Origin of the sequence: Defluviimonas sp. SAOS-178_SWC, from assembly GCF_039830135.1 — a bacterium.
Classification (GTDB): Bacteria; Pseudomonadota; Alphaproteobacteria; order Rhodobacterales; family Rhodobacteraceae; genus Albidovulum.
Genome location: NZ_CP156081.1, coordinates 2,220,602 through 2,278,014 on the forward strand (window position 1 = coordinate 2,220,602; position 57,413 = coordinate 2,278,014).

Sequence of the window (57,413 nt, forward strand, 5' to 3'; positions counted from 1 at the left end):
GCGCGCAGGCTGTCCGCGATCCGGCAGCTTTACCGGTTCGCCTACGAGGAAGGCTGGCGCGGCGACAATCCCGCGATCCAGATTGCCGGACCCGGCCGCGCGAAGCGTCTGCCGAAGGTCCTGAGCGTCGAGGAGGTCGACCGGTTACTGGCGGCAAGCCGGGAAAGCGGTCGCGGCACCTTCGACCGGCTGCGCAATATCTGCCTGATGGAACTCCTTTACGCGACCGGCATGCGGGTCAGCGAGCTTGTCAGCCTTCCAGTCGCTGCCGCTCGCGGCGATCCGAGGATGCTGATGGTGAAGGGCAAGGGCGGAAAGGAACGGATGGTGCCGCTGTCCTCCCCTGCCCGCGCGGCGCTGGCCGAGTGGCTCGCCGCCCGCGATGCCGCCGAGGACGCGGCGCGGGCGAAGGCGCAGATTCCGCCGGGCCGCCACCTCTTCCCCGCGCGCGGACGCGACGGGCACATGACCCGGCAGGCATTTCACGGCCTCCTGAAGGAACTCGCCATATCCGCCGGAATCGCGCCCGACCGGGTCACGCCGCATGTCCTCCGCCACGCCTTCGCGACCCATCTTCTGGCCGGCGGCGCCGATCTGAGGGTCATCCAGACGCTCCTCGGCCACGCCGATGTCTCGACGACCGAGATCTATACCCATGTCCTCGACGAACGGTTGCGCGCGCTCGTCCTCGACCATCATCCGCTGGCGCGTACCGACCGCTGACGCGAGGCCCCCACGGTCTCTTGAAGGCGGAACGCGGCTCGCCCATAAACGGCTGAGATCGAAAGGACGGACCCGATGACCAGTACCGGCATTCTAGACAGCGCATTCTGGCTGACGGCGGGCGCGATCCTTGCGCTCCTCCTGCTGTCGGCCTTCTTCTCGGGCTCCGAAACCGCCTTGACGGCAGCATCGCGCGGCAAGCTCAGGGCGCAGGCCGACAAGGGCAATCGCGGGGCCGAAACGGCGCTCAAGGTGACCGAAGACGGCGAAAAGTTGATCGGCGCGATCCTTCTGGGCAACAACGTCGCCAACATCCTTTCGGCGGCGCTCGCGACCGCGCTCTTCTCGCGTCTCTTCGGTGCCAACGGGGTGGCGGTGGCGACGCTGGTGATGACCGCGCTCGTCCTCGTCTTCGCCGAGGTGCTGCCGAAGACCTATGCGATCACCGCGCCCGAAACCGCGGCGGCCCGGGTGGCGCGGCCGATCCGCCTCCTGATCCTCGTCCTTACGCCGATCGTCACGCTGGTGCGGATGATCGTGCGCCTGCTCCTGATGGTCTTCGGCGTCCGGACCGATCCCGACAGCCACATCCTCAGCTTCCGCGAGGAGATCGTGGGCGCGCTGGCGCTCGGCCATTCCGAGGGCGCGGTGATGAAGGAGGACCGCGACCGCCTTCTCGGCGCCCTCGACCTCTCGGACCGCACGGTCGAGGAGGTCATGCGGCACCGGAGCCAGATCGAGATGCTCGACGTCGCCGCGCGCCCCGACGAACTGATCTCTCGCGTGCTCGCCTCGCCGCATTCGCGCTTGCCGCTCTATAGGGGCGAGCGGGAGAACATCGTCGGCGTGATCCATGCCAAGGATCTTCTGCGCGCCGTGGAACGCTTTCTGCGCACCGGCGACGGCCAACTCGACTCCGTCAGCGACCTCGACATCCTGAGCGTCGCCAAACCGCCCTACTTCGTACCCGAGACGACGCCCCTCGACGAGCAGATGCGCGAATTCCTCAGGCGGCGCACCCATTTCGCGCTGGTCGTCGACGAATACGGCGATCTTCGCGGATTGATCACGCTCGAGGACATCATCGAAGAGATCGTGGGCGAGATCACCGACGAATTCGACATCGACGCCGAGCATCCGCTGAAGCGGACCGAGGCGGGCGATTGCATCGTCGACGGCGCGATGACGATCCGCGACCTCAACCGCGCGACCGACTGGGCGCTGCCGGATGACGAGGCCAACACGATCGCCGGCCTTGTCATCCACGAAGCGCAGATGATCCCCGCCGAAGGCCAGGTCTTCTCGTTCCACGGCTTCCGGTTCGAGGTCCTCAGCCGCAAGGAAAACCGCATCACGCGGATGAAGATCCGCCCGCTCTGACCCGGTTTAGACGATATTGATATCGTCGTTGAAGAGGTTGAGCGATCCAATGCCGGCGAGCGTGACGACATCGCCGCCGCCGAAGTCGAAGACCGCATTGCCACCGAGGATCGACCCGTAGGTCGAGATCACCTGCGCCACGCTCAGCCCGCCGCCCCAGAGCGCGTCGTCGAGAACCAGCGTGTCGACATTGTCGGCGAAGTCGGTCACGCGGTCTTGGCCATAACCCGCGCGAAAAACGAAGCGATCCGCGCCGATGCCACCCCTCAGGACATCGTTGCCCGCTCCGCCATCAAACAGATCGTTGCCGCCGCCGCCATTGATCGTGTCGTTGCCGGCGCCGCCATAGACCGTGTCCCGGCCGTGGATGTCGTTCTGGGCGTTGTCGTTGAAGACATCGTTGCCGTCTCCGAGCCAGGCCTTGTCGCGGCCATTGCCGCCGGCCACCACGTCGTTGCCGGCCCCGGCATAGATCGTATCGTACTGGTTGCCGCCGTTGATCGTGTCGTTGCCGAAGCCGCCGGCGATCCAGTCCTCGCCGTCCTCGCCGTTGAAGACATCGTTGCCGCCGCCGCCATTGATCGTATCACGGCCCGCCCCGGCATTCACCGTGTCCCAGCCGTGGATGTCGTTCTGCGCATTGTCGTTGAAGATGTCGTCGCCGGTGCCGAGCCAGACCTTGTCCCGCCCGTTGCCGCCGGCCACGACGTCATTGCCATCGCCGCCATAGATCGTGTCGTACTGATCCCCGCCGAAGATCGTGTCGTTGCCGGAATGGCCCGCAATCCAGTCCGCCCCCGCAGCGCCGTCGATCCGGTCCGCGCCGGCATTGCCGCCCAGCACGTTGTCCCCGCGGTTGCCGGTCAGCCGGTTGTCCGCGCCGTTTCCCGTCAGCGACAGGTTGGCGACCCCCAGAAGCTCCGCATCCGCGACGCCCGAGACCAGCGTCAGATCGCCCGAGGTCCGGAACAGCGTGCCGTCGACGAGGTCGAGCTTCACGTTGCCGGCCGAAAGGTCCACCGTCACCACCGAGGCCGGGCCGACCTGCGGCGTCACCGTGACGCTGACCCCCGCGGCCGGCGCCAGCTTCAGCGCGTAGCCCCCCGCCGCCGCCGTCGAGGTCGCAGTCGCCCCGATCGCGAACCCGACCCCCGAAACCCCCTCGCCGATCGAGTAGAAATCATCCCGGTCCGTGTCGTTGTAGGAAACGCCCGTCAGGAAAACGTCAGAGCCGGATTTCGCAAAATTCTGCGTTACCATCGAGGCGTTGTAAGATGTCCCCCCGCTGGTGAAGATTCCCGTTTCCTGTGCGATGCCGATTTCCCGGAACGTGCCGCCGAGAATATTGATCCGATGTCCCGGGCTGAGAAAGAGGGACTTGTGCTGCGACGCGATTGCGCTTGCGGGGTCGAGCGTGCCGGTGGTCCCCAGCCAGGAAATGTTCTCGCCCCAGGTCCAACTTCCGCTGAAGACATAGCCCGCAGCCGCCATCCGGTCGCCGGGTGTACTGTTGCCGGTGCCGGTATGGCTGAATGCATCCGCCGCAAGCATCCACAGCGAATGGCCCGAGGCCGCATCCTCCAGCAGGTCGTTTGGCGCGAGAACCTGCTTGGCGCTCGGATCGATCGTCCCTGCCGCCAATCCGGCATTGAGACCAATGCCGTAACGCGCCGCTTCCCCGGCCGGATCGAGCCTTGCCCGATTGACGAGTTCAAGCATGTACTGCTCGGCGGCGCTCCGCGTCATCGTGATGGCTCCTCAAATCCGGGCTATGCGCCGGCGAGAGTTAAGCGCCGCCGGGCAGGTGTCTTGCCTGGCACCCTATTCAAGCAGGAAAATGGCTATTCAGAGGCAGCCCGAGCGCCCCGTTGCACTCCGCCGGTCTGCGGCCGTCACGGCGGCGGAAACGCGCCGAAAACGAGCAGTTACCGAGACTTGAAAAGCGAGCCAAGAATCCCCCGGACGATCGCCTGGCCGGTCTTGGTGCCAAGCTGACGCGCAAGGCTCTTGCCGAAGGACGTGGCGATGCTGTCGGAACGCGACGAACGCCGCGACGAGGAGCGTTTGGCCTCGCGCCCGTCATAGCGGCGCGCCGCCTTCAGTTCCCGTTCCTCTTCCTTCAACCGCTCTTCTTCGGCTTCGGCCTTCGCGGCGGCCGCGGCGGCCTCCTCCGCACGGGCCTGAAGACGTTCGAAGGCGGACTCGCGGTCGACGACGGTATCGTATTTGTACCCCAGCCCGGTCGCCGCGATGGCGGCGCGGCGTTCATCAGGCGTGATCGGGCCAAGTTGGCTCGCCGGGGGCCGCACCAGCGTCCGCTCGACCATGCCGGGCACACCCTTGGCTTCGAGGAAGGAGGTGACCGCCTCGCCGGTTCCGACCTCCTTGATCGCCGTCTCGGTGTCGAAGGCCGGGTTCGCGCGGTAGTTCTCGGCGGCGCGGGAAAGGTCTTTCTGGTCCTTCGCGGTGAAGGCGCGGAGCGCGTGCTGCACCCGGTTGCCGAGTTGGCCGAGGATGTCGTCGGGCACATCGGCGGGGTTCTGGGTAATGAAATAGACGCCCACGCCCTTCGACCGGATCAACCGCGCCACCTGCTCGACCTTGTCGACCAACGCTTTCGGCGCATCGTCGAAAAGCAGATGCGCCTCGTCGAAGAAGAAGACGAACTTGGGCTTGTCGGGGTCGCCGACCTCCGGCAGTTCCTCGAAAAGCTCCGAGAGGAGCCAGAGAAGGAAGGTCGCGTAGAGCCGGGGCGAGGACATCAACTTGTCGGCGGCGAGGATGTTCACCTGGCCCCGCCCGTCCGGCGCGAGCCGCATCAGGTCGGCAAGCTCCAGCGCCGGCTCGCCGAAAAGCCGGGTGCCGCCCTGGTTTTCAAGGACGAGAAGCTGGCGCTGGATCGCGCCCACGGTCGCGGGCGCCACGTTGCCGTAGCGCAAACCGATCTCCGCCGCGTTCTGGCCGATCCACACCAGCATCGCCTGCAGGTCCTTCAGGTCGAGAAGCGGCAGCCCTTCCTCGTCCGCAAGCCGGAAGGCGATGTTGAGGACCCCCTCCTGCGGTTCGCTGAGGTTCATCAGCCGTGACAGCAGCAGCGGCCCCATCTCGGTCACGGTTGTCCGGATCGGATGGCCCTGTTCGCCGAAGAGGTCCCAGAACGCGACCGGAAACGCCTGATAGGCCAGATCGTAGCCGATCGTCGCACAGCGCTTCATGAACGCCTCGTGAAGCTTCGCTCCGGTCGATCCGGCGACGGCCAGGCCGGCCAGATCGCCCTTCACGTCCGAAAGGAAGACCGGCACGCCGGCGGCGGAGAACCCCTCGGCCAGGATCTGGAGCGTCACGGTCTTGCCCGTCCCCGTCGCCCCGGCGATCAGCCCGTGCCGGTTGCCGTATTTCAGCAATAGCTCCTGCGGCAGCGCGTACCCCTCGCCGCCACCCCCGACAAAAATCCCGCCGTCCGTCAGCACAACAACCCCCGTCACATCACTCGTTGCGCCGACAGAATACATTCTTAACCCCGCCATGCCAGAGTCGAATGCATCCAGCCGCGGGTCCACTTCGGCCGGGTGAGACTTCCTCCCTGTCAGGCCGGCCGCGCCATCAAGCGCGGTTTTTTTGTGCAAAATCAATTTCGTGGAAGGTGCGATTTTTCCGGTTGACGCAATGGGCGGAACTGAATAGCGTTCGCTGCAATGACTAAGTCGGCCTGTCCGACAGGGAGCAAGATCAAGGAAAAGGGCCCCGTGCGGGGCCCTTTTTTCTTGTGTGTCCGGAACCCGCTTGGCGGAAAGCCGCTGCCTGGCGAAATCTCCGCTTTCGTCGCTGACACTCTCCCGGCGGCATGTTAAAGCCATGCCCGAAATCCCCATGGATGAACGGAAAGAACCCATGCCTGCACCGACCAGATCGCTGATCCTGATCCTGGCCCTCGCCGCGGCCACGCCGGCCCTGGCGCAGGAGACGACAGCACCCGCAGCCCCGGACACCGCGGCGACGGCACCGGCCGACGTGACCGCCGCAACGAACGGTGTCGGTGAGCCCTATGTCGCCGAAACCTTCGACGCCTGGCAGCTGCGCTGCGTGCGGACCGAGGACGGATCGGACCCCTGCCAGCTCTACCAGCTTCTGAAGGACAAGGAGACCGACAAGCCGATCTCCGAGATCAGCATCGTGGCGCTTCCGGACGGCGGCGAGGCGGTGGCGGGCGCGACGGTCATCACGCCGCTCGAAACGCTTTTGACCCAGCAGCTCAACATCACGGTCGATGGCGGCGCCACCAAACGCTATCCCTTCACCTTCTGCGCCGATGTCGGCTGCGTCGCCCGCGTCGGCTTCACCACGGAGGACATCGACAGCTTCCGCAAGGGCAAGATCGCCAGGATCTCGGTCGTGCCGGTGGCGGACCCGACGCGGACCGTGGATGTGGACATCTCGCTCAAGGGGTTCACGGCCGGGTTCGAAGCCGTGACCAAGGCCACCGCCCCGAAGCAGTGAGCGCTTAACCTCAGTTGCGTGCAGAGACGTAGCGGGCCGCCCTTCGGGGCGGCCCGAATTGATTGCGCCGACAGCGTCACGCCCGGCGAAGCGCAATGACCGCGTTGAGCCCGCCGAAGGCGAAGGCGTTCGAAAGCACGGCCCCCACCCTCGCCTCCCGCGCGATATTCGGCACGACATCGAGCGCGCATTCCGGATCCGGCTCCTCGTAGCCGATCGTCGGGGCGATCACGCCGTCGCGCAGCGCCATGATGCAGGCGAGAAGCTCCACCGCCCCGGTGCCGCCGATCAGGTGGCCATGCATCGACTTCGTCGACGAGATCATCAACCGGTCGGCATGATGGCCGAAGGCATGCGCCACGGCGGCGCATTCGGTCTTGTCATTGGCGGCGGTGCCGGTGCCATGGGCGTTGACATAGCCGACATCGGACGGGTCGAGCCCGGCATCGCGCAAGGCGCCCGAGATCGCCCGCTCCGCCCCGGCCTGGTTCGGCATGACGATGTCGGCCGCGTCCGACGTCATCGAGAACCCCGCAACCTCGGCGAGGATATCGGCGCCGCGCGCCCGCGCGTGCTCCCATTCCTCGAAGACGAAGACGCCGGCGCCCTCGCCCTGCACCATGCCGTTGCGATTGGCGCTGAACGGCCGGCAGGCGTCCTTCGACATGACGCGCAGCCCTTCCCAAGCCTTGATCCCGCCGAAACAGAGCATCGCCTCGGACCCGCCGGCAATCATCGCCCGTGCGCCCCCCGCGCGCACCATCTGGAACGCCAGTCCCATTGCGTGGTTCGACGAGGCGCACGCGGTGGCGACGGTGAAGGAGGGGCCGCGCAGGTTCCATTCCATGCTGACATGGCTCGCCGCCGCATTGTTCATGAGCTTCGGAACGACGAAGGGATGCACCCGGTTCTTCCCCTCCTCGTAGACGGAGCGGTAATTCTCGTCCCAGGTGTTCACGCCGCCCCCGGCCGTGCCCAGCACGACCCCGCATTCGAGGCCGAGCTTGCCGCGAAAATCGAGGCCGGACTGTTCCACCGCCTGCCTTGCGGCGAGCGTGGTGAACTGGGTGAAGCGGTCGTAAAGCGCGATGTCCTGGCGGTTGAAATGCGCTTCCGGCTCCCAGTTGCGGACTTGGCCGCCGATGCGGATCGACAACCGCTCGACATCGCGGAAGTTCAAAGGGCCGATCCCGCACCGTCCCTCGCGCAGGGCCGTCATCGTTGTGGCCACGTCATGGCCGAGCGCGTTGATGGTTCCCGCGCCGGTAATGGCGACCCGCTTCATGCCGATCTGGCCACCAATCCCTCGACCGCCGCGATGATCGCCGCGACCGAGGAGATATCGAAATCGCTCTTGCCCGGCTCGTTCGCGTTGAAGGGAACCGATACGTCGAATTCCTCTTCGATGGCGAAGATCGATTCCACGAGGCCGAGGCTGTCGATCCCCAATTCCTCGAGGCGCATCTCCGGCGACACTTCCGAGATGTCCAGCACCGCCTGTTCGGCGATGATGGCGATCACCCTGTCCTTAACGCTCATCGTCATCGCGGGCCTCCTTGCGGACGTCCTCGCCGGTTTTTGTAACAATCGCGCGAAGCTCCGCCACCTGCTCGAAAAGCCGGCCGAGCCGGCGGATGTTCTTCCAGGCCTGGATGTGGCTTTCCATCCTGATCGCCGGATAGCCGAGCAGCACCCGGCCGGCCGGCGCGTTCGACAGGATCTTGGTGCCGCCCCCGGCGATCACGTCGTCGCCGATGAAGATGTTGTCCGAGACGCCACATTGCCCGCCAAGGATCACCCGATTGCCGATCTTCACCGATCCGGCGATGCCGGTCTGGCCGCACAGAAGGCAATCCTCGCCGACGACCACGTTGTGGCCAAGATGGACGAGGTTGTCGAGCTTGGTGCCGTTGCCGACCGCCGTCGCCCGGATCGTGCCGGCATCTATGGTCGCGTTCGACCCGATCTCGACATCGTCGCCGATCTCGACACCGCCGAGGGACTGGATGCGCAGCCACTTCTGCGCCCGGATCTCTGACCGGTCCCCCAGCGTCTCGCGGATCTCCTCCACGCCCGACTTTTCCGGGGTCACGAAGGAAAACCCGTCCGAACCGACGACCGCCCCCGGCTGGCAGATGAACCGGTCGCCGATGCGGACATTGCGGCCGATCCGGACCCCGGAAAAGATGAGGGCGTCATCGCCGATACGCACCTCCGCGCCGATGCTGACATGATCGGCGATCCGCGCACCGGCCCCGATCCGCGTCCCTGCTCCGATGACGGTGAAGGGACCGATGGCCGCGCCGATGCCGATGGTCACGCCTTCGCCGAGGATCGCGGTCGGATGGATGCCCTCGGCGATCCCCGGCCCGGGATCGAAGGTCTTGGTGACCGCCGCCATCGCCAGGCGCGGCCGGGGCGCGAAGATCGCCGCCTTCAGCCCCAGCGACCGCCAGTCTGCGCCAGGCCAGAGAACCGCCGCCCGCGCCGCGCCTTCGGCAAGGCCGTCCGCATATTTCGCGTCCATCGCAAGGGCGAGGTCATCCGGGCCCGCCTGCGTCGGTTCGGCCACACCGGCAACGCGCAAGGATAGATCGCCCTCGGCCACGGCTCCGAGCGCCCCGGCGATTGCCTCGATCGTGTGGGACTTCCGCATCGTTCCCCATCCATTCCGGGGGACTGCGCCGTCCCCGAAACGGATTTAGCCCCGAACCTCGTCCAAAACCACCCCGGCGGCCTGCATCGCATCGAAAATCCGCCCGTCGCGGCCATAGACGTCGCGTCGGTATTCGATCTCACCGCGCGCCGACGGCCAGGCGGTGAAATAGACCAGATGCACCGGCACCGGTTCATCCAGCATGATCGTGTTTTCGTTCCGGGTCCGCAGATGCGCCTCGAACAGCCCTTTCGGATCGTCGGTCTGCCGCGCGAGGAGCGCATAGGCGAAATCGAACGGATCGCCGAGCCGGATGCAGCCATGGCTAAAGGCCCGTACTTCCTTTTGGAACAACGACTTCGACGGCGTGTCGTGCAGGTAGATGTTCCACTGGTTCGGGAACATGAATTTCACGAGGCCGAGCGCGTTGCTGTCCGACGGCGGCTGCGACATCGAGAACGGAAAGTTCCGCGCGGTGAACTGGGTGAAATCGGTCTCGGCCCGGTTCACCACCCGGCCCCGCCTGTCGACGATCTTCAGATGCCCCGCCGCGTTGGGGTTCTTCTGCAGCATCGGCAGGTATTCCTTGACCGTGATGGAGCGCGGGACGTTCCAGGTCGGGTTGATGACCATGAACTCCATCTGGTCTGAGAATTCCGGGCTGCGGCGGTCGTGCTGGTCCATACCGACGACCGTGACCGTCTCGAACGTCACCTTGCCGTCGTCGACGATCTTGGCGGTGAAATCCGGCAGGTTGACCCAGATATGCCGCTTGCCGAGCGTCGTGCCGTTCATCCAGCGCATCCGCTCCATCGCGACGAGGACGGAGCGAAGCCGCGCCTCGGCGCCAACATTGACCTCGGCGATGGTGCCCGCGCCGGCGATGCCGTCGGGGGTCAGGCCGTGACCGATCTGGAACCTTTGCACCGCCTGTTGCAGCGCCCCGTCATACTCCAGCGCGACGGACCGTTGCAGATGGCCCATGCGGACCAGCCGGTCGCGCAGCGCGATCACCGCCTCGCCGCTGTCGCCGGGGCGCAGATCCTTGGCGGATACGGTCGCGCCCCAGCCGCCGGCCGCGATCGCCGCCTGAAGGTCGAGCCGGGCGCGGCGAAGCTGTTCGTATTGCGGCACTTGCGGCGGCAGGCCGCGCAGGAAAGCCGCCGGATCGGAGGCCGCGAAGGCGCGCAGCGTCGCCAGCGGATCGCGCACGGGTACGTCGCGCACGAGGCCGGGGTCAACCCTTGCCGGGATGACGAAACCGGTATGAACATCATGGGCATAGGCCAGAAACGCCTTGGTCACAGCCACTTCGAGCTTGCCGCGCTGCCGTTCCGAGCCGACCGATGCGAAAGCGGCCTTCAGTTCATCTGCATGATATTTGCCCACCGGCAACCCGTGATCCCCGGCCCGGTCGAGCGCCCGGAAGAGAGCGGCGCGGCGGCCGGCATCGGCCCCGGTGGTCCAGAGCGGGGCATAGTCGCGTTCCCGGTAGAATTCCGCCACCGCGCGATCCTCGGCCGACCGTTCGGCCACCGCCTGCCGGAAGGCCATATCGGCCGGGGTCAAGGCATTGGCGAGTCCGGGCGCACCCGCACCCAGGGACAGAGCGAAAACGGCTGCGAGACTTACCAATCTGGTGCGCCGGCTCAACGACGTCATGAAAACCTCTAAATATGGTGTCCTGTTCGGGCCCGTTACCTGAGGACAGTGTCCGGCATTCCACGCGGCAAGTCCATTCACGAAACGGCCAGTTCGCGCCGACGAAGGCCGCCCCTGTCGCTTTTCAGCCACGCGCGAGCGAATTCATCGGCCGAAAAGCCACATGCGCACCGATTCAGCGAATTCTTGCCGATCGGTCTTGAATTTCCGAACTGCGCACAATTGTCCGGTTGGCGCGGGAATCGTCTTGTGCCATAAGTTGGCAGCACTTGGGGAAATCGAAGATCAATCCGCCGGAAAGGCGGCAAAAAGCGACGGGACAGGCGTTATAGCCATGACAGATCACTCAACCTCGGGTTTTACTCGACGTGGACTCCTTGCGGCCTTCGCGGCAACTGCCGTGGTCGCGGCTCCGACAAGCTCCAAAGCGTTCAGCCTTCTGCGCGGCGCCGGCGATATCCGCCGCATCCGCATGTATTCGGGCCGGACCGGCGAAAGCATCGACACGATCTACTGGATCGAGGGGAAATACGTCCCCGAGGCGCTGAACGAGATCACCTATTTCATGCGCGACTGGCGGTCGGACGAGACCAAGGAGATCGATCCGCGCACCATCGACATCGCCGCGGCGGCTCATCGGCTGCTGGATGTGAACGAGCCCTTCATGCTCCTCTCCGGCTACCGCACCCCAAAGACCAACGCCCTCCTGCGCTCCTCGTCGCGCGGCGTCGCGCGGAATTCGCTGCACATGAAGGCGCAAGCCGCCGATCTCCGCCTGCGCTCGCGATCGGTCAGCCAGATGTACCGCGCCGCAGCGGCCTGCGAGGCGGGCGGCGTCGGGAAATATTCCCGCTCGAACTTCGTGCACATGGATTGCGGTCCGATCCGGACCTGGGGCAGCTGACACCGGCCACGCCCGCCCGTTTGGAAAAAGGCGCCGGGAGACCGGCGCCTTTTCCTTTGCGATGCCGTTACCCGATGTCGTTACCCGGTCGCCGTCTTCAACGCGGCGTGAATCAGGTCGTTGCTCATCTTGACGAGCTTGCCGGTCTCCGCCGTGTACTGGTCGAACGCCGTCTGGAGGAACCGCTGCTGGATCCGGACCAGATCGGCCGGGTTCCGGCACTCCATGATCTCGTGCTGGATCTTCACGTCCTCGGCAATGCGGTCGGCGACGAACTGGATGACCTCGTTGCCGAGATCGCCTGCCCCTTCGAGCATCGCAACGTAGACCTTCCCCATTGCCCCCGGCCCGGCCGCCTGCAACGCGGCGAGCGTCGCCATCGCCTCGTCAGACGCGTCCAATTCGGGGAACGACTCCTTGCCTTCCGATGCCATCCCGATCTCCATCCTGGATTGTTCCGGGCGGCACTATGAACCCTGTGTCTGATGACGCCTTGATCTCGCTCAAGACACCGCACCCGGCGGCGCAGGGGATCAGACCGTCGCCGGCATCTTCCGGCCGCGCCCGAAGGCCAGCAGCCCCACGGCACCGGCCAGCGCCGCCAGACCACCGGGCAGCGGCACCGGCGCCATGGCATTCGTGCTGATCCGCAGATTGTCGATCGCCCAGCTTTCGTCCATTCCGGCCTGCCATTTCACGCCGTTGGCGAAGAACGAGAAATCGGCGGTCGAGCCCTTATGCGCGAAGGTCGTCGACACCCTGTAGGCTTCGTCGTCGTATTTCGGGTTGAAGCCAAAAAAGCCGTAGACGCCGTCGGTCAGCTCGCCGGCCAGCCCGCCGAAGTTGGTCGTGAGAAGAACCTGCACGCCGTCGACGAGAACGTTGAAGAAGTCGTCGCCGTAGATGCGGCCGATCGCGCCGTCCCAGGAATCGATGAAGGCGATGTCGAACTCCATCGTCATCAGCGTATGGGCCTTGAGCCCGCTCAGGCTGAGCGTCGTCGAGAGGCTCTTGGTGTCGTTGCGCCAGAACGAGCCGGAAATCCCGTTCACGCCGTCATAGCCTTCGGAGCTGACGCTCCCGCCAGCGCCGCCAACCGCGCCCGGAGCCTCGAAGTCGTCGAAATAGACCGAAGCCGCGCCAGCAGCCGACGCCCAGAGGCCAAGAGCCGCCGCAATAGCTAGAACACGCCGCATTTCACTTTCCCGGATGACGCTTCATTCCTTGCCTTTTGATTAATGAATCGTGGCGGATTTCAGACCATTCCGCGGAAGTCTCGGGGCTGCGGGAAGCGGCCCCCGCGGCCCTGCTCCCTGAAGTGTCCTCGCATTGCGGTTGGCCTGTTCTCCGGTTGATGAGACAGACAATGCAGGGAAGCCGTTTCAGCGAAGCGCGGATCATTGGCATGCTGACTGAGCATCGGGCGGGCATGAGCGTGCCCGATCTGCGCCGCAGGCACGGGATCAGAGACGCGACGTTTCACACCTGGCGCCAGAAGGCTGGCGGCATGGCGCGACGACGACACCCCTCACCGCACGCGCACGACGCCCGGTGCAGTCGGCGATAGATGTCGCCGTCACGGGGCGCGGCGGCAACACCTGACACAGCCCGCTAAGCTGGCTTTTGCTGGCCGTAAGTCACGTATTTCGCAAGTACGGTGTCGATGTTATCCTGTTGCAGAACGGGCACCTCTCGGGCGTCAAGACACATCAGGTAAAGCGCGGCCAGTTCCTCGACCGTCTGGGCCAACGCCAATGCCTTGTCCAGTGTGGCATGGGCGGCGATGACGCCATGATGGGCCAGAAGACAGGCACGTCGGTCCCGCAAGGCCTCCAACGCCAGATCGGACAGGTCCTGCGTACCGAAAGTGGCGTAGCCGGCACAGCGGATGTCCGCCCCGCCGGCCGCGGCGATGGTGTAGTGCAGGGGCGGAATGTCTCGGTTCAGGATCGCCACGGCCGTCGCGTGTCTGGAATGGGTATGAACAACTGCATTCAGATCTTTCCGGGATGCGAGGATATCGCGGTGAAACCGCCATTCGCTGGTCGGCAAGACATCGCCGTGAAACGTGCCATCCCATTTCATCGCAACGATCTGTTCGGGAACCAGGTCCTCGTAAGGCACGCCCGTCGGAGTCACCAGCAGACCATCCGCCACGCGCACACTGATGTTTCCGGCGGTGCCAAGCACCAAACCTTGTCGCTTCATGGTCAGGCATCCGGCGATGATGGCGTTACGAACCTCATGATCCGGGATCTAAGTCATGCGGAACCTGTGGATCTGGCCGGAGAGGCGGCCCGCCTCGCGCGCGCTGTCAAGAAACGAACTCCGCCAGGACCAGCGCGACGCGCTCGAAGGCTTCTTCCCGGGTGCGCCTGATGAAGTCCCGCGAAATCTCGACCAAACTGTCGCCGATCCCGGCCGCCGGATTCACGATGGGGCACAGATGGGCGTAATCCATCTCCAACTCGCGTGCCAGCGAGGCCTCTGGCATGCCGGTCATGCCGACCAGATCGCAACCATCGTTCTTCAGGCACCGGATCTCGGCCGCGGTTTCCAGCCTCGGTCCGTTGAAACACGCATAGCATCCGCCATCGAACACGGGTTGACCAGCCGCTTGCGCCGCCGCGATCAGCGCCGCGCGGGTCGTTGCGGTATACGGCATTGTGAATTCGGCATGAAACACCGGTAGATCGCCGGTACCGTCGGTGAATGTGGACTCGCGGCCATAGGTATAGTCGATGATCTGGTCCGGCACGGCCAGAACGCCCGCCGAGAAATTCTCCGTGATGCCGCCGCTGGTGGCGATGCCGATCACACGCGTCACGCCGATTTCCCGCAACGCCCAGATATTGGCGCGATAGTTGATCTTGTGCGGCGCCAGCATGTGCGGATCGCCGTGACGCGGCAGAAAGGCGACCTCGTTGCCGCCGACCTTGCCGATCTTGATTGCCGCCGAAGGATCGCCATAGGGCGTCTTCACGACCTCTTTGCGCACATCCGTGAGGTTGGGCAGGCTGGTCAGGTTCGTCCCGCCGATGATTGCATCCATTTTTTACTCCTGTCTGTAAGTCGGTTGGTGCGCTGCCAATGCGTCGGGGGCATGGACGCCGTCGCGAGTGACGATGTTCGTGATCAGGTCCGGCGGGGTGATGTCGAAGGCGGGATACCACCCCCGCGCCGGGGGCGACGCGGTGCGGTGGCCCAAACAATGCATCACCTCGTCGCCGTCGCGCTGTTCCATCCTGACATCCGCCGGCGTGGCCGCCGTCACGTCCGGCCTCAGCACTGTGGCGTAGTAGGGCAGGCCGAAATGCCGCGCGGCAATCGCGCCGGTCAGCGTTCCGACCTTGTTGATGACGTGCCCCGACATGGTCACGCGGTCCGCGGCAGTCATGAAGATGGACACCTTTTCCTGCCGCATCGCATCGGCCACCATGCCATCTGTGATGACAGTCGCCGGGATTCCCATTTCGGCGGCGCTATGCGCGGTCAGCCGCGCGCCTTGCAGGTATGGCCGGGTTTCGGTGCACCAGAGGGAGACGTCCTTGCCAGCGATCCTGAGCGCCGCCAATGTCTCCATCAGCGCGCCTTCGGACCAGCAATGGGTCAGCACGGAGGCACCATCGGGAATCAGTCCGGCGGCGTTTTCACCGACCCGTCGCAACGCATCGCGCCGCGCCAGCCAATCGGCCCGCACACGCGCCTCCACCCGGTCGGCAAAGCCGTCGCGTGTGACGTCGATGCCGTCCGCAGCACTGCGGACGGCATCGCCCACGTTGTTGTTGGTCGGGCGTGTCGCGATGAGCCGCGCGGCGGCATCCGCCATGAACGCCTCCCGCCTTTCCATCGAGACCGACCGTTCGGCATGGCGCGCGGCCAGAACCATGCCCGCCCCCGCCGCATAGAACGGGCCGTTGCTTTGCGCCACCATCTGCTCGATCGCGCGCGACCTCCTTGTAGGTTTTGCAAGTAACGAAAGCCACATCGGACGGAAAGACCCGCCGGTCGAGGATGTGCACGCCCCCGCCGTCCAGCGTCACGCTGCGGGTATATATCGTCGGCCAGTTCACGTCATCATAGGTCATACACACCGCCTGTCGGGATCATCGGTCCTGTCATCGCTCACCGTCCCATCGCTGTCCTTTATGCTGCGAAGAGGCCGCGCCACTCGGCGAGAGCGGCGGCGCGGTTTCGTTTGAAACTGGCGCGTGGGTGGAGGCTGCGTTCCGTGTTGAAGAGGTTGTAGATTGAGGCGTGGACCTAGGCGAATTTCTGGAGCGTTCGCATCCGCCGGAAGCGGAGCATCGCCCGTTCCCGTCTTCGAAATGGTTGGGGCGAGTTCTCCGCTCGGTTGTTCATCCACCGGCCAGTCCTCTGGCGACCGCCAATGCTGAGTTCGCCGAGCGTGGCGCCATAAGAGCGTAGACGGTCAGTCACGAATTCGTCGACACGACCGTGCCGCTTCATCGATTTCCTCAAGAATTTCAAGGCGGCTTTCTTGTCACGCTTCTTGGTCACGAAGCTCTCGAGTACTTCGCCTTCGTGATCGACCGCCCGCCACAAGTAATGCCGCCCGCCGTTGATCTTCACGAAGATCTCGTCCAAGTGCCAGCGCCAGCGGCTCGAGCGCATACCGCCGACGCGCCGCTTACGGATCTCGGCGGCGAACATCGGGCCGAAGCGGTTCCACCAGAACCGGACCCTCTCGTGACTGATGTCGATGCCGCGCTCGTGCAGCAGGTCCTCCACGTTTCGGAGCGACAGCGGGAACCGGACATACATCATCACGGCCAGTCGGATGATTTCGGTGCCCGTCCTGAAATAGCGGAAGGGCGATCGTTTCGTCATCTCGAAAGGCTACGTGACCACCCTGCCCGCCTCAAGCCAGGTTCCTTTGACAGCACCTCCACCGGCGCCTCGTTGATCGCGCCCGGACCGCCGACCGCATGACGCCAATGTTCAATCCATCGCACCGATCATGTTGCGGCGCTGCTTGTCCAGTTCCTCGCTGTAGCGTCGCAGGGTATGCGCCTCACTCAGAAGGCCGACCACGCGGCGCTCGACTCGGTCGCTGACCACCGCCAGCGCCTCCGCACGCTTCGCTTCGAAAATGCCGGCGGCTTGCCGTGCGTTCATGCCCGGCAGCAACACATCCTGCTGATGCTGGAAGAAATCCGACAGGTCGCCGCGCGGCTCGACCCCATCTGCGTCGGCATGGACGTCCGCCACCTGAATCGTCGCCACATAGGTTCCGCTGTCGCCCGCCACCACAACATGCTTTGCAGAGCCGAGCGGGAATGCTTCGCGGAATTCGCCTGGCGTCAGGTCCATCCGTGCGGTCGGCACGTCGCGGCGCATCAGCCGCGCGACCGTCAGGTTGCGGATCCAGCCGACATCGTGGGCGCTGCGGATCGACTCTCCCCGCAGATGGAAACGCCAGGTCGAAAAGGAGTAGCCGAAGGTCTGGCGCACGACCATCGAAGAGGTAATGGCGGCGGCAAGCACCAAGGCCGCAATCGGAAACTCTCCGGTCATTTCCAGCGCCAGGAAGGTCATCGTCAGCGGGCCGCCGATCACCGCGACGCCGAACGCGCTCATGCCGATGAGGGACATGGCGGGTGCGGACAGCATTCCGGGAAACAGCCACTCCAGTGGCAGGGCAAGGCTTTTACCAAGCAGCGCGCCCAGCAGAAGCGATGCGAAGAACAGACCTCCGCGAAATCCGGTGCCGATGGTCAGTGCCGAACTGGCCGCCTTCAGCAGGAACAGCAGCACCAGCGACGTCCACAGCACGTCGTTTTCCAAATTCAGGTTCAGCGCACCATGGCCCGAGGACAGAACCTGCGGCGTCACCAGCCCAAGCGCGCCCACCAGCAGGCCGCCAATCGCCGGGCGCAGCCAGACGGGTATGCGGCTGGAACTGGCCAGCCGTTCGGTCCGAACCACGGCCACCATCACGAGGATGCCGAAGCCCGCGCAGATCCCGCCAAGCGCCAGGGCAGGAAGAAAATCCACCGCCGAGATCGGGCCGATATGGCCGATATCGACCTTGAAAGCGTGCCCGGTCAGGGCGTTCGATACAAGCGTTGCGGTGATGGCGGCGGCGATGACCGGCGCCAGCGAAACCGCGCTATAGGCGCCGATGATCAACTCGAACGCGTAGAAACTGCCGGTCAGCGGCGCATTGAACGCCGCGGCGATCGCGCCCGCCGATCCGCACCCGACCAGCACCCGCATATCCTCGCGCCGCAGCTTCAGCTTCAGCCCCAGCTTCGAGGCAAGTCCGGACGAGAGCTGCGTATAGGCGGCCTCCATTCCCACCGACAGGCCGAAGCCATTCGAGGCGAGGTTCTGCAATGTCACCCAGATACTGTCCGTCAGCGACATTCGACCACCATAGAGGGCGTTGGCTTCGATGGGATCGACGACCGCGCCGCGACGGCGGCGAAGATGCAGGATTAGCGTGGTCAGCACGCCGCCGAGCGCGGGGATAAGCACGATATGCGGTCCGCGCGCGAAGACGTTTCCGCTGAGACCGGTGTTGAAGGGCACATCGTAAAACAGCCAGTGCAGTATATGTGCGCACAGGCTGACCCCGCTGACGACCATGCCCGCCATCGCGCCGGTCACGATTGCAAGCAGCAGGAATCCGATTGCGTTGCCGCGCGCTAAGATGCGGCGGCGAAGCCAGGTCAGTCGTGCCGAAAGCGCGACCCCGTGTGGTTTTCTGGGCATGGAGGATATCGCCGGACCTGGCGCCAGGATGAGTGAAACCAGCCGGCCGCAAGCCTTGTCACGTTGGCCGCGGCCGGATTGAAGTCATTTAGGTGCGGTGGTCAGACCGAACCGGCAAAGCTGTAGGCCGTCTTGACCGAGGTATAGAACTCCATCGCCATGGGGCCCTGCTCTCTCGCGCCGAGGCTCGATCCCTTGTTGCCGCCGAAGGGGACGTGATAATCCACCCCCGCCGTCGGCAAGTTGACCATGACCATGCCGGCCCGCGATTTGCGCCGGAATTCCGTGGCGTGCCGAAGCGAGGTGGTGCAGATCCCGGAGGAAAGGCCGAAGCGCGTGTCGTTGGCAGTGGCCAGAGCCTCATCGAAATCGGCAACCCGGATAACCGAGGCGCAGGGGCCAAAGATCTCCTCCTGCGAGGTTTTCATATCATTTGTCGCATTCAGGAACAGGGCCGGCGCCTGAAAGTATCCGGCCTGGTTCAGGCGCTCGCCGCCACGCACCTCGCAGCCTTCGGACGCAGCCTGCGCGACATAGGTCAGGTTGCTCTCCAGCTGCCCTTCGGACACCACCGGTCCCATCTGACTGTCCGCCTCCAGCGGGTCGCCCACCCGAATGGCGGCGCGCGCCAGATCGAGCTTCTCGACGAAGGCATCGTGGATCCTGTCCTCGACGATCAGCCGCGACGAGGCCGTGCATCTCTGCCCGGTGGAGAAGAAGGCGCCATCGAGACAGACCTTCACGGCAAGATCAAGATCCGCATCCGCCATGACGACCATCGGGTTCTTGCCGCCCATCTCAAGCTGAACCTTCTTCATCCCTTCGGCGCCCGCCAGCGCGATCTGGCGACCGACCCGTTCCGAGCCGGTGAAGGATACCGCCCTGACGTCGGGGTGGTCGACGATGCGGTTTCCCACCACCGAACCCGAGCCCATGACAAGGTTGACGACTCCCGCCGGCAGCCCCGCTTCCTCAAGAATCTTCACGAGCGCCACGGTCGAGGCCGGAGTGATCTCGGCTGGCTTTATGACCACAGCGTTGCCCGCCGCCAGCGCCGGCGCCATTTTCCAGGCCGGGATGGCTATCGGGAAATTCCACGGCGTGATGAGACCCACGACACCAAGCGGCTCCCGGACGACGTCCACCTCACAGCCCGCGCGGACCGAGGCGATCTTCTCGCCGCCAAGGCGCAGCGCTTCGCCGGCAAAGAAGCGCATGACATTCGCGGCGCGCGTGACCTCGCCCTCGGCCTCGCGGCGCAGTTTCCCTTCTTCGCGCGCCAGCAGCTCGCCAAGTTCGGGAACCCGCTCGAAAATCAGTCGGGCCGCGCGATCCAGCACGTTTGCCCGGTCCTCGGGCGTCGCCGCCGCCCATGCGGGTTGCGCGTCACGACCGGCCTCGACCGCCGCATCGACGTCTTCGGCGCTGCCGCGCGCATAGCGGCCGATCACGTCATCGAGACGCGCGGGGTTGCGGTTTTCGGACAGATCCGCCGTCTGACGCCATGTCCCGCCGATATAGTTGCCGAAGGCCTCTGCCATGTCGTCTGCTCCTTCTCTTGTCAATGGAATGCCACGCGCAGCGCGCTGCACTGGCCGTCGGGATTCCGACGGCGCCGTTATTTCCCGGCCGTCCGCAACCGGCTCGCCAGGTTCACCACCGACATGATTGCCGTCGACAGGACGATGAGGATCGTCACCGACATGAGTGCGGCAGCAATCGGTCGACCGAAAAAGGCGGCGATATTCCCGTCGGTCAGAATCAGACCTTGTCGGAGGCTTTCCTCGACGAACGGCCCCAACACCATGCCGATGACGATCGGTGCGGCGGGGATGGCCGCAAGCCGCATCATATATCCGACAACGCCGGCCGCCAGCATGACGTAGAGATCGAACATGTTGCCACGAACCCCATAGGCGCCGAGGACGGACAGGATCAGAACCAGCGCGGCGATGATCGCATCAGGCAGGTGCAGGATCCGACTGAAGACATGCGCGAACGGGGCAGCCGCGACGAACATCACGACATTGATGACAAGCAAGGCCACAAACGAGGCATAGATCAACTCGGGCGACTCGACGAACAGGCGCGTGCCGGGCTGGATGCCGTGGATCACCAGCGCCGACATCATCACCGCGGTGACCGGATCGCCGGGGATACCCAGGGCCAGGGTCGGGACAAGCGCGCCGCCGGTCACGGCATTGTTCGCGGTCTCGGACGCGACGATGCCTTCCGCCTCGCCCGTGCCGACATCCTTGCGAAACCGCCCGGTACGCTTGGCCACCGCATAGGAAATGAACGAGGCAGTGGACGCGCCTGTTCCCGGCAGCACTCCCACGAAAGATCCGATCACGCTGCTTTTTAGCAGGGTTCCCCAACGGGCCGTCCATTCGGCCAGCGGCGCCAGCCGGAATCCGGCCTTGATCCTGGGCCCCGGCTCATCGGATGGTTTCGAGATTGCGGTGGCGCGGTCGAAGACCTCGGCGATGGCGAAGATTCCGATCAGGACGGGGATAAGCTCGATCCCGGATGACAGACCGAAATAGCCGAAGGTCATGCGGGTTTCGCCCGAAAGCGGATCGACGCCGACGGTGGCGAGGAAAAGCCCGATCAGACCGGAGATTATGCCAAGGATGAAGTTGGCCCCCGCGACGCCCGCGATACAGGTCAGCGCAAAGCAGGTCAGTGCAAAGTTCTCGATCGGGCCGAAGCTCAGCGCCACGCGTGCAAGCTGGGGCGCGAACAGAAGCAGCACGAAGGTCGAGAAGATGCCCCCGATTGCGGAGGCACCGGTGGCCCATCCAAGCGCAAGATCCGCCTCTCCCCGTTTCGCCATCGCATAGCCGTCCAGCACGGTTGCCGCCGATTGCGGCGTTCCCGGGGTGTTCAGCAGAATGGCTGAGTAGGAGCCGCCAAAGACGGAACAGCAATAGACCGACAGGATCAGACAGATCGCCGGTGCGGTCTCCATGCTGAAACTGAAGGGCAGGACCAATGTGATCGCAACGACCGAGCCGAGTCCCGGAAGGGCGCCGACCACGAGGCCGATGAATGTGCCGGCCAGAATGGCCAGCAACGATGCCGGTGTGAAGACCATGCCGGCCGCGATGCCAAAATATTCCATGTCGGACCTCTCGCCGTTCAGAAAAGGGTGGCTTCTGGCAGGGGAATGCCGAAAAGAAACTCGAACGCGGCCCAAGACAGCACCGCCAGCAGTGCCCCCCAGACAACGGAAAGCGGTGCGATGCGGCGACCGACAATCCACTGAACGGCGGTGCACAGCATAATGCTGGAGATCAGGAATCCCAACGGGTCCAACAGCAGCAGATAGGCGGCCAGAAGCAGACTCAGCGCGGCGGCAGGCCAGTGTCGGCGCCGTTCCATGACGGCCTGGCGCAGCGCGTCGGGGATCACGACTAGCGACAGCAACGCCAGTGCGATCCAGCCATAAAGCAGCAGCTGCGGGAAGAAGACCGGGCCGACATTCAGCCCCGCCATTGTGTGAGAGTACTGCGGATCGAAAGTGTGGGCCAGCATGACAAGTGCGATCACCAGCAGGACAAGTCCGGGCAATCTGGCTTTCAGACCAATCGGCATCATCGCCTCCATTACGTGCCTGCCCCCGGACCCTGGCGGTCCGGGGGCCACAGGTCACTTGATCTCGGTATGCTTCAGCAACTCGGCCAAGGCAGCGTCCTCGCCCGCGACGAACTCGGTTAGCGCCTCGCCGGTCAAAGGGTCGGCCTTGGTGTTCATGTTCTCGAAGCTCTCGATCACGGCGGGATCGGTCAGGGCGGCATTGCAGGCGCTGGCAAGCTTGCCACGGACCTCTTCCGGGGCGCCTTTGGGCATGTAGATGGCCTGCCAATGCGACTGGACCAGGTCGACACCCAACTCGCGGAAGGTCGGCACGTCGGGCAAGACTTCCGAGCGTTCCTCAGACGCGATACCGAGGGCACGAACGTCGAAGCGGGCGACGTGATCTTCCGATTCCGGTGCCGCATCGACGATGTCGCCCAGAAGGTTCTTCATCGCGTCGGCCGCCCCCTTGGCTGGCAGGTGCTTGAGGTCGATACCGAACCCCGACGCCACGCGCAGCCCGACCAGATGGGGGATCGTTCCCACTCCCGCCGTTGCATAGCTCAACTCGCCCGGCCGCGCCTTTGCGGCGTCGACGAAGTCCTGCATCGTCTTGTAGTCGGAATTTTCCTCGACCATCCAGACGATCGGAACGCTGTCCAGACGGCAAACGAGATCGAAGTCTTCCAGCGTGTAGGGCAGCTCGCGCAGGCGTGGCTGGATGACCGTCGGGCCGGCCGGTGTCAGCAGCAGCGTATAGCCGTCCGCCCTGGCCGAGGCGACTTCGTTCGTGCCGATGGTTCCGGCGGCGCCGGCCACATTGCGCACGACCACGGTCTGTCCGAGGATCTCCTCGAATTTCGGGGCCAGGACACGCGCACGCGCGTCGGTCGAACCGCCGGCCGTCCACGGCACAATCAGGTCGATTCGCTTCTCGGGATATTCGGCAAGCGCCCCGCCGGCGAACACGCTGGTGGCGAACAGTGTCAGGATTGCGGTCTTGATGGTCATGGTTTCCTCCTCTTGTGCCGATGGCACGACCAGTTTTCTTAGCTCAGGGCGGCAGCGGTGCGGCGTACGCCTTCTTCCAGCGAGACGGCCGGCCATGCGCCGAGAAGCGCAACCAGCCTAGTGTTATCCAGATTGTCCGGCGCCGGGCGCGGGGTGTCGGACGCGGTGATCCGGGCGCCCGGCACCACCGTGCGCACCGTCTCGATCAGATCGTCCATCGAAACGGTGTCCGTCGTGATGTCCGACACCACGGGGCCATCGGGCTGGCTGCGCAGGGACCGGACAATCACATCGACAACTTCATCGACATGCTGAAGGCACATCCGCCCGCTGAACGGCATGTCGAAGGCTTCCCCCCGAACGGCTGCGGCGATGACCTCGGACACGAACGCGGTCTCGCCGACCGTCCGGCCCGGACCGTACACCACGTTCGGGCGCAGCCCGACCGATGCGATCCCATGATCCAGATGGTAGATCTTGGCGATCTCCTCGCAGCAATGCTTGTAGACACCATAGAGATTGACCGGCGATGCGTAGGGCCCGCGCGGCTTCGCGGCGATGGTGCTGGTATAGACCACGCGGCCGACACCGTTCCGGCGCGCCGCCTCGAATGCGTTGATATGGCCGAGGATATTGACCTGCGCCCCAAGGATCGGATTGGCCCGGCAGGCCGGGATGATCAGCGCCGCCAGATTGACGATGGCCTTAACGCCATGTGCGGCCACGACCTTGGTCAGAACCTCCGGATCCGTGATGTCGCCCGTGACCGCCATCACCTGATCGGGGCGCGGACGCACGGCGCGATCCGCCGCCGGCAGCAGGTCGAGCGCGACGACCGTCTCGCCTTCCGAGGTCAGTCTGTCGGTCAGTGCGCGGCCCAGAAAGCCCTCGCTGCCGGTGATCAGAACCGGGCCGATCTTGTGGTCGGCGATCATGTCGACATCCCCTGTCCGCCGTTGATGTCCAGCATCTGCCCAGTGATGAATCCCGCCTCGTCCGAGGCCAGGAACGCCACCGCCGCCGCAACGTCCTCGACCTCGCCATGGCGGCGCATCGGGATTGCGGCCTCGACCTCCGCGCGCTTCTCGGGGGTCATCCGTTCGGCCAGCAGGCCGCGCAGCCTTTCGGTCAGGATCGCGCCGGGGCAGACCGCATTGCAGGTGACGCCGCGCGGCCCGAATTCCTGCGCGAATTGCAAGGTCATCGACATCACCGCGCCTTTCGCGGCGGCATAGTTGCTCCCGGTGAACAGGCTCCCGTACCGGGCGGCCTTCGAACTCATGTTGACGATCCGGCCATAGCCGCGCTCGCACATGCCGGGCAGAACCGCGCGCGATACGCGCATGGTGGTCAGCACGTTGAGGTCCAGAACCCGCGCCCAGTCGTCTTCCGTTTCGTCGGCCAGAAGCTGCGGCGTGCCAAGCGACCCGCCGGCGTTGTTCACCAGCACGTCGAAGCCGCGCCCGTCTTCCAGCAACCCGGCCATCACCGCTTCGGTCGCGGCGCGGTCGGACAGATCGGCCTGAACAAAGCGGATCCCGTCGGAGTTCGGATCGGCCTGTGCCGCCGCAAGCGAGGCCGGCGAGCGGCCGATCGCCGTCACCTGTGCACCTTCGCGCGCCAGTCGCTGCGCGATGCCCAAACCGATGCCCTTGCTGGCGGCTGTGATCAGGGCGTGTCGTCCCGAAAACCGCGTCACGACTGCAGCTCCAGACGCTGATTGTCGAAGACCGACAGGATATCGACCACCACCTGCCTGTCGCCGGTGATGCGCGCGCGGCCACCAGCCACCAGATCGCGCAGGGCTACGTCGCCCGCGATGACCTCGGCCCAATCGCCGAAAGCCATCGACAGCCGCGGCGCGTTGGCAACCCCACCTCCCGCGGTCACGCGGATCACCGAATTCGCAAGATCAATGACAAAACTGCGGTCCAGATCACCGAAATGCAGCTCCATCTCGCCCTTTTTGCCAGTCGCCTTTGCGGGATCGACCTCGTAGCGCAGCAATTCGACATAGGTGCCCGGATCGCTTTCCAGCACCTTCCCGACCGTGCGGTGCGGAACCTTGAATGTGTCGGCCTTGCCCTCAAGCTCTCGCGCGTGGGTCAGATAGTAGTTGCGGGTGATCGACGAGCGCTGCCGCTGACCCATATGGCGCAACGCATCGGCCTTGAGCTGCTTGTATCCGGCGTGGTCGGGGTCGAGCCGCAGCAGATAGGTGACCAGCTGAGCGGCCCAGGCGGCCTCACCCTCGGCCAGCCATTTCCGGGCGTCGGCCAGCACCGTTTCGACCCCGCCCATGGCCGTGACCAGGCGCTCGGCCTCGACCGCGCGCGGGACAGGCTTCAACTGCGCGGTATCCGTGCCGTACCACCCCATGATACCGTTATAGACGCCGCGGATGCCGAACTGGAATTCGCCGTAGTGTTCCTGCAGGGCCGGGCTGGCGCGCAGGCTGTCCGGCAGCCGGATCCGTTCGACCATCGCATCCGCATCGAGACCCAGATTGATGCCGCGCACCGTCTGGTCATACAGATACAGGATCGCGTCGCGGTAATCCGAGAGCATGTCCTGAATGGCCGCCTCGCCGGAATAGGGAATGCCGTGGCAGCCGAGGATATGTTCGGGATGCAGCTGCCGGATCTCCTCGATGCTTTGCGCCCACAAGACCGGTTTGCGGTAGAATTCGCCCCGGATCGCGCCGAAATTCGGATAGAGCCGCCAGAAGATGTTCTCGATCACGACGCGCTGCTTAGGCAGCCAGATCGTCAGGCAATCGTCGGTATCGGAAATGGACGGGATCAGCCGGAACGCGACACCGTCGATCGTGACATCCATCGGCTCGGACACGGTATGGGTCGGGCTGACATAACCATAGCGCCCGGCCGAGGTGTGATATTCACCGCCCAGCCCCGCATTCGGCGGCGCGTCGGGGCCTTCGTCGGGGCAATGGTTGCCCATCTGGGTCGAGATCTTGCGCACGTAGGTCGGGAAGATCTCGGGTCGGCCGTACTTGTAATTGTGGTCGACTTTCTCGTGGCCCCAGACCTGAACCGCCTGAGGATTATCCTTCGGAAGATAAGCGGAAGCTCCGCGGCAGTAATGCGAATGGGTATACAGCACCGCGACGATGGGCTTGTCGGTGATGGTGCGGAATTCTTCCACGAAGGCTTCTGCGTCATCGATCGAGGATCCGCTATCGACCAGGATGATCCCCGTCTCGCCCTCGATCATGGTGCAGTTCGCGATGCTCCGCACACCGACCAGATGCCAGACATTGTCGGTGATGTGCCTTAGCTTGGGAGCAAATTGTTCGCCATGGCGCAGAAGATCCCGATGGGCGATTTCGCCCTTTGGTCCGGTCTCGACCGGTGAGGTCATCTCATTCATGTCTGCCTCCCAGAGTTATTGAAGGAAATCGAGGATCAGCCAGTTGACGTGATCGGGCTGATCCAGCGGCACCCAGTGCCCGGCCTCCTCGACCCGCTCGTAGCGCCATTCGCCCTCGACCCATTTGTCGGATCCGAGCATCCGGATTTCCTGCAGAAGAACGTCGTTCTTGCCGAAAATTCCCAACACCGGGCCCTTCACTCGCCCCACCTCCATCGGCAGCTTGAAACCGTTCAAAGGTGAATAGTTGGCGCGATACCAGTTCATCGCCGCGGTCAGCGCGCCCGGCCGGGCCAGATCCGCGATCCAGTGCTTCGACTCTGGATGATTGCGGACCAACTGCCGGAAAAGCGAGAAGTTGTTTGCGGCCATCGCCTCCTCGGCGACGCCCGCAAACTGGAAGAAGAACACGTACCAGCTCTTCTCATTGCCCTCGATGGTGCGGTTGAACTTCGGGTGACCGGACGAGATCGGGACCAGCCGGTCCACGCGGTCGGGATGCGCCGAGGCCAGCGCCCAGCCCACGTTCGCCCCCCAGTCATGACAGATGACATGTGCCTTTCGAACGCCCGCATGTTCCATCACGCCGACGGCATCGGCCACTAGCGTCTGCATCAGGTAGGCGTCAACTTCCTGCGGCTTGTCGCTGTCGCCAAAGCCGCGCTGATCATAGGCGATGACCCGGTATCCGGCACTCACCAACGCCTGCATCTGGTGGCGCCACAGCTCCCAGCCATCCGGGAATCCGTGCAGGAACATCACCGCCGGGCCGTCGCCGCCGCTGTCCACAAGATTCAGCTGGATTCCGTTCACATCGATTTTTTTCTGAAGGGATTGGAAATGTTCAAACATGCGTTGCCGCCTCTTTCTGGATGGTTTGGGATTGCGCAGCTGATTTCCGATCCTCGCGGATCATGTCAGCCGCCTTCTCGGCGATCACGAAGACTGCATTCTGGATGTTTCCCGAGATGATATCGGGCATGACCGAGGCGTCGACCACGCGAAGTCCGTCCACCCCGCGCAGGCGTAGGCGCGGATCGACGACCGCCATGTCATCGCCGCCCATCCGGCATGTGCCGCTGGCGTGATAAATGGTCTGGCCGTCGCGGCGGGCGAAATCGAGCCATTCGGCATCGCTTTCCACATCCGGTCCCGGCGTCAGCTCGGCATCGCGGAACGCATCCATCGGCGTCGTCTCCATGAGGCGGCGTGTCTGCTTCATGCCCTCGACCATGCAGATCCGGTCGTATTCGGTGGCCAGAAAGTTCGGGCGGATGGCGGGCATCGTGGTCACGTCGGGCGCCTTGATATGGATCGTTCCCCGGGAAGTCGGGCGCATTTGGCTGACCCCGACCGTCATGCCCGGCTGTCGGTCCAGCTTGCGTTCGGCCGCGTCGGCATAGCTGGCATGCATGAAGAACAGCTGGGTGTCGGGATGTGTCGCGCCCGGATGCGCGGCCAGGAAGCCATGGGCCAGCCCCGTCGCGTAAGTCAGGATGCCGCGACGCAAGAGCGCATATTGCGCGACGGCCGCAACCAGCCGCCAGCTTCGCGTCTGCTCGTTCAGGGTCACAGGGCGGGAGACGCGCCAGTTCATCCGCGTGCAGAAATGGTCGATATAGTTCGCCCCGACACCCGGCAGCGCCACGGAGGTCGCCACACCCTGCCTGGCCAGAATCTCCGGATCGCCGATGCCCGAAAGCTCAAGTATCTGCGGACTGTGGACCGCTCCTGCCGACAGGATGACTTCACCGTCGCAGAAACGTTCCTCGACATCCGCGCCGCGCCTGAACGAGACGCCGATGGCACGCCCGTCCCGCAGGATGATCCGCTCGACCATGGCATCGGTCACGATTTCGAGGTTCGGACGCGAAAGGGCCGGCTTCAGGTAGGCATCGGCCGCGCTGACCCGGCGTCCGGATTTCTGGTTGACCTGATACCAGCCAAATCCGGCCTGCTCGGCGCCGTTATAATCGTCGTTGAACGGATAGCCCGCTTCGCATCCCGCACGGATGAACGCATCGGCGATTTCTGGCCTGTCCAGAACCTTGGCGACGGGCACCGGGCCATGCCGCCCACGCAGCCCCGTGCGGTCGCTGCCGCCATAGGCCTCGATCCGCTGGAAATAGGGCAGAAGATCCCGCCACGACCATCCCTTTGCACCGAGGTCGGACCAGTTGTCATAGTCGCGTGGCTGGCCCCGGACCATGATCATTCCGTTGATCAGGGTCGAACCGCCAAGCCCCTTCCCCTTGGGTACTGCGATCGTGCGGCCAAGAGTGCCTTCTTCCGGCTCGGTCGCGAGATGCCAGTTGTGGCGGTCGCTTACCAGCAGCTTGGTGAAGCCGGCGGGAACGCGCACCCAGGGGCTTTCCCGCCGGGGTCCGGCCTCGATCATCAGGACCCTGCAAGAGGGGTCTTCGGTAAGGCGGGCGGCCAGCACGCAGCCGCAGGTACCGCCACCAACAATGATATAGTCAGATCTGCTCATGCTCCATGTTCCATGTTATAACGGGCCGGAATGCAAAAAGGGCCGCCACTTGCACCTAACGCGCCCGAAAGAGAAGTCGGCCTGACTTGCATATAGCTGAGTCCTTAGTTATCTGTTATAACAGACAACATACAACGACGGTAGGGTCCTGATGTCAATAGGCGATCACAAGAGCGCATTCATTTCTGGCGAAAGTGCCGACTGGCACCAACCGCTGCAGCGCGAAAATTTAAGCGAGATGGCTTATGTCGCGGTACGCGACGCCATGATGCGCGGGTTGCTGAAACCTGGACAGAAGCTGCAGCTTCGCCCCTTGTCGGCGAAGTTCGGCATCAGCATGACGCCGATGCGAGAGGCCCTGCTCAGGCTGGTATCGAAGGACGTGCTGAGTCTCGATCTGCGCGGCACGGTGATCGTTCCGGTCCTCACCCGTGATGCCCTGGCCGAGATCCATCAGGTGCGAATCATGCTGGAGGGCCGCGCCGCCTATGTGGCGGCAAGCCAACCTGCCGCCGGGGCCGCCGACGATCTGATGCGCATTCATCAACAGCTCGTCGCGGCACAGGAGAACGGCGATTTCGAGGCGGCGGTCAAACTGAACACGGACTTTCACCTGGGCATCTGCAAGGCCGCGAAGCTGACTGTGATCCATGAGGTCGTCGAGATGATGTGGATGCGATGCGGACCGATCCTGTCGCATCTCTATGACGGCGGCGCACCGTTCAGCGACGATCATCCCCATCTGAAACTCATAGAGGCGATTGGCGCCGGTGACCCCGACATGGCCCGTCAGGCAATTGAAGAGGATATCATCCGCGGCGGCGAGAAGCTTTATAAGTGGGCCAAATGACCCGCGGCGGCGCGCATGTTCAGAGAATCCCGCGCCCGTCATTGCTATCATGAATCCGCGTCGGCCGTCTGCGCATCCCGTCAGACAGGTCTCAACCGCCAGAGTTTCGCAGTGCGGGAAGTGTGCGCTCCAGCCGCGCAACAAAGGATTGCGCGGCATGCGACTGCGCGCGCCGGGCGGGTTGCAGAAGATACAACATCCGCCACAGGCGCAGATCCGCGATTTCCTGAAACGTGATCGCCGGGTCGCGGAACAGCAGCACCGCGTTGCGCGGCAACAGCGCGACGCCCATCCCGGCGCGGATCATGCACAGCTGGGCAATTGTCGAATGGGCGCGCAGCTTCGGATGCAGCAGCGCGCCCGTTAGCAGCCCGCTTTGCTTAAGCAATTGATGGGTGCCGGTTTTGGCGTCCAGCCCGATCAGCCGCTCCGCCGGTATCTCTGCCAGATGCACCACATCCCGCGCCGCCAGCGGATGATCGGCGCGGCAGGCCAGCCCGAAGAGGTCGCGCATCACCTCGCGCTGACGCAGATCGGGTGACTGATGCGCGCGTCCTGCGATGGCCAGATCCAGCCGCCCGTCCGACACCATCCCTGCCAGTTCCTCGGCAATATCGTCATGGATCACGCAGCTTATGCCGGGATTGTCGTTCAGAAACTCCGCCAGCACCGGCGCGACCAGTTCCGATATGGCCGAGGGCGAGGCGCCGATGCTCAGCGCTCCCTGCTCCAGCCCCGCGCTTTGGCGCAGCCTCTTGATGGCGCGGTCCATCCCTTCCAGCAACGGTTCGGTGTCGCGCAGGAAATCGCGCCCCAGCGGCGTGACCGAGGGCGGCCGGGTGCTGCGGTCGAACAGTGGCGCGCCGATCTGCGCCTCAAGCTGGCGGATCACCTCGGACAAGGCCGAGGGCACGATGCCCAAGCTGGCCGCCGCCGCACTGAACGTGCCTTGTTGCACAATGCCGTGCAGCGCCCGGATATGGCGCAGGTTTATGTTCAGATTTTCCGCATTTATCTTCATATGTTTCTAATTCTACGAATAATCTGCATGTGGTTCAATGGCCAGGTTGCCATAAGGATTCGACCGATGCCAATCAGCCGGCCCTCGCCCGACGCCCCTGACCTGATCGCCCGCCTTGCCGAGGCGCTGCATCAACAGGGCTTCCGCGGAGAGATCGACACTGACACCGCCCTGCGCGCCGCGATGTCCACCGACAATTCGGTCTATCAGATCGCCCCCGACGTCGTCGTGGCCCCACGCGAGGCGGACGATCTGGTCACGCTGCTGACGGTGATGCAGCGGTCTGAATTCGCGGGCATCGCCGTCACGGGGCGCGGCGGCGGCACCGGCACCAACGGGCAAAGCCTCAATCACGGCGTGATCGTCGATCTGCGTCGCCATATGAACAAGCTGATCGAACTGAACGCCGACGAGGGCTGGGCCGATGTGCAGCCGGGCATGGTCCTGGACGATCTGAACGAAAAGATCCGGCCCTCTGGCTGGTTCTTCGCGCCCGAAACCTCGACCTCGACCCGCTGCACCATCGGGGGAATGGCCTCAACCGATGCCTCAGGCAAAGGCTCGCGCGTCTACGGCAAGACCTCGGACAATATCCTCGGGCTGGAGATCGCGCGCCCCGAGGGGCTGCTGTCCAGCCTGGCAGACGCGCCGGAATGGGCGCACGACATGCTGTCCCGCGCCGAATCCGCCGCGCGCGCCGGGCGGCAGGCCTTCATCGACAACACCCCGAAGCTGAACCGCCGTTTTACCGGATACGATCTGGAACGCGCCTGCCCGGAACGGGGCGGGTTCGAATGGTGGCGGTTGTTTCCGGGGGCCGAGGGCACGCTGGGGTTGATGTCCCGCATCCGCGTGAAACTGCGGCGGATCGAGCCGGAAAAGCGCCTGATCGTCGCGGGCTTCGATAGTTTCCGCAGCGCGCTGATCGCCGCCACGCCGCTGCTTCAAGCCGAACCCACCGCCGTCGAGGTGATGGACGAAACCGTGCAGGCGATCGCCGACCGGGCCGGCATCCTTGATCGCCTGCCCGAAGGGCTGCGTGCGGTGAATGGCCAGAAAGTCGCCTATGTCTTCATTGAGATCAACGGCGACGATGCCGACCTGCTGGATGCGCGCGTGGAACAGGCGCGGCGAATCCTTGCGATGCTGCCCGGCGCGGGCGCGACCCATGTCGCCGCCGATCTTGCAGAGATCAGGGAATTGTGGGCGATCCGCTCGGCCGGGGTCGGACTTCTGGGCAAGGTGGACGGCACCGCCCGCCCCATCGCCTTTGTCGAGGATACGGTTGTGCCGCCGGAAAACCTGCCGGCCTTCGTGGATGAATTTCTGGCCGTCCTATCCGCCAACGGGCTGGGGTTCGGCATCTATGGCCATGTCGATGTCGGCTGCCTGCATATCCGCCCGGCGCTGAATGTCGATCAGATGCCGGACCGCGAGCGGCTGGTGGCGATCTCGGATGCGGTTTACGATCTGACCTACAAATATGGCGGCATCTTCTGGGGGGAGCACGGCAAGGGCGTGCGCGGCGCCTACCTGCGCGACTGGATCGGCCCCGAGGCGTATCGCGCGTTGCAGGGGGTCAAGGCCGCCTTCGACCCGGAAGACCGCTTCAACCCCGGCAAGCTGGTCAGCAACGGCGCCCCGATCATGGGCATCGCGACCACACCCTTCCGCGCCTTCAACGCGCCCGAGGGCGATTCGCTGACCAAGGCGTTCCGCTGCAACGGCAACGCGCAATGCCTGTCTTACGCTGCCACCACGCCGATGTGCCCCAGCTTCAAGGCCAGCGCCGATGTGCGACACAGCCCCAAGGGCCGCGCCGATGCCTTGCGCGCGTGGCACCGCGCGCGGCGCGACGAGGATGCAAGCGATCTGGAAAGGCGCGAGGCCGATCTGTTGCAGATTCTTGATACGTGTCTGGGCTGCAAGGCCTGTGCGTCCACATGTCCGGTGCAAGTCGACATCCCTTCGATGCGCAGTGCATTTTATGCGGACTATTTCAGCCGCCATCGCCGCTCATTCGCCGAGCGGACGATGCTGGCGGCGGAGCGCAACAGCCGCCTGACTCTTCGGATGGCACCGCTTTTGGGACCGTTTTGGCCGCTGATCTCGAAGATCGGCGAAAAGCTGACCGATAGCTTGGACATGCCCTCGAAACTGGCGACCGGCCTGCCGAAAGGCATCTGGTTGCGCGAAGCCGATCTGGTCGATCCGCTGCCCGGGAATACCGTCATTCTGGTGCAGGATTGGTTCACTGCCCTGTTCGACGCGCAGGTGCAGCGCGACGTGATCGGGGGATTCACCGCGCTTGGCTATCACCCGCGTCTGCTGGAGATCCGGCCCGGAGGCAAGGCCGCCTATGCCAGCGGCGACATGGAGGGGTTCCGCCGCATGGCCTCGGCCTTGGCGGCTCTGCTGGGCAGGGCGGCAGCGACCGGGGCACCGTTGGTCGCCTTCGAACCGGCCTTCGGCATGATGCTGCGGCAGGAATATGCCATGGCCGGGATCGCCGTCCCCAAAGTCAGTATGCCGCAGGAATTTCTGGCCGCTGAGATCCGAGCGGGCCGCAGCTTGCCGCAGGCCAGCATCCAGGCCGAGGCGCGGCTGCTGTCGCATTGCACCGAAAGCACCGCACTACCGGGTTCCGGCAAGGACTGGACCGCGATCTTCGCCGCCATCGGCCTGCGGCTAGACACGCCCGCCACCGGCTGCTGTGGAATGGCTGGCCTGTTCGGCCATCAGAAGCGGCATCAGAAGGTCTCGATCCGTCTGTTCGAGATGTCTTGGCGCAAACATGTCGAGGGCGATGCCCCGGTCTTGGCGACCGGCTTTTCCTGCCGCTGCCAAAGCAAGCGACTGACCGGCCAGGCTCCACGCCACCCAATGGGCTTCATCGTGAGCACCTCCCCGAAAATCGGACAGTGACGGAAGCTACGATCTGACGTCTGCTGGTCTTCAAGAACGAGGAGATCAGAACATGTCGAAACGGAGGAACCATGACGCGGGCTTCATCTTGCGCGCACCAATCCTTCCGCAACCGTCCTGCTGACCACTTTTTCGAAGCCGCTGGCGAACGCCCTGCGCAGCAAGCTGACCAGCCTCGCGCGCAACGAACCCTACGTCTCGGCGCGGATCGTCGTGAAGGCGGTCTCGACGGTTGGCTATGACCTCTATTCCGAGCGGTTTGGACAACCGCAGATCACCCCTGCCGCGCTGATCAAATCGCTGATCGTCAAGGCCGCTGCCGAGGTCGAAGGCCACAGGTTCTCGACCCACTTCCTAATCGGGGAGTGGGTCGACGTCGTCGATGCCTGGCAACTGCGGTCATGGGAGGAATATCGCGATGTGTCGCGGCTGGGCCGGAAGCCGAGGATCGGAGGAAAGCAGCGCGAGACCCTTTGGACAATCTTTGAGCATGTCCGTGCGGGGCTGGCGGGACGCGGCGTTGTGACGTGGTCGGACGTCTTCGGCCGCCTCACAGACAGTCTCACCGAAAGCGGTTCACAACCCTTCGAATTCGCCGTGGTCGACGAGGCGCCGGACCTTGGCCTTGCCGAACCGGACCGTCTCGTGGCAGATGTCGATGCCGCGCTCGTGCAGTAGGTCCTCGACGTTGCGCAGGGACAGCGGGAACCGGATGTACATCATCACGGCCAGACGAATGACCTCGGGCGACGTCTTGAAATAGCGGAACGGGGAGCGTTGGGGCATGGCCGAAGGCTACGCAGACGAACTACCAGCCTCAAGCCGGTTTCTTTTGACAGAGCACTACGAAACCGCCCTACCCGCCTCAAGCACTGTTCTTTTGACACTGCCCCGAGGCGTCTTGACCTGCCCGTCCGTAAAAGCGACGTGGGACCTCACTTAAAGGCTTTATTCGGACAGAGCACGGTCAATGCCGCAGGACTATTTCACATAGTTCATTCGCTATTGCGGTTTCACGCGGACTGGTACGCCCTGCGCCGACGATGGTGATGCACGCGGCTGGGAGGGCTTCCGAAGCGCCGCGAGTAAGCCTTGGCGAAGTAGGATTTGGAATTGAATCCGGATGCCGCGGCAATTTCGAAGAGAGTCAGATTGGTCTCGGTGATAAGGCTGCGTGCGAAATCTAAGCGCAGGTTCTGATAAAATCGTGTCGGCGTCTCGGCGACACAGAGACGGAACTGCCGTTCGATGTGACGTGTCGAATAGCCGACCGCACGGGCCAGCTCGTCCATCGAGAGCGGCGTTTCGATGTTGTCCGTCATCAGCTTCACGATCTCGATCAACCCCGGATTTCGCGTCTGAAGAATAGTGCCTACAGACGTTCGCTGGCTGAGGTTCGCGCCCGCATCGTCGCGGAGCAGGCACATGTCCGCGACGATCGTGGCAAAAGCGTTGCCATGATCCTTGCGGATGATCGAGATCGCCATGTCTGCGGCCGCCGCCCCGCCGCCACAGGTCATGAACCGCCCGTCGATCTCGAACCGGCGTTTGCTTGGCGCTAGGCGAGGAAAAATCTCCACGAACCCCGGGTGACATTCCCAGTGAAGCGTGAACGCCCGCCCATCAAGAAGCCCTGCCTGCGCCAGCGCAACTGCACCGGTGCAGATCCCCCCGATTTCGCCTCCGGTCCGAAAATGCCGGTGCAGGAAAGCAAGCGTGGACTTGGAGGGATTGCCGCCCTTGAGGTTGCCCGAGCAGGCGAGGAGGACGGTGTCACGGCCAACCGACTGCAGGGACCCATCGACCGCGATCTCGACGCCTGAAGAACAGCGGACGGGATGGCCGTCCTCCGACACGACGGACCAGGAGTAGAGCGGTTTCTGGGACAACTGATTGGCGATGCGAAGCGGCTCGATCGCCGCGCTGAAGGCGAGGAGGGTGAAATCTCGCAACAGCAGAAAGGCGTAACTCTTCGTCTTCTGCACCTCGCCCACCGGATAGTGGGCGGCCCCCAACGGGACGAGAGGTTCGGTCATGTCGAGCATCGCGGCGTTCTCCTCACGCTACGTTCAGCAGGCTGTTTTCGATCATGCGCACCGCCGTTCAGCCCGGGTTTTCTAACTTCAGATCGTCAACCGGGCCGGCCTGGGTGGCGGTCGGTATTTGGTCTCGGCCTTCGGTTCCCGGGTGGCTGAGCAGAACGCACAAGACGGATGAGTGGACCGAAGAATACGCGCGCCATCACTCCGACCGGGGTGGCGTCGACCTGGCGCTGGCTCGGTCCTCCGGCGGCCACGGAATACATCGTTGCCTCGAGTTCATTCGAGGCGGCATCGAGGGCAAGCGGCAGGAGGCGCCCGCAAAACGGCAAGACCGCCGGCGCCCCGCGTCCATGCGGACACTCGTGCGCCCCTAACAGATCTCGCCCGGCCATCCGCACCCTACTCGTCCATGACAAGATGACCATCCTCGAATGCCCAGTAGGCCACGAGATCCTGGCCCATTTCCAAGGGCAGGTTCGAAAGCTCTTCGTGGCTTTTCTGAACGCGGATTTCCTGCCCGTCTTTGGTTTCGAGGTAGATCGTGGCCGTGGCTCCGATGAATTCCTCGCCCATCATCTTCACGGGAATGGCGTTGACACGACCCGAGGGCGGTGTGCGCGCGAGGTTCGTCTTGGTGTCGAGAACCGTCAGGGTCGCGGTCTTGCCCACCGACACGTCAGAAGTCAGGTCCGAAGACGCAAGGGTGAGCGCGCCCACGGAGGTGTCGAGCGTCACGGTCTTTCCGTTCGCAGCCGTCACCCTCCCCGTGAACATGTTCGACGAGCCGAGGAAGCCGGCGACGAACCGGGTTCGTGGCGTGCGGTAAATCTCTTGCGGCGTGCCGATCTGTTCGATCTTGCCACGGCTCATGATGACGACCCGGTCGGCCATCGAAAATGCTTCCGATTGGCTATGGGTCACGTAGACGAAGGTGATCCCGGTCTCACGCTGGAGGCTTTTCAGGACCGACTGCATCCGCACCTTGAGCGCGGCATCAAGTGCGGAGAGCGGCTCGTCCAGGAGAAGGATCTCGGGCTCGACCACCAGGGACCGGGCAAGCGCGACCCGCTGCCGCTGGCCGCCGGAAAGCTGCGAGATGTTACGTCCGGCGAATTCGGCGATCTGCATCCGGTCAAGCCATTGCTCCGCCCGGCGGCGCCGTTCGGCCTTGCCGACCCCACGCATCTTGAGGGCGAATTCGACATTCTCGATCACGTTCAGAAACGGAAAGAGCGCGAGGCTCTGCCAGACCATCGGCGTGTCGCGGCGCCATGTTGGCAGGTCGTTGATCGGCTTGCCGGAGAGACGGATCATTCCCTCGGTCGGCGCTTCGAGCCCCGCGAGCATTCTCAGCGTCGTGGTCTTGCCACAGCCGGAAGAGCCCATGATCGCGAGGAACTCGCCCTTGCCGATCTCGAAGTCCATGCGTTGAACGGCGACGAATTCGCCGAAGCGCTTGACCACGCCATCGAAGGAAACCAGCGTATCCTTATTCATGTTCTGCTCCTATTCGTCCGCTGCCGGACGGGCCCCTGCGCCGCGATCGGTCAGGAGAACCTGCGCGATGATCACGAGCGTCATGGATGTGACGAAAACGAAAGTGCCGATGGCGTTGATCCGGGGGCTGACCTGGCCTTGCAGGAAGCCCAGCACCTTGACGGGAAGCGTCTCGTTCAGGCCCGAGACGAACCAGGCGATGGCGAATTCATCGAAGGACACGGCCATGGTAATGAAAAGCGCGCCGAAGATCGCCGGTTTGGCGAAGGGCACGATGACATGGCGCATCGCCGCCCACTCGGACGCGCCGAGATTCCAGGCCGCCGCCTCCAGGTCCGGGTCCATCTGCGACAGGCGCAACCGGATGATCGCCATGGCGAAGGGGGCGCAGATCACGACATGGGCGATGATGACCGACAGCGCGTTGCCCGAAAGATTGATGCGCGACAGATAGGCCAGCATCGCAAGCCCGAGGATCACCACCGGGATCGTTGGCGGCAGAAGCGCGAGCGCGAGATAGACCTGCTTTCCGAAGAACTTGTAGCGGTAGTCGGTATAGGCCGCGCCGAAGCCGAGCGCCGTTGCGACGACGCCCACGATCACGCCGACGAAAAGGGTGTTGCGCAGGCCCTGCCACACAAGAGGATCCGACGCGACCGCCTGATACCATTCGAGCGAGAAATGCCCGAGCGGGATCGACGGAAAGCGGTCGGAATTGAAGGAAAAGACGAAACTTGCCGCAATCGGCGCAAAGACGAACGCGTAGCCGAGGACGACATAGGCCTTCAACGCGAGATCAACGGCCCGGTTGCGATTGATGTTGGTGGTACCCGAGTCGCTCATTTGGTGCGCCCCTTGTAGGCGAAGCGGACGGCGGCGAAAGCCACGACCAGAAGCGTGCCGATCATGGTCAGCGCGATGACGGCCGCGCGGGGCCACTGCTGTCCGGATTTCGTTGTGTCGGTGATCAGGATCGAAAGGGTCGTCGGATCGCCGCCACCGAGGTAGATCGGGCTGACGAAATCGCCGAAACTGAGGATGAACGCGAAGAGCGCGGCAATGACCAGGCCCACCCGCGCCGAGGGAATAATGACGGCGAAAACCGTGCGCATCCGCCCGCAGCGCAGGTTATGCGCGGCCTCAATGAGCGTGCGGTCCACGAAGACGAGGCTGAAGAGTTGAAGAAGCACCACGAGCGGGAATGTCAGCGTGAGATAGCCAATCATCGTCGCCCCGACGGTATTCAAAAGCGAAAACGGTCCAAGCCCGATCCAGCCGAGCATGACGTTGATGATGCCGGCATCCGAGAGAAACACCTGCCAGGAATAAACCCGCACGAGGTAGCTCGTGAAAAACGGGATCACCATCAGGAATACCGCCCAGCGTCGCGCCGTGTCGGACAGCTTGAAAGAGATCGCGTAGGCACAGGGAAAGGCGAGGACGCTGACCAGCGCGGATGCTGCGGCGGCCATCGCAAGGGTGGTACCGTAGGCCTGCCAGAAGACCGAGCGGCCATACATTGTAGCCCAGTTCACGGCGTCGAAATCCGGCTGCATCCGGAAGTTCTTTACCGTCCAGAAGCTGAGCGCCACCAGGAAGACCAGTGGAAACACGAAGAACAGCAGCTGCCAGATCAGGAGCGGCAGCGAGAAGGTGAGACCGTAGAGGGTCAGGGATCTTCGCATTCGAAAGGGCTCCAGCTGGAAGGCAATTCCGGGCCGACGGGGGGCTCCCGTCGGCCCTCAAGAGGCTCAGGCGCCCTTGTATTCGGACCAGAAGTCGTTCCAGTCTTCGAGGCTCTGCTGCACCGGCCACTGCCGATACTTGATCCGCCCGGCCCGGATCATGTCGATCGCGTTGCCGGCGTCCTTGGTCATCCCCTGGCGCTTGGCTTCATCCGGGTTCTCGGCTTGCAACACTTCCCAGCCCTTCTGGTTGGGGATGAGCGCGGGATAGGCGGCCATCTGGGCCGATTTCGCCTGCCCCTTGGCCGAGGTGATGTACTGGATCCATTTCTTGGCGAGGTCGGCCTTGGCCGAGCCCTTGCCGATGGAGAAGCATTCCGACCACTGAAGGCCACCTTCCTCCGGAATGGCCGAACGGACCTTGGCGCCGTTCTTCTCGAGCACGCCGGTGATCCAGTCGCCGATCCCCGCGAAGGCCAGCATCTGACCGTCGTTGAGCGACGAGAAGGTTCCGCCGTAGTCGAAGAAACCGCCGACCTGCGGGCGCAGCGACATGGTCTTTTCCTTGACGGCCTGCCAGGCGGCCTCGTCGATGTCGTAGGGGTTTGCATTGCCGTTCAGCAGGCTGATCTGACCGAGGTTGGGCAGGTGCCAGTCGAAATGCCCGACCTTGCCCGTCAGCTTCTCGTCCCAGAAGACATTGTAGGTCGATGCCTCGGCCTCGGTCAGGGCCTCGGTATTGTAGGCGACGCCGAGGAAACCAAATCGCGTCACGAGCGAGAACAGCTTTCCGTCGCTCCAGTTTCCGGGGAAGTTCTGGAATTCGGGGAAGTAGTCGGAAATGGCGTAGTCGTTCGGATCAAGCTCCTCAACGTAACCCGCCTCGTTCAGCGCCTGCACATATTCGGCATCCGAAAGGATCACGTCGAAAGTGCCGGCCGGCGATTGCGAGATGAGGCCCAGCATGTTGTCGCCGCCAGTGTAGTACTTCGGGACGAACTTTACGTTGTTCTCGGCCTCGAACTCCGCCACGACGTCGGGCTCGGCATGTCCGTACCAGGCAAGCATCGTGAGTTCCGTCGGCGCGGCGAAGGCGCGGCGCGACAACATCGGCGTCGCGAGAACCGCAGCGCCGCTTGCGAGAAGCGATCTGCGTGTAAGCCTCATATCATTGGAATTCAGTTCCGACATGTGTGACTCCCTGTCTCATGTGGCAGCTTTGGCTGTAGAGCCTCACGCTAGGCCATGGGTGGATGGAGACAAAATCGGTTCTTGAAATCGCTAGATTTGTGGTCGTTATACGTTCGATCTTTACGCAACCTGGCAGCGCAGGAATTTGTTTTTCCCCATGAATGCGCTGTCCGGGGGCTGGCTCCGACGCGCGAAGCAATCAGCTTTTCAGAGGAGTAATGCCGGATCCAACGCTTTCGAGCGATGCGACGAGTTCGCTCACAAGCTGCAAGCCGGCCGCTGACAACCGCGGATGCTTGTAAAAGAGCCCGACGCGAAGCGGCTCCAGCGCGGGGAAACCTTCTGCTTCACTAAGCGCCCGCATCCCGGGGAGCATGGTCGCCTTTGTCAGCGCCGTCACGCACAAACCGTTGAGAACCGCGTTTTGGAGCCCGGAGATGCCAGGTCCGGTATAGACCACGCGCCATCGCCGTTCGATCGCGTCAAGCGCTTGGATCATGCGTGCCCGGTACTCACAGCCTTCCGGGTGCGCGCCGATGGGAACCGGGCGGTGGACAACATCCTCAAACCCTTCCGCCGCCGCCCAGATGGGCTGCTCGACCCACACGCGCGAAAGGTATGGCATCCGGGTCTCCGACATCATGGCAATGATGATGTCGAGATCATCACCGCGCAGATGTTGATGAAGCTCCCGGCTGAGGTCGCAATGAATCTCAAGCTCCACGTCGGTGTGATCCCGAATGAAGTTGGTGATGGCCCCCTGCAGAAACGCAACCGCGTAATCGGTGGGCAACCCGATCCGCAATACGCCGGTCTTGTGTGAGCGGTGGAAGTATCCCACTGCCTCGTCGTTGATGCGGATCATCTCGCGCGCGTAGCTCAGGAGTGCTTCACCCGTGGGCGTCGGCTGGACCGAGCGGCCCTCCTGCGTCAGGATCGGTGCGCGCACGAGTTCTTCGAGCCGCCGGATCTGGAGCGAGATCGCCGGCTGGCTTCGTCCGAGGAACGCGCCCGCTTTCGAATGGCCCCCCAGCTCGACGACCGCGATGAATGTCCTGAGCAAGTCGGTTGGAAGGTTCGTGATGGCGGCCATGCATTTGCGACCCTAATCGAAAGATTGGAACAATCTATTTTCTTGATGAAAGGTCGGCAAGCTAGTTTCACGACAGTTCATTCAAAGAGGGCACCATGCCGACGACAACCGCCTTCGCATCCGAACTGACCTGGCCGGACTATGATGCGGCGGTCAGGACGGGACAGACCCCGATCCTGATCCCCATCGGGTCGATGGAACAGCATGGCCATCACATGCCGCTGCATGTGGACGTGCTTCTCCCCACGGAATTCGCCCGCCGTGTCGCGCTGGAGATCGGCGCCCTAGTCGCGCCACCCTTCACCTATGGCTACAAGTCGCACCAGAAATCAGGCGGTGGCAATCATCTTCCCGGCACCACGAGCCTCGACGGCGCAACCCTGGTGGCCGCGCTGAAGGATGTGGTCAAGGAGTTCAGCCGCCACGGCGTGCGCAAGATCTGCCTCGTGAACGGACATTACGAGAATTCGTGGTTCATCATCGAAGCGATCGACCTTGCCCTGCGCGAGTTGCGCTGGGACGGTGTGACCGACGTCAAGGTCGTCGTGCTGTCCTATTGGGATTTCGTCCACGAAGAGGCGATCGCAAAGCTCTATCCCGACGGCTTCCCCGGCTGGGCGGTCGAGCATGGAGGTGTCCTGGAGACCTCGCTCATGATCGCGCTTTATCCGGACCTGGTCCAACTCGAACGCGCCGTCGACGTCAAGCCCGCGACCTTTCCGCCCTACGACGTGTATCCCGTGAAGCCGGAGTGGACGCCCGCTCCCGGCACGCTCTCCTCGCCGAAGGACGCGTCCGTCGAAAAGGGCCATATCCTGCTCGACGTCTGCACCAAGGGCATCGTCGAAGCGCTCCGGACCGAGTTCGGCTAAACCTTCCCATTCTCCCGAGACTTGGGGGCCGCCAGCGGCCCCCTTCTTTTTTTTGCCGACGCCTAGAGGATGCTCAGACAAGCAAAGGCCCGGGTCGAGCCCGGGCCTTTTCGGTGTCGCGGTGGCGCAGATCAGTTGCGGATGATGTTGTGCTCGGGACCGAAGGGGAAGCCCGTGATGTTGTCGGCGCCGTCCTCGGTCACGATAAGGATGTCGTGCTCGCGGTAGCCGCCGGCACCCGGCATTCCCTCCGGCAGCATCACCATTGGCTCCATGGAGACGACCATGCCCGGCCTCAGCTCGGTCTCGATATCCTCGCGCAGTTCGACCCCGGCCTCACGCCCGTAGTAATGGCTCAGTACGCCGAAGGAATGCCCGTAGCCGAAGGAGCGGTACTTCAAGAGATCCCACTGCCGGTACATGTCGTTGAGTTCGAGCGCGATCTCGTTGCATTTCGCACCGGGCTTGATCAGCTCCAACCCGCGCCGGTGAACGGCCACGTTCTTCTCCCAGATATCGAGGCTCGCATCGTCGCAGCTGTCGCAGAAAAGCGTCCGTTCCAGCGCGGTGTAGTAGCCGAAGATCATTGGGAAGGTGTTGAGCGACAGGATATCACCAGACTTGATTTTCTTGTTGGTGACCGGGTTATGGGCACCGTCGGTGTTGATGCCGGACTGAAACCACGTCCAGGTGTCCATCAGTTCGACGAATGGGAACGAATTGGCGATCTCGCGGATCATTGCATTGGTCGAGGCAATCGCAACTTCGTGCTCTGGAACGCCCGCGCCGATCGCAGCTGCGCAGGCCGCGCCGCCCACGTCGCAAATACGCGCACCGGTCCGGATCAGCTTGTGCTCTTCCGCCGACTTGACCGATCGCATCCACATCGACGGTTGCGCGATGTCGACGAATTCCACGCCCGGCAACGCCGCCTCGAGCTGCTTGCGGTAGTCGAGATTGACGTGGTCGAACTCGATCCCCAACCGCTTGACGCCCGGCGTCAGCTGTCGCACGGCGCGGTAGAAGTTGTCGCGCCGCCAGTCGGTGTAGGTGATGTTGTTGCCGAAACTGCGCCGCCAGGGCTGACCGCCGTCGATGCCGGCGGAGATTGTGGTGGCGTTGTCCTGCGTGATGACCATGCCGTACTTCCGGCCGAAATAGCAGTAGAGCCAGCCCGAATAGTAGTTGATGCAGTGGTAGGAGGTGAAGAGCGCCGCATCGACGTCGTTGTCAGCCATCCATTTGCGGACATCGTCCTGACGACGCTTCATTTCGGCGTCCGAGAACGGCGAGTAATCCTTGTCTCCGTTATGCCACTCCATCACGTGGAGCATGTCTTCAGTCATGTGGTTCATGGGATCTGTCCTCTTCCATAGCCGCAACGATTGCCGATGAGCGTAACTGCGATCTGGAATGCGCGGAAATTTGTTCTGGAAATCCTCAGATTTGGGCGGCTTTAAAGGGCCAGATTGCCTTGCTGGATCAACGTAGTTTTTCAGACGAAAGCGGGAGCACAGATTGCCCGGCCAGTGACAGCTCTGCCATCGGCCGGACGTTTGCCTTCGCCGAGCTTGCCGAGCGCGAGGGGATCGCGCCTTCGTACATGAGCCGCGTCCTCCGCCTGACCCTGTTCGCGCCCGACATCGTCGAGGCGATCGTGGACGGAAGCAGGGGCTGGAGGTAACGCTTGTTCGCTTGCTGGAGTCATTTCCGTTGGCGTGGGAGCAGCAGCGGCCCAGCCGCGCGTGATCGGCGCAGGCGGAGGTTCTCCAGACCGGATTGGAACATCCGTGCTACACTTCGCAAGGGAACCGCCGTCCCAGCATTCCATGCTGAGGGCTTGTCACGGCTTCCGATGTTCCTAGGAGGATCAGATGTCAGACTATAGGGTCGGGTATTTCGTCGGCAGCCTTGCAAAAGGCTCGATCAACCGAAAGCTTGCCAAGGCGCTCGTTCGCCTGGCACCCTCAGAGTTGCAAATGCAGGAGATCCCGTTTGGCGATCTTCCACTCTACAGCTATGATTACGATGCAGATTATCCGCCCGTCGCAAAGGATTTCAAGGCAGCGATTGCTGCGGTCGATGCAGTTCTCTTCGTTACCCCGGAATACAACCGCTCAATCCCCGGCGGCCTGAAGAACGCCATTGACTGGGCAAGCCGGCCATGGGGCCAGAATTCGTTCACCCGAAAACCCTCGGGCATCATCGGCACTTCGCCGGGGGCCATCGGGACTGCTGTCGGACAACAGCACCTCAAAAGCATCCTCGGCTTTTGCAATTCGCCGATGATGAACGCGATCGAAGCCTACATCCAGTTCACGCCGGATCTGATCTCTGACGATGGTAAAGTAAGCGTCGCATCGACAGAAACCTTTCTGCGAAACTACATGTCCGAGTTTCGCGACTTCACCAGACGCGTCCTGACGGTCTATCCCCGCACCGCGTGACATCAGAGCGCATCGAACGATGCGAGTCATCCGGACTGCGGCGATTACATTGCGCCGTCGCTGCCGCAGATGTTGGTCTGGTCCGGCGGTACGCCCTTCGGCAGGGCGGCGGCGCCCTCGGCCTCCTCGCAATGCACGCCTTCCATGCCGACACTATAGCAGGTCATCGATAGAGAACTGCAGACCGCTGAAGGCACGCTACATCTCTTCGTCGCCATCGACCGCACCAGCAAGTTCGCTGTGACCCAACTTGTCGAAAAGGCTGACAGACGGACGGCGTGGAAATTCCTGGAGCATCTGCTCAAGACCGTTCCCTACCGCATCCATACGATCCTCACTGACAATGGCATCCAGTTCGCTGAGCAGCCCGGGAACCGGAACACGGCCTATTCCCGGCAGATGCGCTTCGACATGATTTGCGAGGCAAATGAGATCGAACACCGCCTGACCAAGCCAAACCACCCCTGGACCAATGGCCAGGTCGAGCGGATGAACCGAACGATCAAGGAGGCCACCGTCAAACGGTTCCATTACGACGGCCACGACCAACTCCGCACCCATCTCGCGGACTTCATGGCGGCCTGCAACTTCGCTCGCAGGCTCAAGACCCTCAGTGGTCTCACACCCTACGAATACGTCTGCAAAGTCTGGACTTCAGAGCCGGACAGATTCATCGTCGACCCAATCCACCAGATGCCGGGACTGAACAACTGGCTCGCCATCTATGCGCTCTCGCACATCGACTAGGAAGCGCCGGACGCGGTCCCGTTGGCAGCAAGCTGCTTCATTGGATCTAAAGGTGCCTGAAGAATCGGAATGCGGGCGGGGTCGAGTATCGGTTCTGCTTCCTGAAAGAAGGAGCGCTGCTCTCTGGCTCCAGGCATGCCCGAGCAATTTCACCCTTCGTGCCGGGAAGCCCCTCGACGATAACGACATGCACCGTCGCGGCGGCCTGTCGCCGTCTGCGGGCCGCCTGGTATTCGGTGGAGTAGTAGCAGGCCCGCGCATCTGCAAGCGATGCAAACTCGATCACCACGTGACGGTCAAGTACGGGGCCCTCAAGAACTTCGGCCGCCCCGCCCCGCGCTAGGAACCGCGCCCCGTGCGCGGCAAAGGCCGCCGGGGCAAGCGCCTGGTAGCCGGCATAGGCTAAGGGATCGGTCACCGTGACATGGGCAATCCAATAGGCTTTCATGACCGGTCTTCCAGCAAGTCCCGCGCAATTTCGGCGGCGTCGCGCAAATGGTCCCGAACCGCTTCGGCGGCGCCTTCGGCGTCGTTGGCGCAGATCGCGCCGCAGATCCGGGCCATATGGCTCGGGCCAGAGATGCGGCGGTCGGTCGTCGCAAGCGTCAGCGCCCTCAGCCGGGAAATCCGGCTGTTCAGGCGCTGAACGATTTCCCACGCGATCTCATGCCCGGCGGCGAGGAATATCGTCTCATAGAACGTTGTCGTGGCGGCATAGAGCTTGCGCGCGTCGGCATCGCCGAAAGCGGCTTCGAGGTCCGAGAGCGCCGCGCGCAGGCGGTGCTTCACGGCATCGTCGGCAACCTTGGCACAGTCGGCGGCCGCCTCGGATTCCAGCAGACGGCGGATGTCGTAGATCTGCCGCGCGCGTGGCCAGTCCAGCCCCGCCACAACAGGGCCGCTGCGCGGAAGGATTTCAACCAGCCCCTCGGCCTCAAGATAGCGGATTGCTTCGCGCACGACGGACCGGGAGACGCCGAGTTGGTCGCAAAGTGTGCGCTCCACCAGCCGGTCGCCGCCAACGAAGTGGCCCGAGATGATGGAATCGCGCAGCCGATCCACCGCCAGTTCCCTGAGCGTGGTGGGCGGATGGTCGATCCGCAGATCGTGTTCGGGCTTCTGATCCATGGCCGCAGATTAGCCGCGCCCTCTGCGCCATTCAAGCTAATATTGACATACGGTATGATGGTATACCAACATACCAACCTAACGAATCGGAAGGACCCAGGGCATGCCGGCGCAGATCCGCAAGACGCTCATCACCATCGAAACGACGCTGGTCGAAGGCGGCCGCGCAGCGCCAAGGCCGCTCAAGCTGATCGCGGCGGCGGCGGTGCTGAAGAACCCATGGGCCGGCCGTGGCTTCGTCGAGGATCTCAAGCCCGAGATCCATGATGCCGCCCCAGAATTGGGCGCGCTGCTGACCGGGATGATCCTCGATGCGGCGGGCGGCGCCGAGATGGTCGAAGGCTATGGCAAGGCGGCCGTCGTCGGCCTCGACGGAGAATTGGAGCATGCGAATGCGCTGATCCACACGCTGCGCTTCGGCAACCACTACCGCCAGGCGCTGGGGGCCAAGACCTATCTGGCCTTCACCAGCGTCCGGGGACCGGCGAATTGCGCCGTGATGATCCCGCTGATGGACAAGCATGACGAAGGCCGCCGCTCGCACTACCAGACCATCCATTTCGCCATCCCCGACGCTCCGGCGGCGGACGAGATCGTCGTCGCGCTCGGCGCCTCGACCGGCGGACGGCCGCATCACCGCATTGGCGACCGTTATCAGGACCTGAAGGATCTTGGCCATGATGTCGCGAACCCTGCGGCTGTCTGACGGTTCTGCCGTCCGGCTGCTTGAGGCCGGGGTAGGAGAGCCGCTGCTGCTGATCCACGGTGTCGGTCTCAGGGCCGAGGCCTGGGGACCGCAGATCGCGGCGCTGTCCGTAGGGGCGCATGTCATTTCTGTCGATATGCCGGGCCACTGTGGCAGCGATCCGTTGCCGGCCGGCGCCTTGCTTCCCGACTATGTCGCCTGGGCCGCCCGTGTGATCGCGGCGCTGGGGCTGGGCCCGGTCAATGTTGCCGGCCATTCCATGGGCGCGTTGATCACGGCGGGGCTGACGGTGGAACATCCGTCGCTTGTCCGGCGTGCGGCACTCCTGAACGGCGTCCATCGCCGCAGTGCCGAGGCGCGGGCAGCGGTCGAGGCACGCGCGGCCGAAATCGCCGCCGGCGCAAACGGGATCGAGGTGCCGCTGGCGCGCTGGTTCGGCCCCGACGATGACATCTGCCGCGCGAAGGTTGCCGAGTGGCTGGGGGCCGTCGATCCGGCGGGCTATGCCGCCGCCTACCGCGCCTTCGCCGAGGGCGACGATGTCTATGCCGACCGGATCGGCGCCATCCGCTGCCCGCTTCTGGTCCTGACCGGCGACGGCGACGCAAATTCCACCCCGGCGATGGCCGGGGCGATGGCCACCATGGCAGGCAGGGGGCGGGCCGTGGTGATCGGCGGACACCGGCACATGGTCAACCTGACGGCACCTGACCGGGTCAGCGCCGAAATGCAAACCTGGCTGCAAACACCAGAAGGGGCAGGCATGAGCGGAACCACCCTGGACCCCCGCGTATTGCGCGACGCCTTCGGATGCTTCATGACCGGGGTGACCGTCGTCACGGCAATGGATGCCGAGGGCAAGCCGCTGGGCTTCACCGCCAATTCCTTTTCGTCGGTCTCGCTCGATCCGCCGCTCCTGTTGATCTCCATCGCCAACAGTTCCCGCAATGCGGCCGCGTTCCGGGCCGCTCCGGGGTTTGCGATCAACATCCTCGCCGAGGGGCAAAAGGAGGTCTCCGCCACCTTTGCCCGCCCGGTCGAGGACCGCTTTGCCACCGTGCACTGGCGCAAGGGGCCGGTCGGATCGCCGCTGATCACCGGGGTCTCCGCCTGGTTCGACTGCACGCTGGAGCAGGCGGTGGCGGCCGGAGATCACACGATCCTCATCGGCCGAATTGGGGACTTCGGCGCGACGCCTGCTCCGGGGCTGGGCTACTATCGCGGGGCTTATATCACCCCGGCGCAAACCGCCGCGCAACTGCCGACAGGCCCGGATGTGGTCGTCTCCGTCATTCTGGAAGCGGCCGGTCAGGTGCTGCTTGTCGATGGCGGACAGGGCGGGCTGACGCTTCCAACCGCACGGGTCGGCCGGGAAGGCATGCAGGCCGTACTGGACCAGTTGATCGCGGGAACCGGTCTTTCGGCGGAACCCGGTTCCATCTACGCAGTCTATGAAGACATCGCCCAGGGCCGGCAGCATATCGCCTTCCGCTGCGCCGCCGAACAGGGTCAGCCACGGCGCGGCGCCTTCGTCGACCTCACCCCCGCAGAGATGGCCGAGGTGACCGATCCTGCGATGCGCACCATGCTGGAACGGCTGGCCGAAGAGGCGCGCATCGGCAACTACGGAATCTATTTCGGCGACCACCAACGGGGCCGCGTGCAAAGGACCGAGGAAAGGTAAGTCATGAAGTTCTCTCTTTTCATCCATATGGAGCGCGTCTCGGCCGAGGAGGACCAGAAGCAGCTTTATGACGAGATGATCGCGCTTTGCCGCATCGCCGACGAAGGCGGGATGCATGCCATCTGGACGGGTGAGCATCACGGCATGAACTTTACCATCGCGCCGAACCCGCTTCTGAACCTCGTCGATCTGGCGCATCGCACGAAGAACGTCCGCCTTGGCACCGGCACCGTCATCGCGCCTTTCTGGCATCCGATCCGCCTTGCGGGCGAGGTGGCGATGGCCGACATCATCACCGGCGGACGGCTTGACCTCGGCATCGCGCGGGGGGCCTACAGTTTCGAATACGAACGACTGATGCCCGGCCTCGACGCCTGGGGCGCGGGCGGGCGGATGCGGGAGCTGATCCCGGCCATCAAGGGGCTGTGGCAGGGCGATTACGCCCATGACGGCGAATACTGGCAGTTTCCGAAAACCACTTCCTCCCCCATGCCGGTGCAGGAGCCGCACCCGCCGATCTGGGTTGCGGCCCGCGATCCGAACAGTCACGACTTCGCCGTCTCGCAAGGCTGCAACGTGCAGGTCACGCCGCTGCATCTGGGCGATGAGGAGGTGCAAAGCCTGATGGACCGCTTCAACGCCGCCTGCGCCAAGTTCCCCCAGATCGCGCGCCCGAAGATCATGGTCCTGCGCCACACCTATGTCGCAGACAGCGAGGCCGACGCTGAGAAGGGCGCGGAAGAACTGAACATGTTCTACAACTACTTCGGCGCCTGGTTCAAAAACGAACGCCCCATCTCCATGGGCCTGATCGAGACGCTGACGCCCGGGGAAGTGGCGGCCCATCCGTTCTATTCCGCGGATGCAATGCACAAGAACCAGATCGTGGGCGAGGCGCCCGAGGTGATCGAGAGGGTAAAATCCTACGAGGCGATGGGCTATGATGAGTTCAGCTTCTGGATCGACAGCGGGATGAGCTTCGACCGCAAGAAAGCCTCGCTCGAACGCTTCATCCGCGACGTGATGCCGGCCTTCGCCTGAGGACAGACCATGGACCGTTTCCAGCACTATATCGACGGACGTTTCGAGGACGCGGCCGAGGGGTTCGACAGCCTCGATCCCGCCACCGGAACCGCTTGGGCGCGGATGCCTGCCGCTTCCGCCGATGACGTGTGCCGCGCGGTCGACGCTGCGGATCGCGCCTTTGCCGGCTGGGCTGGAACCACGGCGACGGCGCGCGGCAAGCTGCTCTACCGTCTGGCCGATCTGGTGGCCGAGGCCGCGCCGCGTCTGGCCGCGCTGGAAACCCGCGACACCGGCAAGATCATCCGTGAAACCACAGCCCAGATCGCCTATGTCGCGGAATACTATCGCTATTACGCCGGCCTCGCCGACAAGATCGAGGGGGCGCATCTGCCCATCGACAAGCCCGACATGGAGGTCTGGCTCAGGCGTGAGCCGGTGGGCGTGGTGGCGGCGGTCGTGCCGTGGAACAGCCAGCTCTTCCTCTCGGCAGTCAAGCTCGGCCCGGCGCTGGCGGCGGGTTGCACGGTCGTGCTAAAGGCCAGCGAGGACGGGCCCGCGCCGCTTCTCGACTTCGCCCGGCTCGTGTATCAGGCGGGGTTCCCGCCAGGTGTCGTCAACATCCTGACCGGCGGGCCGGAGGCGGGCCACGCGCTCACCACCCATCCGAAGATCGCCCATATCGCCTTCACCGGCGGGCCGGAGACGGCGCGTCACATCGTCCGCTCCTCGGCCGAGAATCTGGCGAAGGTCTCGCTGGAATTGGGCGGCAAGTCGCCCTTCATCGTCTTCGACGATGCCGACCTGGAGAGCGCCGCCAATGCGCAAGTCGCGGGGATCTTCGCCGCCACGGGGCAAAGCTGCGTCGCGGGATCGCGCCTTCTGGTCCAGCGCGGCGTGAAGGACGACTTTCTCGCACGGCTGAAGACCAAAGCCGAGGCGGTGACCATCGGCGCACCGGGCGCGATGGAGACGGAGGTCGGCCCGCTTTGCACCGCGCGGCAGCGCGAGCGCATCGACCGGATCGTGGCCGAGTCGGTCGCGGCGGGCGCAAGGCTGGTCACGGGTGGCCGGGTGCCGGACGGCCCGGGGTTCTACTATCCGCCGACGATCCTCGATTGCTCCGACACGCCGAACGCGGCCTCGGTCACCGAAGAGTTGTTCGGGCCGGTTCTCTCGGTCGTCGCCTTCGAGACCGAGGAAGAGGCGCTGCGGCTGGCCAATGACACCGCCTATGGTCTCGCCTCGGGCGTCTTCACCCGCAGCCTGACGCTTGCGCACCGGATGATCCGGGGCATCCGCGCCGGCGTCGTCTGGGTCAACACCTACCGCGCCGTATCGCCAATCGCGCCCTTCGGTGGCCACGGGCTTTCCGGCCACGGCCGTGAGGGCGGGCTTGCGGCCGCGCTCGACTACACCGCCGTAAAGACCGTCTGGCTGCGCACCTCGGACGATCCGATCCCGGATCCCTTCGTGATGCGCTGACTTCTGGCGTCGGCTCGAAATGAGAATTCGGGAGGACGCTGCGCTCCCGATGGCCATGTGGGGCAACGGCAGCGATACGCAGCGGCGGCAAAAGACATGCATGAGATGAATAAGTGGTCGAAGTCTGCCTGCAGCGGACGAGTGCTTCGGCGGGTGTCGAATTGAGATTGGCGAATCCAGAGCTTTTGGAAACCCGTGCCTTCTTGGGGGGTGAATGGTCCGCGCGCGCGAAGCGTATTGCCGTGCATGATCCCGCCAACGGAACTCTGCTGGCGGAGGTCGCAGATTGTTCGCGCGCGGATGCGGTCGCAGCCATCGCGATGGCGCAGGCGGCGCTACCCGGCTGGGCAGCGCTGACCGGAAAGGAACGCGCCGGGATTCTGCGGCGCTGGTACGACCTGGTCGTCGCACATGCCGACGACCTTGCCGCAATCCTGACCGCTGAGATGGGCAAACCGCTGGCCGAGGCGAAAGGCGAAGTGCTGTACGGCGCGTCCTACATCGAATGGTTCTCTGAAGAGGCGAAGCGCATCTATGGTGAAGTTATCCCCGCCCACCAACGCGACAAGCGGCTTCTGGTGATCCGCCAGCCGGTCGGCGTGGTGGCAGCGATCACGCCCTGGAATTTCCCCAATGCGATGATCGCCCGCAAGCTGGCCCCAGCGCTGGCCGCCGGCTGCACCATTATCGCCAAGCCGGCAGCCGAAACGCCCCTTTCGGCGCTGGCGCTGGCAGTCCTGGCCGAACGCGCGGGGTTTCCCAAGGGTGTGCTCTCGATCATGCCGTCGACCGATGCTATCGGGCTGGGGCTCGAGTTCTGCGAAAACCCCGTGGTCCGCAAGATCAGCTTTACCGGATCGACCAACGTGGGCCGCATCCTGATGCGGCAGGGCGCGGCGCAGATCAAGAAACTGTCTCTGGAACTTGGCGGCAACGCGCCTTTCATCGTCTTTGAGGACGCCGACCTCGACGCTGCGGTACAGGGATGTTTGGCATCGAAATTCCGCAATGCCGGACAGACCTGCGTCTGTACGAACAGGATTTATGCCCAGTCCGGCATCCATGACGCATTCGTCGCAAGACTAACTGAGGCGGTAGCCGCCCTGCGGGTCGGGCCGGGAGATGAAGATGGCAGCGAAATCGGCCCCCTCATATCGGCTTCAGCCCTCCGCAAGGTCGAGGCGCACATAACCGATGCGATGGACCGGGGTGCCAAAGTTGCGACCGGCGGTGCGCGGCTCGAAGGCACGTTCTTCCAACCGACGGTTCTGACGGGCGTCACGCCCGCCATGGCGGTGGCCCGCGAGGAAACCTTCGGTCCGCTTGCCCCGGTCTTCCGATTCAGGACCGAAGCAGAGGTTGTCGCGGCCGCAAATGATACCGAGTTCGGACTCGCGTCATACGTCTTTACCAGCGATATTGGGCGGGTCTGGAGAATGATGGAGGCGCTCGAATACGGAATGGTTGGTGTCAACACCGGCCTGATCTCTACCGAGATCGCCCCTTTTGGCGGCATCAAGCAATCGGGCATCGGCCGAGAAGGCAGCCGCCACGGAATCGAGGACTACCTGGAACTGAAATACGCCTGCCTGAGTGTCTGAAACGCGACTGTCACAGGTTCTTGAAGTTGATGTGCGTGACCAGAAGGGGCAACCGCCCATAGCCACGGATCAAATCAATTATTCAACTTCAACGAAACGAACCAAAATCGAAGTCGTCTAGATCATCAGCCGTTCGCAGTGGATCGCAGGTCACTGTCTGTTTTTCAATTGAAAGGCTTTGGTATCATGAACGTTCGGAGGCAGCGGCCTGCTTGATCAAAGGTCGTGCTTGGCAACCAAGCCTATTACTGTGACGTGGGATAAAATGAACCAGACCAACTTCCAGCGCAATCTGAGGCTTCTGACCAATTACTCCATATCGATCGCAGAGGTCTGCCGCCGGCTGCAGATCAATCGTCAACAGTTTCACCGTTACCTTAGTGGCGGTGCACGACCCTCACCTCGCAAGATGCTGAAGATTTGCGATCATTTCGGCGTCGACGAATCCGAGATCTTGATGGACCACGCCCAGTTCCGCGAGATCATCGCAATCCGACGCCACAGTGGCGCGGCGCTCGACCCGCTCGGCGAATTCATTATTGGCCTCAGCAAGGTCAACCCGCGCTCCACCCGGCAGCTCGAGCCCTATCTCGGCTTCTACTACAGCTATTTCCGTCCGGTCGAATTTCCCGACATGGTCCTTCGCTCTCTGGTCAGCGTCTTCACTCGCGCCGGCTTCGTTTACGTCAAGACGGTCGAGAACTATTCTGCGGTGAAGCGCCGGTCACGCCGGATCCTGAAGCACACTGGCGTCATGTACCACACTGGCGAACGCCTCATTATCCATGAACGCGAGGCGATCGTCGGTCAGATGATGTGGACCACGATCCTGCTGCCTGCGCGACCGGACCAGGCCTCGGTCATGCCGGGCCTGACACTCGGCGTCAGTTCCGGCACCAAACGCGATGTGGCCTGCTACCGGGTGATCTGGGAGGCGCTCGACGATCCGGTCGACATCCGTGCCGCGCTTTCCGGCGCGGGCCTCTACGATCTGACGAGCCCGGTGATCCCGCGCGACATCCGGGCGGCCATCGCCAATGACGTCGCGCCGGCCGAGGGCGCCTTCGTCGCGCGCGACTGGATCAACGAGACGATGTGACCTGCGGCGGCGGGAATGGTCCGCGCAGATCCTCCGCCTGCGTGAGGGACGCCAGCAGCACCTCGTCGCAACCCGACTTCGCGAAGACCAGGGCACCGACCGGGAGACCATCGTCCGTCAGGGCGACGGGCAGCGTCGCCGCCGGACAGCCTGTCAGGTTCCCCAGCATGTTGAAGGGGGCGTAGCTCGGCCAGTCGGGAACGACTGCGCGCCCGGCAATGGATCGGGGCGGCTGGCGCAGCGGGAAGGCGGGGCAGGCGGTGGCCGGTACGATCAGAAGGTCGTGATCCGCCATGAACGTGGCGAAGACGCCGGCGAGCCGGCGCTGCGTTGCTCTCGCCATCTCGACCGCCTGCGAACCCGCTTTACGCCCCTGGTCGAGGATCGCGCGGCTTTCCGGCATCAGCAGATCGACGGACTCGCCCAGAAGACGGCCGCGGGCGCGGTATTCCTCGACCGCGCCCAAGAGATCGAGCACCGGGCCCGGATCGGGCAGTATGGGCGCGGCACGGCGAACCTCGTGACCGGCTTCGGCGAACAGGCGGGCCAGCGTCTCGGCGGGCGCCGCGCATACCGGATCGACCGGCAGCCCGGCAAGCGTCGGGGCCCAGGCGATGCGCAGGCGGCGGGGGGCCGGGCCGATCGCCACCGGCACCCCGGAATCGGGGTCGCGCGGATCGGCGCCCGCGCTGGCAGAGAACATCAGCGAGAGGTCGGGCATATTGCGCGCCATCGGGCCGACATCGGAGAACGGCCGCCAATCCCCCTGCCCCGGCCAGAGCGGAATGCGGCGGTGGCTGGGCTTCAGCCCGGTCAGCCCGCAGAAGGCGGCAGGCACGGTGATCGAGCCCGCCGTGTCGCTACCGGTGGCCAAGGGCACGAAGCCCGCCGCCAGGGCCGCCGCCGAGCCTCCGGAGGAACCGCCGGGCGTGCGCTCCGGATTCCAGGGGTTGCGGGTATCCGGCCCGAGCCCGTTGCGGGTTTCGCCAAGGAGCGTGAATTCGGGCGTGTTGGTCTTGCCCACGACGATGGCGCCTGCGGCACGGAGCCGGGCGACATGGACAGAATCCTCGGTGGCTATCCGACCGGAATAGACGCGCGATCCGCAGGCGAACGGCAGTCCCGCGACCGGCTCGGCATCCTTCACCGCGAGCGGCAGGCCGAGAAGCGGCGGCAGCGGCCCGCCCGCGCGGAGCCGCGCCTGGGCGGCCCCGGCCTCGGCCAGCGCCCGTTCGGGGCACGTGGCGGTGAAGGCGTTGAGCGCGCCGTCCAGCGAGTCGATCGCGGCGAGACTGTCGGCGACCAGTTCGGGGATCGAGATTTCGCGCTTGCCGATCATCTCCCTCAGCCGGTGGGCCGGGAGCGAGGCCAGCCGGATACCTGCGGGCACGGTCATTGTGCGGTTCATTGCTCTTCCCTTCCGTCCGCTCAGACCTGCCCGAGGCGGCGGCGCAGGCGCGCGGCCCCATGGCTGATCAGCCGGTCGGCGGTGATCGACAGGAAAGAGATCCCAAGCCCGGCGATCAGCCCCTCGCCGACCCTGGCCTTGCTGACCGCGACGAGCGTCTCCTGCTCCAGCCCGCGGGTGCCGACCAGGGCGGTGATCACCAGCATGCCGAAGGCCATCAGGATCGTCTGGGAAAGACCGAGCATGATTTCCGGCAGCGCATAGGGGATTTGTACATGCAGGAGCCGCTGGAGCCGGGTGCAGCCCGCCATGTCGGCCGCCTCGATCAGCGATTTTGGCACCCGGGCGATACCGTCCATCGGGTAGCGGATTGCCGGCGGCAGCGCGAAGGCCACGATCGCCACCATCGCCGGAAAGTCGCCGAGGCCGAAGAGCATGACGACCGGGATCAGATAGACGAAGGTCGGCAGCGTCTGCAGCGTGTCGATGAAAAGCGCCGTGACCCGCCCGAGCCGGGCGCTCCGGGTGGCGATCACGCCCACCGGAAAACCGATGACCGTCGCGACCACGACCGAAATCGCCACGAGATAGAGCGAGGTCATCGCCAGATCCCAATAGCCGCTGAGCGCGATGAAGCCCAGCATCGCGGCCGAAGCCAGAGCCAGCCCCGCGCCGCGCACCAGAGCGGCCAGCAGCGCGACGAAAAGGACGACGCCAAGCCAGGGAAGTCCGAGGAGCGCATCCTTCACCGGCCTGAACAGGTGGCGAACGAAGCCGTCGCTGATCGCTCCGATCGGACCGGCGAAGGTCACGTTCACCCAGGCGAAGAAGTCGTCCAGTAGCCGGCCGCTGGATCCGGTCAGCGCCGCCGGGAAGTCGCCCGATGCCGGCACGGCCTGCGCCGCGAGCCATCCCGCGAGGAGGACAGAGAGTGCCCCGTAAAGCAGCGGGTGACGGCGCCAGCCCGCCGTCGCGGCCGCGTGCGAGGGCCGACGCGACGCGATGGCGCGCGACAGCCGGTCGAGGACGATCGCCATCAGCGTGATGCCGAGCCCCGCCTCCAGCGCGCGCCCGAGCTGCATGGACTTCAAGCCCTGCAGCACGACGTTGCCAAGCCCGCCGGCACCGATCACGGATGCGATGATCACCGCCGAAAGCGACAGCATGACCAGCTGGTTGAAACCGGTCAGCAACCCCTGGCGCGCCGCCGGCAACAGGACCAGCAGGAGCCGCTGGCGCGGGGAGCAGCCCGCCATGCTGGCCAGTTCGCTGACCGAGGGCGGCAACCGGCGCAGCGCCAGCGTGGTGTTGCGGGCCATCGGCGGCATGGCGTAGATCACCGTTGCGATCAGCGCCGCCACCGGGCCGAAGCCGAAGAACAGCAGGATTGGCACGAGGTAGGAAAAGACCGGCAGCGTCTGCATCACGTCGTAGACCGGGTTCACGACGGCGTCGAGGCGCGGCCAGCGATGGGCCGCGGCCCCCAGCAGGATGCCCGCCACCGCGCCGACGATCACCGCGATGGCAACCGAGGCCAGCGTGAGCATCGCCTCTTCCCACAGATCGAGGACGAGAAAATAGGCGCAGGTCGCAAGCACCAACACCGCCGCGCGGCGCCCCGCCGCCCAGTAACCGAAGATCGCCAGCGCCGCGGTCAGCGCCCACCAGGACAGGGCCGCGAGCCGCAACCCGCCGCCACCCGGCAGCGGTACCTCCAGCCCCTTGACCAGAACACCCTGCACCAGCGCCAGCGGCACCTCGACAGCGGCGGCCAGCCCGCGGGTGATCTCCTTCACCTCGAAGGGTCCGATCTCGGCGCGCCGCGACAGCCAGGTGAGGAATCGGTTGATCGGCCCAGCGAGGTCGGGCAGCCATTCG

50 protein-coding genes and 4 pseudogenes (2 of these 54 running past the window's edge) are annotated in these 57,413 nt (G+C 64.2%); 18 read left to right on the forward strand and 36 right to left on the reverse strand.

Translation table 11 applies throughout. The features are described 5' to 3' along the window. Together V5734_RS11755 and V5734_RS11760 are read left to right on the forward strand one after the other, a co-directional pair. Positions 1–723, forward strand: partial view of a site-specific tyrosine recombinase XerD gene (locus V5734_RS11755; protein WP_347309851.1) — the 3' portion only. It extends 213 nt beyond the left edge of the window; only the last 723 of its 936 coding nucleotides appear in the window; its start codon lies off the left edge, out of view; it ends in the stop codon at positions 721–723. A gap of 75 nt (positions 724–798) precedes the next feature. Then, positions 799–2,103: an HlyC/CorC family transporter gene (locus tag V5734_RS11760; protein ID WP_347309852.1), complete on the forward strand. Its 1,305-nt coding sequence runs from the start codon at positions 799–801 to the stop codon at positions 2,101–2,103. A gap of 6 nt (positions 2,104–2,109) precedes the next feature. On the opposite strand, the gene V5734_RS11765 is transcribed toward V5734_RS11760, so the two are convergent. Further along, positions 2,110–3,849 (reverse strand): CAP domain-containing protein, encoded by a 1,740-nt coding sequence (locus V5734_RS11765; protein ID WP_347309853.1) that lies wholly within the window; start codon positions 3,847–3,849, stop codon positions 2,110–2,112. Positions 3,850–4,028: 179 nt separating this feature from the next. Continuing rightward, positions 4,029–5,615, reverse strand: a complete 1,587-nt coding sequence (locus V5734_RS11770) for a helicase HerA-like domain-containing protein (RefSeq protein ID WP_347309854.1) — start codon at positions 5,613–5,615, stop codon at positions 4,029–4,031. 379 nt (positions 5,616–5,994) lie between these two features. Here V5734_RS11770 and V5734_RS11775 point away from each other — a divergent pair, with 379 nt between their 5' ends. After that, positions 5,995–6,600, forward strand: coding sequence for an invasion associated locus B family protein (locus V5734_RS11775; RefSeq protein WP_347309855.1), 606 nt, complete (start codon positions 5,995–5,997; stop codon positions 6,598–6,600). Between the two features lie 76 nt (positions 6,601–6,676). Here V5734_RS11775 and V5734_RS11780 read toward each other — a convergent pair whose 3' ends face one another. Genes V5734_RS11780 through V5734_RS11795 form a run of 4 tightly spaced genes read right to left on the reverse strand, consistent with a single transcriptional unit; the run spans position 6,677 to position 10,918 of the window. Continuing rightward, positions 6,677–7,885 (reverse strand): beta-ketoacyl-[acyl-carrier-protein] synthase family protein, encoded by a 1,209-nt coding sequence (locus V5734_RS11780; RefSeq protein WP_347309856.1) that lies wholly within the window; start codon positions 7,883–7,885, stop codon positions 6,677–6,679. Then, the gene (locus V5734_RS11785) at positions 7,882–8,139 is read right to left on the reverse strand and encodes an acyl carrier protein (protein WP_347313624.1); all 258 of its coding nucleotides are present in this window, start codon (positions 8,137–8,139) and stop codon (positions 7,882–7,884) included. The genes V5734_RS11780 and V5734_RS11785 overlap by 4 nt, the downstream gene beginning before the upstream one ends. Continuing rightward, a complete protein-coding gene (locus V5734_RS11790; RefSeq protein ID WP_347309857.1) occupies positions 8,129–9,256 on the reverse strand; it encodes a UDP-3-O-(3-hydroxymyristoyl)glucosamine N-acyltransferase in 1,128 nt (375 codons plus the stop codon). Before V5734_RS11790 ends, V5734_RS11785 begins: the two co-directional genes overlap by 11 nt. Before the next feature lie 45 nt (positions 9,257–9,301). Continuing rightward, positions 9,302–10,918, reverse strand: a complete 1,617-nt coding sequence (locus V5734_RS11795; protein WP_347309858.1) for a L,D-transpeptidase family protein — start codon at positions 10,916–10,918, stop codon at positions 9,302–9,304. Between the two features lie 334 nt (positions 10,919–11,252). Here V5734_RS11795 and V5734_RS11800 point away from each other — a divergent pair, with 334 nt between their 5' ends. Beyond that, positions 11,253–11,822 carry a YcbK family protein gene (locus V5734_RS11800; protein ID WP_347309859.1) on the forward strand — a complete coding sequence of 190 codons (570 nt, stop codon included), beginning with the start codon at positions 11,253–11,255 and terminating at the stop codon, positions 11,820–11,822. An 80-nt stretch (positions 11,823–11,902) separates the two neighbouring features. On the opposite strand, the gene V5734_RS11805 is transcribed toward V5734_RS11800, so the two are convergent. Beyond that, positions 11,903–12,256: a phasin family protein gene (locus V5734_RS11805; RefSeq protein ID WP_347309860.1), complete on the reverse strand. Its 354-nt coding sequence runs from the start codon at positions 12,254–12,256 to the stop codon at positions 11,903–11,905. Between the two features lie 99 nt (positions 12,257–12,355). Continuing rightward, positions 12,356–13,018 carry a hypothetical protein gene (locus V5734_RS11810; protein ID WP_347309861.1) on the reverse strand — a complete coding sequence of 221 codons (663 nt, stop codon included), beginning with the start codon at positions 13,016–13,018 and terminating at the stop codon, positions 12,356–12,358. Positions 13,019–13,188: 170 nt separating this feature from the next. Here V5734_RS11810 and V5734_RS11815 point away from each other — a divergent pair. Beyond that, a pseudogene (locus tag V5734_RS11815) lies at positions 13,189–13,332 on the forward strand (transposase); the annotation flags it as partial. A gap of 101 nt (positions 13,333–13,433) precedes the next feature. On the opposite strand, the gene V5734_RS11820 reads toward V5734_RS11815, so the two are convergent. The 14 genes and pseudogenes from V5734_RS11820 to V5734_RS11885 all read right to left on the reverse strand — a co-directional run bounded on the left by V5734_RS11820 (position 13,434) and on the right by V5734_RS11885 (position 29,031). Continuing rightward, complete coding sequence (locus V5734_RS11820; RefSeq protein ID WP_347309862.1) at positions 13,434–14,030, reverse strand: class II aldolase/adducin family protein; 597 nt, start codon at positions 14,028–14,030, stop codon at positions 13,434–13,436. A 106-nt stretch (positions 14,031–14,136) separates the two neighbouring features. Next, on the reverse strand, positions 14,137–14,874 hold the full coding sequence (locus tag V5734_RS11825; protein ID WP_347309863.1) for an S-methyl-5'-thioinosine phosphorylase: 738 nt from the start codon (positions 14,872–14,874) through the stop codon (positions 14,137–14,139). Positions 14,875–14,877: 3 nt separating this feature from the next. Beyond that, on the reverse strand, positions 14,878–15,756 hold the full coding sequence (locus V5734_RS11830) for a hypothetical protein (protein WP_347309864.1): 879 nt from the start codon (positions 15,754–15,756) through the stop codon (positions 14,878–14,880). Between the two features lie 212 nt (positions 15,757–15,968). Continuing rightward, positions 15,969–16,673 (reverse strand): annotated as a pseudogene (locus V5734_RS11835) (IS6 family transposase). Positions 16,674–16,784: 111 nt separating this feature from the next. Then, complete coding sequence (locus V5734_RS11840) at positions 16,785–18,455, reverse strand: chloride channel protein (RefSeq protein WP_347309865.1); 1,671 nt, start codon at positions 18,453–18,455, stop codon at positions 16,785–16,787. Positions 18,456–18,661: 206 nt separating this feature from the next. After that, entirely contained in the window at positions 18,662–20,101 is a 1,440-nt protein-coding gene (locus V5734_RS11845) for an aldehyde dehydrogenase family protein (RefSeq protein WP_347309866.1), read from the reverse strand. A gap of 77 nt (positions 20,102–20,178) precedes the next feature. Then, positions 20,179–21,684 (reverse strand): tripartite tricarboxylate transporter permease, encoded by a 1,506-nt coding sequence (locus V5734_RS11850; RefSeq protein ID WP_347309867.1) that lies wholly within the window; start codon positions 21,682–21,684, stop codon positions 20,179–20,181. Between the two features lie 17 nt (positions 21,685–21,701). Further along, positions 21,702–22,169, reverse strand: coding sequence for a tripartite tricarboxylate transporter TctB family protein (locus V5734_RS11855; protein ID WP_347309868.1), 468 nt, complete (start codon positions 22,167–22,169; stop codon positions 21,702–21,704). A gap of 42 nt (positions 22,170–22,211) precedes the next feature. Next, a complete protein-coding gene (locus tag V5734_RS11860) occupies positions 22,212–23,150 on the reverse strand; it encodes a tripartite tricarboxylate transporter substrate binding protein (protein ID WP_347309869.1) in 939 nt (312 codons plus the stop codon). A 38-nt stretch (positions 23,151–23,188) separates the two neighbouring features. Further along, the gene (locus V5734_RS11865; protein ID WP_347309870.1) at positions 23,189–24,085 is read right to left on the reverse strand and encodes an NAD-dependent epimerase/dehydratase family protein; all 897 of its coding nucleotides are present in this window, start codon (positions 24,083–24,085) and stop codon (positions 23,189–23,191) included. Beyond that, entirely contained in the window at positions 24,082–24,849 is a 768-nt protein-coding gene (locus V5734_RS11870; protein ID WP_347309871.1) for an SDR family NAD(P)-dependent oxidoreductase, read from the reverse strand. The genes V5734_RS11865 and V5734_RS11870 overlap by 4 nt, the downstream gene beginning before the upstream one ends. Then, on the reverse strand, positions 24,846–26,540 hold the full coding sequence (locus V5734_RS11875; protein WP_347309872.1) for an alkyl sulfatase dimerization domain-containing protein: 1,695 nt from the start codon (positions 26,538–26,540) through the stop codon (positions 24,846–24,848). The genes V5734_RS11870 and V5734_RS11875 overlap by 4 nt, the downstream gene beginning before the upstream one ends. 15 nt (positions 26,541–26,555) lie before the next feature. Further along, positions 26,556–27,353, reverse strand: a complete 798-nt coding sequence (locus V5734_RS11880) for an alpha/beta fold hydrolase (RefSeq protein WP_347309873.1) — start codon at positions 27,351–27,353, stop codon at positions 26,556–26,558. Between the two features lie 31 nt (positions 27,354–27,384). Further along, complete coding sequence (locus V5734_RS11885; RefSeq protein WP_347309874.1) at positions 27,385–29,031, reverse strand: GMC family oxidoreductase; 1,647 nt, start codon at positions 29,029–29,031, stop codon at positions 27,385–27,387. Between the two features lie 151 nt (positions 29,032–29,182). Between V5734_RS11885 and V5734_RS11890 the strand changes: the two genes are divergently transcribed. Then, positions 29,183–29,881 carry a GntR family transcriptional regulator gene (locus V5734_RS11890; RefSeq protein WP_347309875.1) on the forward strand — a complete coding sequence of 233 codons (699 nt, stop codon included), beginning with the start codon at positions 29,183–29,185 and terminating at the stop codon, positions 29,879–29,881. Positions 29,882–29,972: 91 nt separating this feature from the next. Here V5734_RS11890 and V5734_RS11895 read toward each other — a convergent pair whose 3' ends face one another. Further along, positions 29,973–30,902 (reverse strand): LysR family transcriptional regulator, encoded by a 930-nt coding sequence (locus V5734_RS11895; protein WP_347309876.1) that lies wholly within the window; start codon positions 30,900–30,902, stop codon positions 29,973–29,975. Between the two features lie 66 nt (positions 30,903–30,968). On the opposite strand from V5734_RS11895, the gene V5734_RS11900 reads away from it, so the two are divergent. Both V5734_RS11900 and V5734_RS11905 read left to right on the forward strand, forming a co-directional pair. Then, positions 30,969–33,827 (forward strand): FAD-binding and (Fe-S)-binding domain-containing protein, encoded by a 2,859-nt coding sequence (locus tag V5734_RS11900; protein WP_347309877.1) that lies wholly within the window; start codon positions 30,969–30,971, stop codon positions 33,825–33,827. Between the two features lie 213 nt (positions 33,828–34,040). Continuing rightward, complete coding sequence (locus V5734_RS11905) at positions 34,041–34,505, forward strand: hypothetical protein (RefSeq protein WP_347313706.1); 465 nt, start codon at positions 34,041–34,043, stop codon at positions 34,503–34,505. Here V5734_RS11905 and V5734_RS11910 read toward each other — a convergent pair. The 7 genes and pseudogenes from V5734_RS11910 to V5734_RS11940 all read right to left on the reverse strand — a co-directional run. Then, a pseudogene (locus V5734_RS11910) lies at positions 34,434–34,613 on the reverse strand (hypothetical protein); the annotation flags it as partial. The gene V5734_RS11905 and the pseudogene V5734_RS11910 overlap by 72 nt on opposite strands. Before the next feature lie 227 nt (positions 34,614–34,840). Then, on the reverse strand, positions 34,841–35,872 hold the full coding sequence (locus V5734_RS11915; protein ID WP_347309878.1) for a GlxA family transcriptional regulator: 1,032 nt from the start codon (positions 35,870–35,872) through the stop codon (positions 34,841–34,843). Positions 35,873–36,268: 396 nt separating this feature from the next. After that, the gene (locus tag V5734_RS11920; RefSeq protein ID WP_347309879.1) at positions 36,269–37,366 is read right to left on the reverse strand and encodes an ABC transporter ATP-binding protein; all 1,098 of its coding nucleotides are present in this window, start codon (positions 37,364–37,366) and stop codon (positions 36,269–36,271) included. A gap of 9 nt (positions 37,367–37,375) precedes the next feature. Further along, positions 37,376–38,209, reverse strand: coding sequence for an ABC transporter permease (locus tag V5734_RS11925; RefSeq protein WP_347309880.1), 834 nt, complete (start codon positions 38,207–38,209; stop codon positions 37,376–37,378). Further along, positions 38,206–39,051, reverse strand: a complete 846-nt coding sequence (locus V5734_RS11930) for an ABC transporter permease (protein ID WP_347309881.1) — start codon at positions 39,049–39,051, stop codon at positions 38,206–38,208. Before V5734_RS11930 ends, V5734_RS11925 begins: the two co-directional genes overlap by 4 nt. Positions 39,052–39,117: 66 nt before the next feature. Beyond that, positions 39,118–40,242: a polyamine ABC transporter substrate-binding protein gene (locus V5734_RS11935; RefSeq protein WP_347309882.1), complete on the reverse strand. Its 1,125-nt coding sequence runs from the start codon at positions 40,240–40,242 to the stop codon at positions 39,118–39,120. 199 nt (positions 40,243–40,441) lie between these two features. After that, positions 40,442–41,335, reverse strand: coding sequence for a LysR substrate-binding domain-containing protein (locus V5734_RS11940; protein ID WP_347309883.1), 894 nt, complete (start codon positions 41,333–41,335; stop codon positions 40,442–40,444). A gap of 95 nt (positions 41,336–41,430) precedes the next feature. Here V5734_RS11940 and V5734_RS11945 point away from each other — a divergent pair, with 95 nt between their 5' ends. Then, the gene (locus tag V5734_RS11945) at positions 41,431–42,207 is read left to right on the forward strand and encodes a creatininase (protein WP_347309884.1); all 777 of its coding nucleotides are present in this window, start codon (positions 41,431–41,433) and stop codon (positions 42,205–42,207) included. A gap of 131 nt (positions 42,208–42,338) precedes the next feature. On the opposite strand, the gene V5734_RS11950 is transcribed toward V5734_RS11945, so the two are convergent. Then, positions 42,339–43,553, reverse strand: a complete 1,215-nt coding sequence (locus V5734_RS11950; RefSeq protein ID WP_347313625.1) for a M24 family metallopeptidase — start codon at positions 43,551–43,553, stop codon at positions 42,339–42,341. 128 nt (positions 43,554–43,681) lie between these two features. Between V5734_RS11950 and V5734_RS21580 the strand changes: the two genes are divergently transcribed. Together V5734_RS21580 and V5734_RS11960 are read left to right on the forward strand one after the other, a co-directional pair. Continuing rightward, positions 43,682–43,891 (forward strand): hypothetical protein, encoded by a 210-nt coding sequence (locus V5734_RS21580; protein ID WP_432759621.1) that lies wholly within the window; start codon positions 43,682–43,684, stop codon positions 43,889–43,891. Between the two features lie 190 nt (positions 43,892–44,081). Beyond that, a complete protein-coding gene (locus V5734_RS11960) occupies positions 44,082–44,654 on the forward strand; it encodes an NADPH-dependent FMN reductase (protein ID WP_347309885.1) in 573 nt (190 codons plus the stop codon). Between the two features lie 44 nt (positions 44,655–44,698). Here the strand turns inward: V5734_RS11960 and V5734_RS11965 are convergent, their stop codons facing one another. Then, a complete protein-coding gene (locus V5734_RS11965; RefSeq protein ID WP_347309886.1) occupies positions 44,699–44,821 on the reverse strand; it encodes a hypothetical protein in 123 nt (40 codons plus the stop codon). A 7-nt stretch (positions 44,822–44,828) separates the two neighbouring features. On the opposite strand from V5734_RS11965, the pseudogene V5734_RS11970 reads away from it, so the two are divergent. Then, a pseudogene (locus tag V5734_RS11970) lies at positions 44,829–45,401 on the forward strand (DDE-type integrase/transposase/recombinase); the annotation flags it as partial. Between the two features lie 46 nt (positions 45,402–45,447). Here V5734_RS11970 and V5734_RS11975 read toward each other — a convergent pair. Next, positions 45,448–45,849, reverse strand: coding sequence for a DUF1330 domain-containing protein (locus V5734_RS11975; protein WP_432759622.1), 402 nt, complete (start codon positions 45,847–45,849; stop codon positions 45,448–45,450). Continuing rightward, positions 45,846–46,529 carry a GntR family transcriptional regulator gene (locus tag V5734_RS11980; RefSeq protein ID WP_347309887.1) on the reverse strand — a complete coding sequence of 228 codons (684 nt, stop codon included), beginning with the start codon at positions 46,527–46,529 and terminating at the stop codon, positions 45,846–45,848. Before V5734_RS11980 ends, V5734_RS11975 begins: the two co-directional genes overlap by 4 nt. 103 nt (positions 46,530–46,632) lie before the next feature. Here V5734_RS11980 and V5734_RS11985 point away from each other — a divergent pair, with 103 nt between their 5' ends. The 6 genes from V5734_RS11985 (at position 46,633) to V5734_RS12010 (ending at position 54,127) form a co-directional block, all read left to right on the forward strand. Further along, complete coding sequence (locus V5734_RS11985; protein WP_347309888.1) at positions 46,633–47,235, forward strand: amino acid synthesis family protein; 603 nt, start codon at positions 46,633–46,635, stop codon at positions 47,233–47,235. After that, positions 47,207–48,919, forward strand: coding sequence for an alpha/beta fold hydrolase (locus tag V5734_RS11990; RefSeq protein WP_347309889.1), 1,713 nt, complete (start codon positions 47,207–47,209; stop codon positions 48,917–48,919). The genes V5734_RS11985 and V5734_RS11990 overlap by 29 nt, the downstream gene beginning before the upstream one ends. Before the next feature lie 3 nt (positions 48,920–48,922). Beyond that, positions 48,923–49,960: an LLM class flavin-dependent oxidoreductase gene (locus tag V5734_RS11995; RefSeq protein WP_347309890.1), complete on the forward strand. Its 1,038-nt coding sequence runs from the start codon at positions 48,923–48,925 to the stop codon at positions 49,958–49,960. 9 nt (positions 49,961–49,969) lie between these two features. Further along, a complete protein-coding gene (locus tag V5734_RS12000; RefSeq protein WP_347309891.1) occupies positions 49,970–51,427 on the forward strand; it encodes an aldehyde dehydrogenase in 1,458 nt (485 codons plus the stop codon). 128 nt (positions 51,428–51,555) lie between these two features. Beyond that, the gene (locus V5734_RS12005; RefSeq protein ID WP_347313626.1) at positions 51,556–53,028 is read left to right on the forward strand and encodes an NAD-dependent succinate-semialdehyde dehydrogenase; all 1,473 of its coding nucleotides are present in this window, start codon (positions 51,556–51,558) and stop codon (positions 53,026–53,028) included. Positions 53,029–53,293: 265 nt separating this feature from the next. Next, on the forward strand, positions 53,294–54,127 hold the full coding sequence (locus tag V5734_RS12010; RefSeq protein ID WP_347309892.1) for a helix-turn-helix domain-containing protein: 834 nt from the start codon (positions 53,294–53,296) through the stop codon (positions 54,125–54,127). Here V5734_RS12010 and V5734_RS12015 read toward each other — a convergent pair. Both V5734_RS12015 and V5734_RS12020 read right to left on the reverse strand, forming a co-directional pair. Continuing rightward, the gene (locus tag V5734_RS12015; protein ID WP_347309893.1) at positions 54,111–55,535 is read right to left on the reverse strand and encodes an amidase; all 1,425 of its coding nucleotides are present in this window, start codon (positions 55,533–55,535) and stop codon (positions 54,111–54,113) included. The two genes, V5734_RS12010 and V5734_RS12015, sit on opposite strands and share 17 nt — an antisense overlap. A 20-nt stretch (positions 55,536–55,555) precedes the next feature. Continuing rightward, positions 55,556–57,413: the 3' portion of an ABC transporter permease gene (locus tag V5734_RS12020; RefSeq protein WP_347313627.1), read on the reverse strand. The gene runs 155 nt beyond the window's last position; 1,858 of the gene's 2,013 nt are visible here — the last part of the coding sequence; its start codon lies beyond the right edge, outside the window; the stop codon is at positions 55,556–55,558.

Coding starts and splice junctions, on each gene's coding strand:
- V5734_RS11775 (WP_347309855.1), top strand. CDS start 5,995: ATGCCTGCACCGACCAGATCGCTGATCCTGATCCTGGCCCTCGCCGCG.
- V5734_RS11875 (WP_347309872.1), bottom strand. CDS start 26,540: ATGAATGAGATGACCTCACCGGTCGAGACCGGACCAAAGGGCGAAATC.
- V5734_RS11980 (WP_347309887.1), bottom strand. CDS start 46,529: ATGGATCAGAAGCCCGAACACGATCTGCGGATCGACCATCCGCCCACC.
- V5734_RS11860 (WP_347309869.1), bottom strand. CDS start 23,150: ATGACCATCAAGACCGCAATCCTGACACTGTTCGCCACCAGCGTGTTC.
- V5734_RS11915 (WP_347309878.1), bottom strand. CDS start 35,872: ATGCTCGACATGACCGAACCTCTCGTCCCGTTGGGGGCCGCCCACTAT.
- V5734_RS11785 (WP_347313624.1), bottom strand. CDS start 8,139: ATGAGCGTTAAGGACAGGGTGATCGCCATCATCGCCGAACAGGCGGTG.
- V5734_RS12010 (WP_347309892.1), top strand. CDS start 53,294: ATGAACCAGACCAACTTCCAGCGCAATCTGAGGCTTCTGACCAATTAC.
- V5734_RS11885 (WP_347309874.1), bottom strand. CDS start 29,031: ATGAGCAGATCTGACTATATCATTGTTGGTGGCGGTACCTGCGGCTGC.
- V5734_RS11850 (WP_347309867.1), bottom strand. CDS start 21,684: ATGGAATATTTTGGCATCGCGGCCGGCATGGTCTTCACACCGGCATCG.
- V5734_RS11945 (WP_347309884.1), top strand. CDS start 41,431: ATGCCGACGACAACCGCCTTCGCATCCGAACTGACCTGGCCGGACTAT.
- V5734_RS11865 (WP_347309870.1), bottom strand. CDS start 24,085: ATGATCGCCGACCACAAGATCGGCCCGGTTCTGATCACCGGCAGCGAG.
- V5734_RS11900 (WP_347309877.1), top strand. CDS start 30,969: ATGCCAATCAGCCGGCCCTCGCCCGACGCCCCTGACCTGATCGCCCGC.
- V5734_RS11920 (WP_347309879.1), bottom strand. CDS start 37,366: ATGAATAAGGATACGCTGGTTTCCTTCGATGGCGTGGTCAAGCGCTTC.
- V5734_RS11925 (WP_347309880.1), bottom strand. CDS start 38,209: ATGAGCGACTCGGGTACCACCAACATCAATCGCAACCGGGCCGTTGAT.
- V5734_RS11995 (WP_347309890.1), top strand. CDS start 48,923: ATGAAGTTCTCTCTTTTCATCCATATGGAGCGCGTCTCGGCCGAGGAG.
- V5734_RS11770 (WP_347309854.1), bottom strand. CDS start 5,615: ATGTATTCTGTCGGCGCAACGAGTGATGTGACGGGGGTTGTTGTGCTG.
- V5734_RS11830 (WP_347309864.1), bottom strand. CDS start 15,756: ATGGTGGCGCAAAGCAACGGCCCGTTCTATGCGGCGGGGGCGGGCATG.
- V5734_RS11890 (WP_347309875.1), top strand. CDS start 29,183: ATGTCAATAGGCGATCACAAGAGCGCATTCATTTCTGGCGAAAGTGCC.
- V5734_RS11810 (WP_347309861.1), bottom strand. CDS start 13,018: ATGCGGCGTGTTCTAGCTATTGCGGCGGCTCTTGGCCTCTGGGCGTCG.
- V5734_RS11930 (WP_347309881.1), bottom strand. CDS start 39,051: ATGCGAAGATCCCTGACCCTCTACGGTCTCACCTTCTCGCTGCCGCTC.
- V5734_RS11825 (WP_347309863.1), bottom strand. CDS start 14,874: ATGGATGCAATCATCGGCGGGACGAACCTGACCAGCCTGCCCAACCTC.
- V5734_RS11765 (WP_347309853.1), bottom strand. CDS start 3,849: ATGACGCGGAGCGCCGCCGAGCAGTACATGCTTGAACTCGTCAATCGG.
- V5734_RS11845 (WP_347309866.1), bottom strand. CDS start 20,101: ATGGCAGAGGCCTTCGGCAACTATATCGGCGGGACATGGCGTCAGACG.
- V5734_RS12000 (WP_347309891.1), top strand. CDS start 49,970: ATGGACCGTTTCCAGCACTATATCGACGGACGTTTCGAGGACGCGGCC.
- V5734_RS12015 (WP_347309893.1), bottom strand. CDS start 55,535: ATGAACCGCACAATGACCGTGCCCGCAGGTATCCGGCTGGCCTCGCTC.
- V5734_RS11820 (WP_347309862.1), bottom strand. CDS start 14,030: ATGAAGCGACAAGGTTTGGTGCTTGGCACCGCCGGAAACATCAGTGTG.
- V5734_RS11960 (WP_347309885.1), top strand. CDS start 44,082: ATGTCAGACTATAGGGTCGGGTATTTCGTCGGCAGCCTTGCAAAAGGC.
- V5734_RS11855 (WP_347309868.1), bottom strand. CDS start 22,169: ATGGAGGCGATGATGCCGATTGGTCTGAAAGCCAGATTGCCCGGACTT.
- V5734_RS11780 (WP_347309856.1), bottom strand. CDS start 7,885: ATGAAGCGGGTCGCCATTACCGGCGCGGGAACCATCAACGCGCTCGGC.
- V5734_RS11975 (WP_432759622.1), bottom strand. CDS start 45,849: ATGAAAGCCTATTGGATTGCCCATGTCACGGTGACCGATCCCTTAGCC.
- V5734_RS11940 (WP_347309883.1), bottom strand. CDS start 41,335: ATGGCCGCCATCACGAACCTTCCAACCGACTTGCTCAGGACATTCATC.
- V5734_RS11950 (WP_347313625.1), bottom strand. CDS start 43,553: ATGACTGAAGACATGCTCCACGTGATGGAGTGGCATAACGGAGACAAG.
- V5734_RS11795 (WP_347309858.1), bottom strand. CDS start 10,918: ATGACGTCGTTGAGCCGGCGCACCAGATTGGTAAGTCTCGCAGCCGTT.
- V5734_RS11800 (WP_347309859.1), top strand. CDS start 11,253: ATGACAGATCACTCAACCTCGGGTTTTACTCGACGTGGACTCCTTGCG.
- V5734_RS11895 (WP_347309876.1), bottom strand. CDS start 30,902: ATGAAGATAAATGCGGAAAATCTGAACATAAACCTGCGCCATATCCGG.
- V5734_RS11990 (WP_347309889.1), top strand. CDS start 47,207: ATGATGTCGCGAACCCTGCGGCTGTCTGACGGTTCTGCCGTCCGGCTG.
- V5734_RS11760 (WP_347309852.1), top strand. CDS start 799: ATGACCAGTACCGGCATTCTAGACAGCGCATTCTGGCTGACGGCGGGC.
- V5734_RS11965 (WP_347309886.1), bottom strand. CDS start 44,821: ATGACCTGCTATAGTGTCGGCATGGAAGGCGTGCATTGCGAGGAGGCC.
- V5734_RS11935 (WP_347309882.1), bottom strand. CDS start 40,242: ATGTCGGAACTGAATTCCAATGATATGAGGCTTACACGCAGATCGCTT.
- V5734_RS11985 (WP_347309888.1), top strand. CDS start 46,633: ATGCCGGCGCAGATCCGCAAGACGCTCATCACCATCGAAACGACGCTG.
- V5734_RS11790 (WP_347309857.1), bottom strand. CDS start 9,256: ATGCGGAAGTCCCACACGATCGAGGCAATCGCCGGGGCGCTCGGAGCC.
- V5734_RS11805 (WP_347309860.1), bottom strand. CDS start 12,256: ATGGCATCGGAAGGCAAGGAGTCGTTCCCCGAATTGGACGCGTCTGAC.